The organism is Kitasatospora sp. NPDC059462, assembly GCF_042749955.1.
In the GTDB taxonomy this organism is placed as follows: domain Bacteria; phylum Actinomycetota; class Actinomycetes; order Streptomycetales; family Streptomycetaceae; genus Kitasatospora.
Genome location: NZ_JBHYUU010000019.1, coordinates 1 through 57,207 on the forward strand (window position 1 = coordinate 1; position 57,207 = coordinate 57,207).

Below are 57,207 nucleotides of genomic sequence, written 5' to 3' on the forward strand. Positions count from 1 at the left end.
TTTTTTTTTTTTATACACACCTCCCGCGGCGTGGGGGGGGCGGGGCGGGGGCGGGGGGCGGGCGGGGGCCGGCCCCCCCCCCCCGGCCCGGGAGGCCAGGACGAGCGGGGCGGACCGGGAGCGGCGCCGCCACGGTGGGTGGGACAGCCGGGGCGGGTGGAGCAGGGCAGGCCGCGCCGCCCGAGTGGGCGGCGCGGCCCCGGGGAGGCGGGGTCCGCCGCTCCGGTACCGGTCGGCTCGGCGCCGGTCGCCCCGGTCCGGGCCGGGGTCGAACTCGCCGCCGGGGAGGCCCGGTTGACGGGCCCGTGGCGGTGTCAGCCGGGGCGGTGCGGCCCCGGCGGGGCGGCGAATTCCGGCCGGGGCTGCGCCGTCGAACGGGCACAATGGCGTATGACGGTCGGCCCCCGCTGCGGGGGCCTTGGGCGTGTCGACTTGGAGGCCCGGGTGAGCGATCTTCCGCGCAAGGCAATGACCCGCACGGCACGACTCGCCGCTCTGCCGCTGGGGATAGCCGGCCGCGCCACCCTGGGTCTCGGGAAGCGGATCGGCGGCCGGTCGGCCGAGGTGGTGACCGCCGAGCTGCAACAGGCCACCGCCGACCAGCTGTTCAAGGTCCTGGGCGAGCTCAAGGGCGGGGCGATGAAGTTCGGGCAGGTGCTGTCCGTCTTCGAGGCCGCCCTGCCGGAAGAGGTGGCCGGCCCCTACCGGGCGGCGTTGACCAAGCTGCAGGACGCCGCGCCGCCGATGCCGGCGGCGAAGGTGCACGCGGCGCTGGCGCAGCGGCTGGGCGAGGACTGGCGGAGCCTGTTCCTGGAGTTCGACGACCGCCCGGCGGCGGCCGCGTCGATCGGCCAGGTGCACCGGGCGGTGTGGCACGACGGGCGCCCGGTCGCGGTCAAGGTGCAGTACCCGGGGGCGGGGGACGCCCTGTTGGCGGACCTGTCGCAGTTGAGCCGGGTGGCGTGGCTGCTGGGTCCGCTGATTCCGGGCCTGGACATCAAGCCACTGATCACGGAGCTGCGGGAGCGGGTCGCCGAGGAGCTGGACTACGGGCTGGAGGCGCAGGCGCAGCGCCGGCACGCGGAGGAGTTCGCGGGCGATCCGGAGATCGTGGTGCCGGGTGTGGTGGCGCAGGCGGACCAGGTGCTGGTGTCGGAGTGGATGGACGGCACGCCGCTGGCGGAGGTGATCGCCTCGGGTTCGCAGGAGGAGCGGGACGTCGCCGGCCGGCTGCTGGCGCGTTTCCTGTTCGCCGGTCCGTCACGGACGGGGTTGCTGCACGCGGATCCGCATCCGGGCAACTTCCGGCTGTTGAAGGACAACGGCCCGGTGGAGGGCTGGCGGCTGGGGGTGCTGGACTTCGGGACGGTGGACCGGTTGCCGGGAGGCCTGCCGGCGCCGATCGGGGCGTCGTTGCGGATGGCGTTGGCCGGGGACGCGGCGGGCGTGCTGGCGATGCTGCGCGAGGAGGGTTTCGTCAAGCCCTCGATCGAGCTGGATCCGGATGCGGTGCTGGACTACCTGGTGCCGATCATCGAGCCGGCGGCGGTGGAGTCGTTCCACTTCACCCGGGCGTGGATGCGGGCGCAGGCGGCACGGATCGCCGACCCGCGGTCGCCCGCGTACAACCTGGGCAAGCAGCTGAACCTGCCGCCGTCGTACCTGTTGATCCACCGGGTGACGCTGAGCACGATCGGGGTGCTCTGCCAGCTGGGGGCGAAGGCGCCGTTCCGGGCGGAGATGGTGGCGTGGCTGCCGGAGTTCGCCGAGGAGGGGTCGCCGGGGCGGGCGAAGGAGGCGGCGGCGGCAGCCGAGGCCCTGACGAAGCCCGAGGCCGCGGCGAAGAAGGCCGCCCCGAAGAACGCGGCCGCGAAGAAGCCCGCCGCGAAGAAGGCGGCGGCGGCGAAGAAGGCCGCCCCGGCCAGGCGCCGGAGCCCGTCCGCGGAGGGCTGATCCGCCGTCCGCCGTGAACGGCCGACGGCCGCAGGCCGCCTCCCGGTGTCGGGGGCGGCCTGCGGCGCGACGGGGGTCCTGATGGGTCTAGCTCACCGGCGTCCCGGTCACATCAGGGCGACGGCGAGGGCCTTGCGGGCCCGGAGCGAGGCGCGTTCGGCCTTCTGCTTGAGCCGCTGGGCCCGGGCGAGCCGGCTGACGAGCCGTTGGTGCTCGGCCTCCTGGAGGCGCTCTTGCATATGCGCCCGTGCCAGGGATTCATGGAGAAGTTGCATTTCGAGGGTCCTGTTCTGGATCTGAAGTTCGGTGGTCTGCTCGGCCCGGACGGTCGGATCGATGGCGGCGGCGGTCATGTGGTGGTCCTGCTCGTGGTGCGGTGTCGGGAAGGGGCGGATGCGGGCGGCGTCGGCCTTGGCGGCGGCGAGGCGTACGGAGCGGCGGAGGGCGTTGTCCAGCGGGGGCTGCTCTCCCCGGCGGACGGTTCCGGCTCCGGACGCGGGGTTCACGCCGCGACCTCGGTCTTGCGCGGGCGGCCGCGCGGCCGCTTGCGGGCCACGACGACACCCTGGACGAAGAGCTCGCCGCCCCAGACGCCCCAGGGCTCACGGCGCTCCAGGGCGCCGGTGAGACAGGCGTCCTTGACCGGGCAGGTGCCGCAGAGGGACTTCGCGTACTCGACGTCGGCGGGCGTCTCGGCGAAGAAGACCTCGGGGTCGAAGGCGCGGCACGGGATGGGGAGCCCGAGCTCCTCGGCCTGGTCGATCGAGGTGAACTGCATGGGGAGAACCTCCGGAGGGTCGGCCTGGTCGGCCTTCGTCTGGTCTGTCGGCGGTACGGACGGGGTGGGCGGCGTGATGACCGTGGACACTGTGGGCGTCTTCCTCGTCTTCTCAGTGGGTCCGGCTCAGCTGACTGGTGGGGCTGGGCCGGAGGCCCCGGGGGGCCTGGGTGGTCTTGCGTACCGGACAAAACAGAAGGGCCGCGGATCCCGGTGTTGGGGTTCCGCGGCCCTGGAGGCGCCGACCTGAGGCTGGCTCAGGTTCGTTCTCTCCAGGGTTCAGGGCCGCGGAAGGCCCGCATCCGGGCGGCCGTGGCGCCGTTGAAGGCGGCCATGGCCTGGTTGATCTGCTGCTCGTTCTGCTTCTGGGTGTTTCCGGCACCGATGACCCGCGCATAGCCGCCATGCATGGCAATGGCTACGACCGTCTTCGGTGCCTGGGTCGGTCGCTCATCACGCAGGGAGCGCGAAGCATCGACCGACGCCCAGTCGCGGGACAGACCAGTCTCGACACCGGTGCCGTCGAGGCTGCCGCCCTGGATGCCGTTGCTGCCGGGGCCAGTGTGTCCGAGGCCACTGACAGCGGGGGCGGGGGAAGCGGGAACGACGGAGACACCGGTGGTGTCGAGACCCAGACCGGTTTCGCACAGCTGGACGGCGAGCCGCAGGTTGGCGGCGCGCAGGGAGGCGGCGACGACGGTCTGGCCAGTCATTTTGGTGATCATGGTTTCCACTGCATTCGCCTCCTCTCGGCGTCTCGCGGAGCCTGGTTCCCCGGGCTCCGAACTGTTCGGATGTCTGTCTCGGTGAAGCTGGTGGAGCTCGGTGAGCTCGTGGGTGCAGGGGAGTGCGGCGACAGGCGTCACCCCGGACGATCGCGTCCCCTTGACCGCTCCGGCAGGCTATTGCGCTCCCGGCACGGCGCGCAAACTATTTTTCCGGCGAGTTTCCCGACGGTCTCCGCGGCGCCTCCCGGCACCGGCTGTGATCGCCCCGGACCGGCTCAGGCCGGTTCGTCCGGCTGGTCGTCCGTGACGTCCGCCGGATCCCTGACGGGCTCCTCCCCCGCACACAACGAGAGCACGGCGGCCCCGTATTTGTCCAGCTTCATCGCGCCGACCCCGGAGATGCCGGCGAGCTCCTGCCGGTTGGCGGGGACGTCCTCGGCGATGGCCATGAGGGTGGCGTCGGTGAACACGACGTAGGCGGGGGCGCCCTGTTCGCGGGCCTGGGCGGCGCGCCACTCGCGCAGCCGCTCGTAGAGCGCCTCGTCCATGGTGGAGGGGCAGCCCTCGCAGCGGCGGAGCTTGCGCTCGACGGCCTCGGTGAGGGCCCGCCCGCAGACCCGGCAGGTGACCGGGCCGCGGACCCGGCGCCCGGCGGAGCGCTCGCCGCCCCCGCCGGCCGCCCCGCCGCGCCCGGCGGACCGGCTGCCGGGGGCGCTGGAGCCGGGTCGCAGCCCGTCCAGGAAGCGGCTGGGCTTGCGGGAGGCGCGGCCGCCCGGGGAGCGGGAGAGCGCCCAGGAGAGGGTGAGGTGCTTGCGGGCGCGGGTGACGCCGACGTAGAGGAGGCGGCGCTCCTCCTCGACCTGCTCGTCGGTCTTGGCGTAGATGATCGGCAGGGTGCCCTCGGTGAGGCCGACGAGGAAGACGGCGTCCCATTCGAGGCCCTTGGCGGCGTGCAGGGAGGCGAGGGTGACGCCTTCGACGGCGGGGGCGTGCTGGGCGGCGGCGCGGGCGTCGAGTTCGGCGACGTAGGCGGCGAGGTCGGTGCCCTGCCCGTCGGCGGCGCGGCCGCGTTCGAACTCCTCGGCGAGCCGAACGAGGGCGGCGAGGGACTCCCAGCGGTCGCGGACGGCGCCGGATCCGGCCGGGGGTTCGGCGGTGAAGCCGCGGGTGGCGAGGACGGCCCGGACCTGGCCGGCGAGGTCGGGGGCGCCGTCGGTGACCGGGTCGGAGGCGGCGCGGGCGGCGCCGCGCAGCAGGACGCCGGCGTCGCGGACCTCGGGGCGCTCGAAGAACCGCTCGGCGCCCTTGAGCTGGTAGGGGACGCCGAGGTCGGCGAGGGCCTGCTCGTAGACCTCGGACTGGCCGTTGGTGCGGAAGAGCACGGCGATCTCGCTGGCGCGCACGCCGGCGGCGAGGAGCTCCTTGATCCGGCGGGCGGTGGTCTCGGCCTCGGTGGGTTCGTCCTCGTACTCGGTGTAGACCGGCTCGGGGCCGGCCTCGCGCTGGGAGACGAGTTCGAGGCGGTGGCGGGCGGCCTCGCCGCGGGCCTGGGCGAGGAGTCCGTTGGCGAGGTGGACGACCTGGGGGGTGGAGCGGTAGTCGCGGACGAGCTTGACGACGGTGGCCTCGGGGTGGCGGTTGCGGAAGCCGAGCAGGTAGTCGGGGGTGGCGCCGGTGAAGGAGTAGATGGTCTGGCTGGCGTCGCCGACGACGCAGAGGCTGGCGCCGCCGCCGGGGCCGGTCCACTGGTCGAGGAGGCGCTGCTGGAGCGGGGAGACGTCCTGGTACTCGTCGACGGTGAAGTGCCGGTACTGGGCGCGGACCTGGTCGGCGATGTCGGGGCGGTCCTCCAGGATGGCGGCGGTGAGCAGCAGCACGTCCTCGAAGTCGATGTTCCCGCGGCGGCTCTTGGTCTCCTCGTAGACGCGGTAGACCTGGGCGGTCTCGGCGGGGTCGCGGGGGGCGTCGCGGCCGGACTTGGCGACGGCGGCGGGGTAGTCGTCGGGGCCGGTCTGGGTGACCTTGGCCCATTCGATCTCGGCGGTGAGGTCGCGCAGTTCGGTGCGCTGGACGCGCAGCCCGCAGCGGCCGGCGGCCTCGGCGACGAGCTGGACCTTGCGCTCCAGCAGCTGGGGCACGGGTCCGCCGACGGCGCGGGGCCAGAAGTACTGGAGCTGGCGCAGCGCGGCGGCGTGGAAGGTGCGGGCCTGGACGCCGTCGGCGCCGAGCTGGCGCAGGCGGCCGCGCATCTCGCCGGCGGCGCGGGCGGTGAAGGTGACGGCGAGGACCTGCTGGGGCTGGTAGACGCCGCTGCGCACGCCGTAGGCGATGCGGTGGGTGATGGCGCGGGTCTTGCCGGTGCCGGCGCCGGCGAGGACGCAGACGGCACCGTGCAGGGCGGTGGCGACGGCGCGCTGTTCGGGGTCGAGTCCGGCCAGGACGGCGTCGGGGCCGCCGGCGGCGGGGTCGCCGAAGCGGTGGGCGTCCTGGTGTCCGTCGAACGGGCTGCCGCTCAAGAGGTCTTCCTGCATGCGTTCCATCCTCTCAGCCCGCGCGGACATCGCGGGCGGGGTTGTCCACAGGTGCGGTGTGATCGCCGGATGATCGCGCCGAGGACGGCGGATGGTTGCACGTGGGGGCGCGGTCTCTGCCACCCGCGCCGGTTCGGGTGGGTGCACGCCGGTGCGGTCCGGCCGGCCGCGCGCGGAATGACCGCCGGGCGGTGGACGTTCTCCCCCCGGAGCCGCGCGACCCGCGCGGCGCCCCCGCCAAGGCCCCCGGCCCCTCCCCGATCAGAAGGAGTCCCCTCGATGTCCGGCAGCGTGACGATGTACAGCACGACCTGGTGCGGCTACTGCAACCGGCTCAAGAGCCAGCTGCAGCGCGAGGGCATCGGCTACACCGAGATCAACATCGAGGAGGACCCGGCGTCGGCGGCCTTCGTCGAGTCGGTGAACAACGGCAACCAGACCGTTCCGACCGTGCTGGTGCAGCCGGCCGGCGGCGGCGAGCGGGTCGTGATGACCAACCCGAGCCTGCTGCAGGTCAAGAAGGCCCTCGCGGCCTGATCCCCGCGCTCCGCCCGCGGCCGTGCCCTGCCCCGCCCCGCGCGCGGCACCGCACGGCGGCCCGGGCGGTCCCGGCCCGGCGCGCCCGCCCACCGCGGCTACGGCGCGTCGGCCCGGGCCGCCTCGACGGGCGCGGCGGGCCCGGGCAGGACGGTCCGGGCCGCGAGGTCGCCGACGCCGTAGACCAGCCGGCTGCGGTCGGCGGAGTAGCGGGTCTCGATGACCCGCACGGGTCCGCGCCGGTCGTAGGTGACCCGGGTCTGGACCATCAGCGGCACCCCGGGTCCGCCCTGGAACCACTGCGCCTCCTCGGGCCCGGGCATCCGGGCGACGAGGTGGTCGACGGCCCCGATCTCGGTGCGGCCGAGGGCGGCGAGCACCGCCTCGTCGCCGCCGTCGATCTGGTCGGGCTCCATCAGCGGGGTGCCGGCGGCGAGGCCGGCCCGGTAGTGGCTCTCCTCGATGGAGTACGGCTCGCGGTCGAGCATGCGCAGCTGGCGGCGGACCACGATGGCCTCGCCGGGGCGCAGTCCGAGCCGCTCGGCGATGTCGACGCGGGCCCGGACGATCATCATCTCGAAGTCGACGGTGAGTTCGCGCCCGCTCTCGGCGGCCTCGCCGCGGTAGACGGCGCTGGGGACGGCCAGGCAGTCGCGGGGGCCGGGGTCCTGCGGGTCGAGGCGGGGGGCGGGCCCGTAGGCGCGGTGGTCGAGCACGGGGTGCTCGCGCAGATAGGTGCCCTTGCCCTGGAGGCGGACCAGCCGGCCCTCGTTGACGAGGACGTCGACGGCGAGCCGGACGGTGTTGCGGGCGACGCCGTACTGGCGTTCCAGTTCGCTCTCGACCGGCAGGGCGGCCGCGGCGGTGAACTCGCCCTCGGCGATCCGGCGGCGCAGGTCGGCGGCGAGGCGCTGGTATTTGGGGGATTGGGTGGTACCCCGGGGGATTGTCACCCGAGTGAATGTAGCGAGCCGGGTGAGGGGCTTTCAGGCGTTTGCGGCAAAGTCCGCCGGGATCGGTGACACTGCCGGACGGGGCCCCGGGGGCCGTACTGGACAGGGCCGCTCCGGTTACGAACATCCTGGGGAGACCGATTCGAAAAGGAAATGGGGGGCGCGTGGATCAACTCCACACGCCCCCCATCCACAGAACACGCCGAACGCGTCGAACGCGTCGAACGCGCCGAACGCGTCGAACACGCCGAACACACCGAACGCGCCGGACGCTCCCGCCGCCCGCCGGGAATTACCAGCGGGCCGCCGACGGCAGCGGCTCCCCGTACCAGACCTCGACCAGGTGCCGGGCGATCGAGATCCCGGACGGCGGCAGGATCTCCCCCGCCGCCATCCCCGCCCGCAGCTCCTCCCGGGAGAACCAGCGCGCCTCCGCCAGCTCCTCCCCGTCCACGGTGATCGCGGTGCCCTCCGGGTACGCCCGGCCCAGGAAGCCCAGCATCAGGCTGGACGGGAACGGCCACGGCTGGCTGGCCACGTAGGAGACCTCGGCGACCCGCACCCCGGCCTCCTCCTGCACCTCGCGCACCACCGCCTGCTCGATCGACTCCCCCGGCTCGACGAAGCCGGCCAGCGTCGACCAGCGGCCCTCCGGCCACAGCGCCTGGCGGCCGAGCAGGCAGCGGTCCTGCTCGTCGGTGATCAGCATGATCACCGCCGGGTCGGTGCGCGGGTAGTGCTCGGCGGCGCAGGAGGTGCAGCGCCGCACGTGCCCGGCCCCGGCCTTCTCGGTCGGGTGGCCGCAGCGCGAGCAGAAGCTGTGCAGCCGGTGCCAGTGCTCCAGCGCGACGGCGTGCACCAGCAGCCCGGCGTCCCGGTCGGACAGCAGCGCGCCGACCTCGCGCAGCCCGGCCGGGCGGGCGTCGCCGTCCAGCCGGCCCGGCAGGCTCTCGCCGGCCAGCGCGAAGTAGGAGACGCCCTCCTCGTCGGTGCCGAGGAAGTACCGGTCGCCGCTCTGCGGTGCCTCGAAGGAGGGCATCAGGACCAGCTCGGTCCCCTGCCCGGTGTCCACCACGAACGCCTCGCCGCCGGCGATCGGCAGCACCTTGGTGGACGGGTGGCTCCACGCGGCCGCCAGCCAGGGCTCGTCGAACCGGTGCTGGGCCGCCCGGTCCACCCCGGCCCGGGCCAGCGCCAGGTGCGACGGGCGTTCGGTCTCAGGCACGGTGCTCAACTGTTCCATCCCCACGTGATCGGTCTTCCGGACGGTTCGGGTCCGCGCGGACCACCGGGACGGGACGCGCCCGTCCCCCGGTCCGCCCGCGCTCGCCCGCGGTTCACGCGCTCTCGCCGCCCGGCCGCCAGTTCTCGGCCAGGTCGGCCCACAGGTAGGCGGCGGTCTCGACGCCCTTGGCCAGCAGGTCCAGCTCGACCTTCTCGTCCACCGAGTGCCAGCCGTCCGAGGGCACCGAGATGCCGAGGAACAGCACCGGCGCGCCGAGCACGTCCTGGAGGTCGGCGGCCGGACCGGAACCGCCCTCACGGGTGAACAGGATCTTCTGCTCGAAGGCCCGGCCCATCGCCCGGACGGTGGACTGCAGCGCCGGGTGGTCGAGCGGGGTCAGACAGGGCCGGGTCGCTCCCGGGAAGACCAGCTCGTGACGGATGCCCTCGGGGACCCGGTCGGCTACCCAGGAGCGGACGGCCTCGCGGACCTTCTCGACCTCCTGCCCGGCGACCAGCCGGAAGGAGAGCTTCAGGTGGGCCGAGGCGGGCACGATGGTCTTGCCGCCGGGGCCGGTGTAACCGCCCCAGATGCCGTTGACCTCGGCGGTCGGGCGGGCCCAGATCCGCTCCAGGGTGGAGTAGCCGGCCTCGCCGCGGGTGCCGTACGACTTGGCGGTCCGCAGCCAGGCCGCCTCGTCGAAGGGCAGCTCGGCGAAGAGCGCCCGCTCGCGGTCGGTCAGCTCGACCACGCCGTCGTAGAAGCCGGGGACGGCGACCCGGTGGTCGGCGTCGTGCAGGGCGGCGGCCAGCTCGGCGGCGACGGTGGCCGGGTTGGGCACGGCGCCGCCGAAGGAGCCGGAGTGGATGTCGGTGTCCGGCCCGTACAGGTCGATCTGGGCGTCGGCCAGGCCCCGCATGCCGGTGCAGACGGTCGGCGTGGTCTCGGACCACATGCCGGTGTCCGAGATGATCACGACGTCGGCGGCCAGCCGGCCGGCCTCGCGGCGCACCAGGTCGGCGAAGTGCGGGGAGCCGGACTCCTCCTCGCCCTCGATCAGCAGCTTGAGGTTGACGGCCGGCGCGGTGCGGCCGGTGGCGGCCAGGTGGGCGCGCACGCCGAGGGTGTGGAAGAACACCTGGCCCTTGTCGTCGGCGGCGCCCCGGGCGTAGAGCCGGTTGCCGACCACGGTCGGCTCGAACGGGTCGGTCGCCCAGCCGTCCTCCTTGGCGGCGGGCTGCACGTCGTGGTGGCCGTAGACGAGGACGGTCGGCGCGTCCGGGTCCCCCGAGGGCCACTCGGCGAAGACGGCCGGCAGGCCGTCGGTCTCCCACACCTCCGTCACCGGGAAGCCGGTGTCGCGCAGCTTGGCGGCCAGCCACTCGGCGGAGCGGCGGACGTCTCCGGCCCGGCCGGGGTCGGCGGACACCGAGGGGATGCGGAGCCAGTCCGCGAGGTCCGCGAGGAAGGCGGGCCGGTGCTGGTCGATGAAGGAGCGGACGACGCTGTCCGGGGTTCTCGTCATACGGACGACTTTAGTTCGCCCGGGTGCCTGCGAGCGGCCCCGGTCCCGAAGCACGGGCATCCCGGGGGCTGTTACGTCCGTCACCCCGGACGCGTCGGGCGTCCGGGGTGACGGGTGGGACGGGTGTGCCGGCCGGCGGCCGCCGGTTGACGGGCACCGGTTGACGGCCGCCGGCCGACGGGGCCGGGACGGCGGGCGGCGGACCCGGCTCAGCCGGTGCGGCGCAGCAGCGAGATCCGCGAGCGGGTGAGCAGCGCGGCCAGCGCCACCGCGAGCAGCGGCAGCAGGATCACGGTGCCCGCGATGTTGAGCCAGGGGAACACCACGATGCCCTTGGCCGCCTGTTCCTGCAGGGTCATCCCGGGGTAGGTGCTCGCGGCGCCCTCGACCTTGCGCAGGGCGATCGCGGGCACCACGCCGGCGACGGCCCCGAGCAGGGCGCCCATGGCGGCGATGACGCCGCACTGGAAGCCGGACAGGGTGCGCCGGATCCGGGGCGCGGCGCCGACCGCCGCGAGGGTGGTGAGGTCGCGCTGGGAGTCGGCGGCGGCGAGGCCGGTGGCGATGCCGGCGGCGCCGAGCGCGACCAGGCCGGCGAACACGGTGAGGCCGAGGGTGATGAGGTCGCCCGGGGACCGGTAGCCGCGTTCGATGTCGAACTGGATGCCGTCGGAGAGCTTGGCGAGCGCGGCGCGGGCCTTCTGCTCCGCGGCGTCGGAGGCGGGGCCGTCGGGCCGCCACACCGAGCCGATGTCGCGGGTGGTGAGGCCGAGGCGCCGCGCGGTGTCGGGGTTGAGCACCACCTGGTCGTTCGGCCCCAGCGGGGAGGTGGCGAGGTGGGCGTCGACGGTGACCGGGTGGACGGCCGGCTCGGCGTCCGGGTTGTTCGGGTCCCTCGGCTCGGTGAGCTCCAGGAGGGCCTTGCCGTCCTTGATGTAGCGCTCGTCGAAGACGACGGCCTTGCCGGCCGCGAGGGCCTGGGCGGCGGCCTGGTCGGTGACGTCGTAGAGGTTGCGCAGCAGGGCGCCGTCACCGGCCTGGGTCATGCCGAAGGGGCTGCCGTGGGAGATCCGCTGCTCCTGGCAGCGCGGGTCCTCGCGGGTGAGCCGTTCGACCTCGCCCGGGCCGAGCTTCATCGCGTTGCGGCCCGCGGCGGGGCAGCGGCGCTCCTCGGGCATCACGAGCGCGGCCCAGCCGCAGATGCCGTCGCGGCTGACCATGCAGTCGCCCTGGTAGTTGACGCGCTGGACGTCGGCGCGGGTGCCGAGCCCGGGGACGCTGTTCTGCACGGCGCCGCGCATCTGCGGGAGCAGCGAGCCGTCGGAGCCGGCGCCCCAGCCGGCGGAGAGCACGATGGAGTGGTCGGGGCCGGAGGCGACGTACTCGCGGCGCAGTTCCTCGTCGGAGCTGGTGGTGTAGACGCCGACGGCGACCGAGCCGGCGACGGCGGCCATGACGGCGGCGACGGCGGGGGCGGTGCGGCCGCGGTGGCGCACCGAGTCGCGCAGGGCGAGGCGGGGGCCGAGCGGCAGCCAGCGGCCGATCCGTCCGAAGAGGCCGACCAGGTAGGGGGCGAGGGCGACCATGCCGAGTTCGGCGACGGCCGAGCCCCCGAGGACGGCGACGGAGCGGCCGCCGAAGCCGCCGGTGGCGCCGAGCAGGGCGAGGGCGGAGCCGCCGCCGAGCATCAGCAGGCCGAGCAGGGCGAGCCTGCGGCTGGGCGGCTTGAGGGTGTCGCGGCCGGTGAGGGCGGCGACGACGTCCTGCCGGGAGGCCTGGACGGCGGGCACGACGGCGGCCAGCAGACCGGTGACGAGGCCGATCAGGGCGATGCCGAGCAGGTCGAGCGGCTGGAGGTCGAAGTGGCCGAAGCGCTGGCCGGAGAACTCCTCGGCCCGGGTGCGCAGCAGGGCGACCAGGCCGATGCCGACGGCGAGGCCGACGACGGCGCCGGTGAGGCCGAGGACGACACCGCCGCCGAGGACGACGGCGCGCACCTGGGCGCGGTCACCGCCGCCGGCGGCGAGCAGGCCGAGCTGGCGGCGGGAGCGGCGGGCGCCGACCGCGAAGGCCGGGCCGGCGAGCAGGACGATCTCCAGCAGGGCCATGCCCATGACGGTGCCGAGGACGACGACCGAGGTCCGGTCGAGGAAGGGGGTGCGGCTGCTGTCGCCCCGGCTGTCCTGGTCGACGTAGAACGGCACCTCGGAGCGGGGCGGCGGGTCGAGGATCACGGTGCGCGAGGCGACGAGGAACCCGTACTTGTTGAGCTCCATGACCTTGGGCCAGTCGAGCGTGGTCCCGGCCGGGAGCTTGACGAGCCAGTTGTTGGCCTCGTCGCTGACGGAGGTGCGCCCGCGCGTGCCGGGCTCGCCGGGCAGCTTGGCGAGCGGGTCGATCACGGCGCCGGGGCGGGCGAACAGGCCCGCGTTGCGCAGGTCGCCGGGGTGCTCGGCGACGCCGGTGATGGTGTACGGGGTGGCTTCGAGGCCGCGCGGAGAGGTGCGGTCGCCGATCTTCAGCCCGGAGGTGTCGAGGAACGTCTGGGTGACGGCGATCTCGTGGTCGGCGCTGGGGGCCCGGCCCTTGACCATGTCGTAGCGGCCGTGCCAGACCGGGTCGGTGAGGTCGAGTTCGGTGATCCGGACGTTGGTGAGGCCCTCGGCGGTGCTGGTGGTGATGTAGGGGCCCTCGTGCAGCGGCACGAGGGTGGCGCCGGGCAGCAGTTGCCGGGCGAGGTCGGCGGGCGCGGTGTCGAGGCTGCGCTGCTGCTCGGGGGTGAGGACGGGCTTGCCGTTCTCCTTCTTCGCGTCGTCGACGGTGGTGATCTTGCGGTCCACGTCGGGGTCGGGGGTCTGCAGGACGACGGCGCCGCGGTCGAGGATCTCCAGGGAGGCGCCGGCCTGGCCCATGGTGCGCTCGATCCTCTCGATCGGATCGAGTTCGGCGCTGCGGAAGAACACGTCGGCGCCGGTGACGCCGAGGACGGGAAGCGCCACCATGGCGACGACGAGGGCGCTGCGGCCCTTGGCGCGCAGGGCGTCGCGGCGGGCGATGCGCAGGGCGACCCGCCAGGAACCGAGCTTCACTGCCCCACCGGGCCCTTCGCGTTGGCGGCGGCGGCGACGAGCAGGCTGCCGGCGTCCTGGCTGGCACTCTCGTCGACCATCCGGCCGTCGCGCAGGAAGACGACGCGGTCGGCCCAGGCGGCGTGCCGGGGCTCGTGGGTGACCATCATGGCGGCGGCGCCGGCGTCGCAGCGGGCGCGCAGCACGGCGAGGACGGCTTCGCCGGTGGTGGAGTCGAGGGCGCCGGTGGGCTCGTCGGCGAGGACGAGGCGGCGGTCGCCGATGAGGGCGCGGGCGATGGCGACGCGCTGCTGCTGGCCGCCGGACATGTCGTCGGGGAAGCGGTCGGCGAGTTCGGGGATGCCGAGTTCCTCCAGCGCGGTGAGCGCCTCGCGGCGGGCGGCGCGGGTGGACAGGCCGTCGAGTTCGCGCGGCAGGGAGATGTTCTCGGCGGCGGTGAGGGCCGGGATGAGGTTGTAGTCCTGGAAGACGTAGCCGACGGAGCGGCGGCGGACCTCGGCGAGGCGCTTGCGGCTGAGGCCGCCGAGGGCGACGCCCTCCACCAGGACCTGGCCGTTGCTGGGCGTGTCGAGGCCGCCGGCGAGGGTGAGCAGGGTGGACTTGCCGGAGCCGGAGGGGCCCATGACGGCGACGAACTCGCCGGGGTGGACCTTGAGGTCGACGCCGCGCAGCGCCTGGACCTCGGCGGCGCCCTGGCCGTGGACGCGGGTGACGTTGTCCAGGTGGAGAACGGCGCCGGTGCCGTTCCCGCTCGGACCGCTGTGGGACACGATTCCCCCTGCTGTGGTGGGGCCCGTCGCACGGTGGTGGGTGGCGGGCCGGTGGTTCGTTCGTTCGGTTCGGGCGGGGCCGGGCCCCGGGTGGTTCAGGCCCTGCTGCGACGGCGCCCGAACCGGGTGGGTGCGGGCGGGGCGTCGTCGGCGGGGGTCCCGGTGCCGCGGGCTTCGGCGGCGCGGGCCTGTTCGACCTCGGCGCGCTGGGCGAGCCGGGTCTCGCAGTGGTCGAGCCAGCGGATCTCGGCCTCGGTCTGGAAGATCAGCTGTTCGAGGACGAGCAGCCAGGCCAGGTCGGAGCCGACCTGGTCGCCGGCGCCGCCGGGCCGGGCCTCGCCGGCGAGGGCGCGGCCCTTGAGCCGGGTGTAGTCCTGGAGCGCCTTGATGCTGTGCCGGCGCTGGCCCTGGACGACGGCGGGCACGTCGACGCCGGGGACGGTGACGGCCATCGCGAGTTTGATGGCGAGTTCGTCGCGCGGCGGGTTGGTGCGCGGTACCGGGGTGTCGAACCAGGCGCGCAGTTCGGCGCGGCCGGCGTCGGTGGCGGCGTAGAACTGGTGGCCCTCCTCGTCCTCCCCGGCGGGGACGACCAGGCCGTCGCGTTCCAGGCGGGCGAGGGTGGTGTAGACCTGGCCGACGTTGAGCGGCCAGGTGGCGCCGGTGCGCGCCTCGAACTCGGTTCTCAGCTGGTAGCCGTAGCGCGGCCCCTGGTCGAGCAGGGCGAGCAGGCCGTGGCGGATGGACATACCGAGTATGTATACCGGGTATGCTCGACGGGTCAAGCCGGGGGGTCCGTCCGGGCAGCCGCCGGGGGCGGGCCGGGCAGCGGGCCGGGGCCGGCCGCGGACGGGCCGCCTGCGGGGGGCGGACGGGCCTCCGGTCCCGGGCCGCGGGGCGGGCCCGGACGTCCGGCCGGGGGTCCGGCCGTCACCGGCGGCGGGTAACGTCGGGGGGCGTGAGCCAGTTGCGCATCGCCACCTTCAATCTGTTGCACGGTCAGCCGCTCGCGCCCGACGGCGCCCCGCGGCCCTACCCGGCCGACCCCGGCGGGCCGCTCGCGCAGGCGGTGGCCGCGCTGGACGCCGACGTCCTTGCGCTCCAGGAGGTGGACCGCGGACAGGCCCGCTCCGGCGGCACCGACCAGGCCGCCGTCGCCGCCACCGCGATGGGCGCCGGGGACTGGCGGTTCGCCGCCGCCCTGCACGGCCGCCCCGCACCGGTGGCGGGCTGGCTGCCGGAGGCCTCGGCACCCCCCGGGATCCGGGTGTACGGGCCTGCCGAGGTCGGCGACGGCGCGCCGCCCGCCTACGGCACGGCGCTGCTGACCCGGCTGCCGGTGCGGCACTGGCGGGCCCGCCGGTTCGCGCCGGCCCCGTTCGGCCTGCCGCTGCGGGTGGCCGGGCGGCGCGGGCTGACCCCGGTGCCGGACGAGCCGCGGGCCGCGCTGGCCGCCGTCCTGGAGGGTGCGCACGGCCCGTTCACCGTGGTGGCCGCGCACCTGTCGTTCGTGCCGGGCTGGAACATGGCGCAGCTGGCGGCGATCCGCCGGTGGATCGCCGACCTGCCGCAGCCGTACCTGGTGCTGGGGGACTTCAATCTGGTGGGCGCGGTGCCGCGCACCGTGCTGGGCGGGGCGAGCGCGCTGGAGCGGTCGGCGCCGCGGGTGCGGGTGCGGGAGCTGCGGGCGGCCCGCCGGGCCCGGCCGGTGCTCCCGGAACCGCGCCGGCGGCGGGTGCGCGAGCCGCGGGCGCGGCTCCAGGGCTGGTCGGACCTGGCCCGGACGCCGACCTATCCGTCGCACCGGCCGGCCGTGCAGTTCGACCACGTGCTGGCGGTCGGGGTGCCGCGCTCCGCGGTGGGGGCGGCGTCCGCTCCGCGCGCGGAGGTGTCGGACCACCGGCCGCTGGTGGTCCGGGTGTCCCTCTGACCGCGGGCCCTCACTGCCGGGACAGGTGCCCGTTCTGCTGGGGGACGAGGGGGACGGGCGGGACGGGCGGGGCGGCCGGGCGGGCCGGGTCGGCGGGCAGCTGCACGGCGGTCACGGCGGGCTCCGGACGGTCGGCGGCGGACGGGGGCTCGTACTGGAGGAGCAGCATGGCGGCGTCGTCGCCGAGCTGGCGCCCGACGTGGCGCACCACGTCCTCGTGCAGGAGGCGCAGCACGTCGACGGGTCCGCCCCGGGCGCAGCGCGGGAGGCGTTCGGCGAGCGGGTAGAAGGTGCCGGCCCGGTCCCGGGCCTCGATGACGCCGTCGGTGAACAGCAGGACGCGGTCGCCGGGGTGCAGCGGGACGCGGTGGACCGGGGGGCGGACGTCGGCGGGGTCGAGGACGCCGAGCGGGGGCACCGTCTCGGCGAGTTCCAGCGGGCGGGCGGCCTCGGTGCCGCGCAGCAGCAGCGGGGCGGGGTGGCCGCAGTTGACGATCTCGGCGGTGCCGTCGGGGCCGACGCCGATGAGCACGAGGGTGACGAACTCCTCCTCGACGCCGGGGTGGTCGTTCTCGTGCAGGGCGCGGTCGAGGCTGTCGGCGAGCCAGCCGGCGACCCGGTCGAGGGCCGCCTCCTGGTGGGCGGCCTCGCGGAAGGCGCCGAGCACGGCGGCGGCGGTCTCGACCGCGCCGAGGCCCTTGCCGCGCACGTCGCCGACGACGGCGCGCACGCCGTGGCGGGTGTTGACGACCTCGTAGAGGTCGCCGCCGATGCGGGCGTGGGCGGCGGCGGCCGCGTAGTGGACGGCGGCGCGCACGGTGCCGACGCGGTCGGGGACGGGGCGCAGCAGGACGCGCCGGGCGATGGAGGCGACGAGCTGGGCGTCGGCGAGCAGGCGTTCCTGGCGCAGCCTCAGGGTGGCACTGACCCAGCCGATCGCGGCGACGAGGACGATGGCGAAGACGGTGGCGCTGTGCACGGACTCGCCGAGCACGTCGTTGCGGAAGGCCATCAGGAAGGCGGCGGCCTCGGTGCAGGCGCCGATGGCGAGGGGGTACCAGGTGCGGCGGCTGACCACGGCGGCCAGCGCCGGAACGGCGGTGAGCGCCGGTTCGACGGTCACTGCGGCGTCGGTGAAGTAGTCGAGGACGACGACCAGCGCCATGCCGATGAACGGCAGCGACAGTGCCGTCCTCGGCCAGGTGCCGGTCGCCCCGGGCGCGGCCCCCGGGGCCGGCCCGGCGAACCGTTCTCTGATCCATCCGGTCGCGCTCAACTTCGGTTCTCCAGCAGAAGACGCCGATGCCCAGGGGCACCTGCGGTGATGACTGAGGGTTAGGGAATACGGGCCTCGCTGGCGGCCGGAGCACGGGGGTTGACCGGTTACCGACCCCACAATAGGCGCGAAACGTGCACTACGCACAGGTTTCGCCCGATGCCGTGATGACTTGAATGCTCTCCGTGACTCATTCTTCACTGTTCCCGATCAGGAGCCGTTCCAACTCTTTTCGGCCGGGAAGTCCTGCGGGTTGTTCGATCCGGCCGCTGCGGACGTACAGGAACGAGGCCGTGACCTGCTCCAGGGGGACACCCGCCTGTTCGGCCCAGGCGAGCCGGTAGACGGCGAGCTGGAGCGGGTCGGCGGTCTCCTCGCGGTGCGTCTTCCAGTCCACCACTTCGTAGCGTGACGCGCCGCCGATTTCTGACCCGCCGTCACCGTCACGGTAGACCGCGTCGATCCGGCCGCGCACCACCCGGCCCGCCAGCACCAGGTGGAACGGCGCCTCGACCCGCAGCGGCTCCCGGTGCGCGTACGGGGTGCGCAGGAACGCCTCCTTGAGGCGTTCGAGGTCCTGTTCGTCCTCGATGCCGTCGTCGTCGGCGCCGGGCAGCGCGCCGGGGCCGATCAGCATCAGCGGTTCGATCCGGGACTGCACCCAGGCGTGGAAGCGGGTGCCGCGCCGGGCGGCGGGCTGCGGCGGGCGGGGCATCGGGCGGGCGAGGTCGTGCGCGAAGCCGTCCGGGTCGGCGGCCAGGCGCAGCAGCTGGGTGGCGGAGAGCGAGGCCGGCAGCGGCACCTCCCGCACCCGGCTGCGCGAGCGCTCCAACTCGCCGAGCAGCGCGTTCAGGTCACGGTCCCAGGACTCCACCAGCCGGCGGTCCTCGGGGGCCATCGGCTCGGGCTCCGGGGCGGGCGCGCCGGCCAGGCGGCGGTGCACCACCGCGGCGACCCGGCGGCGGGCGTGCTGGGCGGCCGGGTCGAGCGGCAGCGGCCAGGGGCGTTCGACGGGTGCGGCGAGCGCCGGGTTCTCCTCACCGTCGGCGGGCGGGTCGGCCCAGACGACGACCTCGCCGTTGCCGGGCCGCCCGGTGTGCTCGCGCAGCTGCTCCAGGAAGTCCGACGGGCCGCGCGGGGACTTCTGGCTGGGCCCCCACCAGTGGCCGGAGGCGAGCAGCAGGGCGCGCGGGCGGGTGAAGGCGACGTAGCCCAGGCGCAGTTCCTCGACGGCGGAGTGCTCGGCGAGGGCGGCCCGGAACTCCTTCATCGCCTTGGCGTTCCAGCCGCCGCGCACATCGGGCAGGGTGGCGGCGTCGCCGCGCAGGGCGTGCGGCAGGACGCGCTTGGTGCTGGTCCAGCGCTCGCGCGGGGAGGAGGACGGGAAGGCACCCCTGACCAGGCCGGGGACGGCGACGACGTCCCACTCCAGACCCTTGGACTTGTGCGCGGTGAGGACCTTGACGGTGTCCTCGCCGCCGGGCAGGCCGGCGTCCAGGCCCCGGTCGTGCTCCTGGGCGGCGCGCAGGAAGCCGAGGAAGGCGGCGAGGCCGGGGTCGCCGTCGAGGTCGGCGAAGGAGGCGGCGACGTCGAGGAAGGCGTGCAGGGTCTCCCGGCGTCGGGCGGCCAGCGCCTTCGGGGAGGCCGCGAGTTCGACCTCCAGGCCGGTGACGGCGAGGACCCGGTGCAGCACGTCCATCAGCGGGTCGGCGAGCGAGCGGCGCAGCTCGCGCAGTTCACGGGCCAGCCGGGCGAAGCGGATCCGGGCCTCGGCGGAGAACGGCAGCTCGTCGGCGTCCTGCGCGTCCTGCGCGTCCAGGAAGGTCTCCAGGGCGTCGGCGAGCGAGACGACCTCGGTGGGGTCGGTCTCCGCGACGGCGGCGGCGAGCGCCTCGACGCCCTCGGGACGCTCGGTGCGCACGAGTTCGGCGGCGCGCCGGCCGAGCAGGGCGAGGTCGCGCGGGCCGATCCGCCAGCGCGGGCCGATCAGCAGCCGGACCAGGGCGGCGTTGGCGGTCGGGTCCTGGAGCACCTCGCAGACCGCGACCAGGTCGGCGACCTCGGGCAGGTGGAGCAGCCCGCCGAGGCCGACCACCTCGACCGGCACGTCCCGGGCGACCAGCGCGGCGTGCACGTCGGGGAAGGCCGCGCCGCCCCGGCACAGCACGGCGATCCGGCCGGGGGCGGTGCCGGTGCGCACCAGGTGGTCGATCTCGTCGGCCAGCCAGCCGATCTCCTCGGCGTGGGTGGGCAGCAGGGCGGCCCGCACCCGGCCGTCGGTCTCGGCGCCGGGGGCGGGGCGCAGCGCCTCGACGCCCTCGTGCATGGCGCGCAGCGGCGCCGCGAGCTCGTTGGCGAAGGCGAGCAGCCGCCCGCCGCTGCGCCGGTTCTCGCTGAGCGCGTAGCGGTCGGCGGGGGCGCCGTCGGCGGCGGGGAAGTGCCGGGGGAAGTCGTCGAGGTTGGCGACGGAGGCGCCGCGCCAGCCGTAGATGGCCTGGCAGGGGTCGCCGACGGCGGTGACGGGGTGGCCGGGGGCGGTGCCGTCCGGCCCGGCGCCGAACAGCCCGGCGAGCATCAGTCGCTGGGCGACGGAGGTGTCCTGGTACTCGTCGAGCAGCACGACCCGGTACTGCTCGCGCAGCAGCGCGCCGACCTCGGGGCGCTGCTGGGCGAGCCGGGCGGCGGCGGCGATCTGGTCGCCGAAGTCCATCAGGCCGGCGGTGGCCTTGCGGCGCCGGTAGTCCTCGACCAGCCGCAGCAGTTCCAGACGGGCGCGGGCGGTGGCGGGCACGGTCCGCAGGTCCTCGTTGCTCAGCCGCACGCCGGCCAGGGTGTCGAGCAGGTCCTCGTCGAAGGCGCGCAGCGCGGCGGGTTCGACGAGGTGCTCGGCGAGTTCGCCGTCGAGGGCGGTGAGGTCGGCGACCAGGTTGGCGAAGGTGCCGGTGAGGGCGGGGAACGGGCCGCGCGCGGTGCGCAGCACCTTGGCGGCGAGCTGGAAGCGGGTGGCGTCGGCGAGCAGCCGGGTGTCGGGTTCGACGCCGATGCGCAGGCCGTGCTCCTTGAGGAGGCGGCCGGCGAAGGCGTGGTAGGTGGAGATGTCGGGTTCGCCGAGCGCCTCGCCGTCCTCGGGGTCGGCCACGCCGGCGAGCCGCAGGGCGGAGCGGACGCGTTCGGCGAGTTCGCCGGCGGCCTTGTTGGTGAAGGTGAGGCCGAGGACCTGTTCGGGGCGCACCGCGCCGGAGCCGACCAGCCAGACGACCCGGGCGGCCATCACGGTGGTCTTGCCGGAGCCGGCGCCGGCGACGATGACGGCCGGCCGCAGCGGGGCGCCGATGGCCGCCATCTGCTCCCGGTTGAAGGGGATGCCCAGCAGCTCCTTGAGCTGGTCGGGATGGCTGAGCACGGCGGTCACCACGCAACGGTAGCCGGGGCCGCCGACAGCCGGGGGGCCGCTGTGGCGACGGCCACGTGCCGCGTGCACCACATCCGGCGTCCACCGGCCGTTCGCCGGGCGCGGCCCGGCGGGCCGGGCGCCGTCACTCCACGAGCTGGGCGCCGTCGCGCTGGGCGGAGCAGCTGCGGCGGAAGGCGCAGCGGTCGCAGCCGCCGCCGGTCTGCGGGACGAACCGCTCGGCGAGGATCCGCCCGGCGGCATCGGCGAGCAGGTTCTCGATCCACGGCTCGCCCTCGGGCGGCTCCTGCCGCTGCACCTTGGGCGCGTCGGCCGCGCCCTTGTCGGGCTTGCGCAGCTGGACGAGTTCGGCGCCGCCGGACTCGGGGGCGGCGGCGTCGAAGCCGGGCAGCCCGTTGAGGGCGCCGGAGCGCACGGCGAGCTGGTAGACGGCGAGCTGCTTGTGCTCGGGCAGGGACTTGTCGGTGGGCGTCTGCTTGCCGGTCTTGAAGTCGACGACGTAGGCGCGCCCGGCCTCGTCCTTCTCGACCCGGTCCATCGAGCCGCGGATGCGCACCTGGACGCCGCCGGCGTCGAGGGTGACGTCGAAGCCGTGCTCGGTGGCGACGACGTCGCGCCCGCGGGCCATCACGTGCCAGGTGAGGAAGCGTTCCAGGGCGGCGCGGGCCTCGGTCTTCTCCTGCTGGGACTTCCACGGCGCGTCGAAGGCCAGCGCGTCCCAGACGGTGTCCAGGCGTTCCATGAGGACGGCGAGGTCGGCGGGGGTGCGGCCGGAGCCGACCTCGTCGGCGAGGGCGTGCACGACGTTGCCGAAGCCCTGGGCGGCGGAGGAGGTGCCGCGGGCCTTGACCTCCTTGTCGAGGAACCACTGGAGCGAGCAGTTCTCCAGCTGTTCCAGGCCGCTGCCGGACAGCCGCACCGGCAGGTCGGCGGAGCGCAGCGGGTCGGGGGCCGCGGTGGGGTCCTCCAGGCCCCACCAGCTCTCGGGACGGGCGGCGGGCACCAGCGGGCGGCCCTCCTCGTCGGCGGCGAGGGCGAGGGTGGCGAGCCGTTCGGCGGCGGCGCGGCGCAGTTCGGGCGAGCGGGCCGGGTCGAGGGTGACCGCGCGCAGCTCGGCGACCAGCGCGGGCACGGCGAGCGGGCGGCGCGGGCGGTGGGTGACGTCCTCGACGGTGACCGGCGGGGTGCGCCGCAGGACGCGGCCGGTCCGCGGGTCGACGTCCTCGCGGTAGAGCTCGCGCAGGAAGCGGGACGGCTGGTCGCCGTCGTCGGCGGGCGCCTTGACGGCGGTGACGACGAGCCGGTCCTTGGCGCGGGTGGCGGCGACGTAGAAGAGGCGGCGCTCCTCGGCGAGCAGCGCGGTGGGGGTGAGCGGTTCGGCGAGGCCGTCGCGGCCGATCCGGTCGGCCTCCAGCAGGGAACCGCGGCGGCGCAGGTCGGGCCAGAGGCCGTCCTGCACGCCGGCGACGACGACCAGGCGCCATTCCAGGCCCTTGGCGCGGTGGGCGGTCATCAGCCGGACGGCCTCGGGACGCACGGTGCGCACGGTGAGGGTGTCGGCGGCGATGTCCTGGGCCTCCAGCTCGGCGAGCAGGTCGAGGGCGCCGCGGTGACCGGTGACCTGTTCCTCGGCGCGGGCGGCGGTCTCGAACAGGGCGCAGACCGCGTCGAGGTCGCGGTCGGCGTTGCGGCCGGCGGCGCCGCCGCGCAGGGCGGCCCGCTCCAGGCGCTCGCGCCAGCGGCGGGAGCCGTCCCACAGCTGCCAGAGGGCGTCCTCGGCGGTGCAGCCGCCGGCCAGGGCCTCGCGGACCTTGCGCAGCAGGGTGCCGAGGTCGTGGGCGCGCCGGGCGTGGGGGGCGTCCAGGACGGCGAGGCGCTCGGGTTCGGCGAGGGCCTCGCGCAGGAGGTCGCCGGCCGGACGGGGCACGGCGGCGGGCGCGCCGTCGGCGGCCCCGGCGCGCAGGGCGGCGCGCTCCTCCTCGCGCAGGGTGCGGCCGAGGCGGCGCAGGTCGGCGCCGTCGAGGCCGCCGAGCGGGCCGGTGAGCAGGGCGTGGGCGAGGTCGGTGGTCAGCGGGTCGGGCGCGGCCGCGTCCGTGCCGTCCGCACCGTCTGCACCGTCCGTGCCGTCCTGCCGGTCGCGGACCGCCTGCTCGGCGCAGACCCGCAGGGCCAGCAGCAGCTGGGCGACGGCCGGCTCCTCGCGCAGCGGCAGGTCGTCGCCGTCGATCTCCAGCGGGACGCCGGCCGCGCCGAGCGCCCGCCGCACCCCGGGGATGGACCGGGCGCCGGCCCGGACCAGGACGGCCATCTCGCCCCACGGCACGCCGTCCTCCAGGTGGGCGCGGCGCAGCAGGTCGGCGACCGAGTCCAGCTCGGCGCCGGGCGTCGGGTAGGTGTAGACCTCGACCCGGCCGCCCTCGCGGGCGGGCAGCGGGGCGCGGTGCTCGGCGAGCTTGTCGGCGGGCAGCCGGCCCATCGGCATCCGGCGGGTGAGTTCGCGGGCGGCGGCCAGCAGCACGGCGCCGGAGCGGCGGGAGACCCGCAGCACCTTGACGTCGGCGGGGCGGCCGTCGGCGTGCCGGAAGGTCTGCGGGAACTCCAGGATGCCGTTGATGTCGGCGCCGCGGAACGCGTAGATGGACTGGTCGGGGTCGCCGACGGCGACCAGTTCGCGCCCGCCGCCGGCCAGCCGGCGCAGCAGCCGCACCTGGGCGGGGTCGGTGTCCTGGTACTCGTCGACGAAGACGGCGTCGTAGCGTCCGCGCAGGTCGCGCTCGACCTCGGGGCGGTCGGCGAGCAGGACGGCGCGGTGGACCAGCTCGGCGTAGTCGAGGACGCCGCGCAGGTCCAGGATGTCGAGGTAGTCGGCGAGGAAGTGGGCGGCGGCGGCCCAGTCGGGCCGCTGGACGCCCTCGGCGAAGCGGGCCAGCTCGGCCTCGCCGAGGCCGAGCTCGCGGCTGCGGGCGAGCACGGCGCGCACCTCGTCGGCGAAGCCGCGGGTGGTGAGGCAGGCGCGCAGGTCGAGCGGCCAGGCGATCCGGGAGCGGCCGCGCCGGGCGTCCTCGGCGCCGCCGGCGAGCAGTTCGCGGACCATGACGTCCTGCTCGGGGCCGGAGAGCAGGCGCAGCGGCTCGGCGTAGTCGGCCGGGTCCTGGTGGGCGCGGAGCAGGGCGTAGCAGAAGGAGTGGAAGGTGGTGGCCTGCGGGGCGGCGGCCCGGGCGCCGCCGGTGGTGGTGGACAGCCGCCCGGCCATCCGGTCGCGCAGTTCCATCGCGGCCTTGCGGCTGAAGGTGAGGACGAGGATCCGCTCGGGGTCGGCGCCGTTCTCGATCCGCCGGGCGACGGCCTCGACGAGGGTGGTGGTCTTGCCGGTCCCCGGCCCGGCGAGCACCAGCAGCGGGCCGCCCGCGTGCTCGACCACGGCGCGCTGGTGGGCGTCGAGTTCGGGCGGGGCGGGCGGTACGAGGGGGCTGCGCACCAGACGGTAGGGGGAGCTCACGGACGTCCTGGGGGTCGTGCTCGGGCAACTGCGGGCGGGCCCGCCGGGGGCCCGCCGTATTCGAGCCTACGATCCTGCCCCGTCATTCCCGTCCGCGCACGGGATTCCGCGAGATCCCCGGCCCGCCCGGCCGGGGGCGGGCCGGCCGTCCCAGCGGGCGCGCCGCAGGTCGACCCGGGGCGGGTCGGCGAGGTCGCGCAGCGGGGTGCCCTCCTCGCCGTAGTGGGCGAGGGCGCGGTGCTCGTGGCCGGGCAGCATCCGGCCGTCGGCGCGGATCACCCGCCACCAGGGCACGGCGCCGCCGTACAGGGCCATCACCCGGCCGACCTGCCGGGGGCCGCCCTGGCCGAGGTACTCCGCGACGTCGCCGTAGGTCATCACCCGGCCGGGTGGAATCCGCTCGGCCAGGTCGAGCACGAGTTCGGCGAAGGGCGTCAGCTCGCCGGGGCCGTCGTCGTCGGGGGCGTCCGTCACCTGCGGCATTCTTCCGCATCCGGCCGGCCGGCCGCCCCGGGGCGGCGGATCCGCCGCGCCCGATCCGGCCCCTGTCCAGCACGGGGCGCCGAGGCATGCCACCATCTTCGGGGCGGTGAGTGGTGATACGAGGACAAGACCAGATGACCGGGACGGCTGACGTGGGTGTGGACGAGGGCTCCGACGAGTCCTCCGACGGCATGCCCGCAGGTGGCGGCGACGCCACCGCCGAAGCACCACCGGAAGTCTCCCTGATCAAGGACCCGACGATCAAGAGCCCGCAGCCGGCCGGCCCCGCGACCGGGGCCCCCGCCGTCGTACCCGCCCAGCCGTCCGCCCCCGAGGCGGCCCCCGAGCCCGCCGCGACCGCGGCCGGCCCTCCCGGCGGGGCCGACGCCCCCGGGCCGCGCCCCGGGAGCGACCCGCTGGACGACACCCCGCACCTGGACGTCGACGAGCCGCTGCTCGCCGCCCGCGCGCACCGGCCCTCCGACCTCATCCGCTTCCTGGCCGGCGTCTTCGGCATCGTCGCGGTCTTCGTGCTCGCCGGGGTGGCGACCTCGACCACCACCGGCATCGAGATCGACATCGCCGAGAACGCGCCCCGCTTCTCCCCGGTGCTCTCCACCATCACCGGCCTGGTCTCCAACGTCGCGGTGCTGGCCGTCCCGCTCGCCTTCGCCGTCGAGCGGCTGATCAAACGCGACGGCCTGCGGGTCGCCGACGGCGTGCTCGCCTCGGTGCTGGCCTACGGCGTCTCGCTGGGCATCGACTGGTGGGTCGCCGAGGGCGCCTCCGACCACATCCGCGACGCCCTGACCCGCTTCCCGCTGGACTCCGTCGGCACCCTCACCGACCCGGTGCACGGCTACCTCGCCCCGGTGATCGCCTACATGACGGCGGTCGGCATGTCGAGCAGACCCCGGTGGCGGGTCGCCCTGTGGGTGGTGGTCGTCTTCAGCGGCATCACCGAACTGCTCGGCGGCTACACCACCCCGCTGTCCCTGCTGCTCACCGTGCTGATCGGCTGGTCGGTCGCCTACGGCACCCTCTACGCGATCGGCTCGCCGAACATCCGGCCCACCGGCCAGCATCTGATGATCGGCCTGCGCAAGGTCGGCTTCACCCCGGCCAGCGCCCACCGCGCCCCCGACGCCCCCGGCGGCACCCGCCGCTACCTGGTCGCCCAGCAGGGCGGGCCGCCGCTGGACGTCCACATCGTCGACCGCGAGCAGCAGGCCTCCGGCTTCTTCTACCGGGCCTGGCGCCGGCTGCGGCTGCGCTCGGTGGCCGTGCGGCGCAGCCCGCAGTCGCTGCGCCAGGCGCTGGAGCAGGAGGCGCTGATCGCCTACGCGGCCGCCGCCTCCGGCGCCCGCGCCCCGCAGCTGGTCGCCACCTCCGAGCTGGGCCCGGACGCCGCGATCCTGGTCTACGAGAACGTCGAGGGCCGCACCCTGGACGACCTCGCCGACGAGGAGATCACCGACCGGGTGATGGCCTCGCTGTGGGAGTCGGTCGCCGCCCTGCACGAGCGCCGGATCGCCCACCGCCGGCTCACCGGCGAGTCGCTGCTGGTCGTCGACGAGAAGACGGCCTGCCTGGTCAACCTCTCCGGCGGCGACATCGCCGCCACCGACCTCACCCTGCGCATCGACGTCGCCCAGCTGCTCACCACCTTCGCGCTGCGGATCGGCCCCGAGCGGACGGTCGCCACCGCCAACGCGGTGCTCGGCGCCGAGCGGGTCGCCCAGTCGCTGCCGCTGCTGCAGCCGGTCGGCATGAGCCGCTCGACCCGCGTCGACCTGAAGAAGGTCACCAAGGAGCGCAAGGCCGCCGCCCAGGCCAGGGCGCTGGAGCAGGTCGCCGCCGGGGAACGCACCCAGCAGCAGGCCGAGGAGGACATCGCCGTCGCCGGCGAGGACCTGCTCAGCCGGATCCGCGCGCAGATCCTGCAGATCGCGCCCGAGGCGCCGATGGAGCCGGCCAAGCTGGAGCGGCTCAAGCCGAAGAGCCTGATCATGGTGGTCGCGCTCACCTTCGCCGCCTACCTGACGCTGACCACCGTCAAGCCGGCGCAGCTCAAGCTCTCCCAGATGAACTGGGCCTGGGCGGCGGTGGCGCTGGCCGCGGCCGCCTTCTCCTACGTCGCCGCGTCGATGAGCCTGACCGGCTTCGTCCCGGAGAAGCTGCCGTTCCGCCGCACCGTGGCCGCCCAGGTCGCCGGGTCGTTCGTGAAGCTGGTCGCCCCGGCCGCGATCGGCGGCATCGCACTGAACACCCGCTACCTGCAGAAGGCGGGCATCCGCTCCGGCCAGGCGGTCGCCTCGGTCGGCGCCTCCCAGCTGGCGGGCCTGGCCGGGCACCTGCTGCTGCTGTTCAGCTTCGGCCTCATCACCGGCAGCCAGACCAACGGCGACCTCTCCGCCTCCCGGGCGGTGATCATCGGCGTGCTGAGCGCCGCCGTGCTGGCCCTGGTGGTCGCGGCGGTCGCCCCGCTGCGGCGGTTCGTGCTGAACCGGCTGCGCTCGCTGTTCTTCGGCGTGGTGCCCCGGATGCTCGACCTGATGCAGACGCCCAGCAAGCTGATCACCGGCTTCGGCGGCATCCTGCTGCTGACGCTCTCCTTCACCGCCTGCCTGGACGCCTCGGTGCAGGCCTTCGGCGGCTCGATCTCCTTCTCGGCGGTCGCCGTGGTCTTCCTGACCGCCAACGCGGCCGGCTCCGCGATCCCCACCCCCGGCGGCATCGGCCCGGTCGAGGTCGCGCTGATCGGCGCGCTCACCGTCGCCGACGTGCCGCCGGCCGTCGCCACCCCGGCGGTCTTCCTCTACCGGGCGCTCACCTTCTGGCTGCCGGTGCTGCCCGGCTGGATCTCCTACAACGTGCTCCAGCGCAAGGGCGCGCTCTAGCGGCGTCCGCGGACACGCGAGAGGGCCCGCCGGAGCGGGCCCTCTCGCGTGGTCGGACGGTGCGGATCAGTACACCGGCTTGTGCGGCTCGATCTGGTTGACCCAGCCGAGCACGCCGCCGCCCAGGTGGACGGCGTTGGCGAAGCCGGCCGACTTCACCACGGCCAGCACCTCGGCCGAGCGGACGCCCGACTTGCAGTGCAGCACGATCTTGCGGTCCTGCGGCAGCTGCTCCAGCGCGTTGCCCATCAGGAACTCGTTCTTCGGGATCAGCACGGCGCCGGGGATGTTGACGATCTCGTACTCGCCGGGCTCGCGGACGTCGATGAGGAAGATGTCCTCCTCCTCGTCCTGCCACTGCTTGAGCTGCTTGGAGGTGATCGTCGAACCGGCGGCCGCGGCCTGCGCCTCCTCCGACACGACGCCGCAGAAGGCCTCGTAGTCGATCAGCTCGGTGACGGTCGGGTTCTCGCCGCAGACCGCGCAGTTCGGGTCCTTGCGGACCTTCACCTGGCGGTAGTTCATCTCCAGGGCGTCGTAGATCATCAGCCGGCCGACCAGCGGGTCGCCGACCCCGGCCAGCAGCTTGATCGCCTCGGTGACCTGGATCGAGCCGATCGAGGCGCACAGCACGCCCAGCACGCCGCCCTCGGCGCAGGACGGGACCATGCCCGGCGGCGGCGCCTCCGGGTAGAGGCAGCGGTAGCAGGGGCCGTGCTCGGCCCAGAAGACGCTCGCCTGGCCGTCGAAGCGGTAGATCGAACCCCACACGTACGGCTTGCCGAGCAGCACCGCGGCGTCGTTCACCAGGTAGCGGGTGGCGAAGTTGTCGGTGCCGTCCACGATCAGGTCGTAGCCGGAGAAGATCTCCAGGACGTTGGAGTTGTCGAGTCGCTCCTCGTGCAGGATCACGTCGACGTAGGGGTTGATCTCCTTGACGGAGTCCCGCGCCGACTCGCCCTTCGAGCGGCCGATGTCCGACTGGCCGTGGATGATCTGGCGCTGCAGGTTCGACTCGTCGACCACGTCGAACTCGACGATGCCGAGCGTGCCCACACCGGCCGCCGCGAGGTACATCAGCGCGGGCGAGCCCAGTCCGCCGGCGCCGACGCAGAGCACCTTGGCGTTCTTCAGCCGCTTCTGCCCGGCCATGCCCACGTCGGGGATGATCAGGTGGCGGGAGTACCTGCGGACCTCGTCAACGGTGAGCTCGTCGGCCGGCTCGACCAGGGGTGGCAGCGACACGGGGACTCCGATGGTCGTCGGTTCAGGTGGCCAGGGCCAACCTCTAGGGGCTTGTTGCTCCGCCACCGCAGTGGCTCTGCTACGCCAACAGTGTCACGCCGCCCCGGTATTCCGAGACAGCTCGTCCGATGGGCGAGACGGCCCGAGCCGGATGGTGGGACCACGCAACAGGCCCCGGACGGGCCCCCTCCGGGGCGTCCGGGGCCTGTCGGAGGCCTCCTCGGGAGCTGCCGCCGGGGTGTCAGACCCGGCAGGCCGTCTCCAGCCAGACGTCCCCCAGCGACTCCTCCAGCGGCACCTGCGTCCGCCAGCCGAGACGGTCCCGGGCGGTGCGCACGTCCGCCTGCCGCCACGGCACCGGCTCGCCCGGGGCGGCCCGGCCCTCCCCCGGCCGGGGCTCCGCCGGACGGTGCCCCGGCAGGTGGTGCGCGGGCACGTGCCCCGGCACGTGCTCGACCGGCCCGCCGGCCTGCGCGGGCAGCACGACCTGCCGGTTCTCCTCCACCACGGCCCCCTCGAAGCCGGACGCCCGGACCAGCAGCTGGGCCGCCTCACGGGCCCGGACGGCGTGCCCGCTGCCGATGTTGATCACCCCCGTCGCGGCCGACACCGCGGCCGCCTGGATCGCCCGCGCGACGTCCCGGACGTCCACGAAATCCCGGTATCCGGACAGGTCCGGCATCCGCACCTGGGACTCCTCGCGCTCCAGCGCCCGCCGCAGGCCCTCCGCCAGCCGCCCGAACAGCGAGGCGGTCGGCGCCCCCGGCCCCACCACGTCGAACACCCGCAGCACCGCCGCGTCCAGCCCCGAGGCCAGCACCAGCTCCGTACCGGCCAGCTTCGACACCCCGTACGGGCCCACCGGGCGGGGCTCGGCACTCTCCGACACCGGGACCCCGCCCGGCACCGGCCCGTACTCGGCCGCCGAGCCCACGTGCACCAGCCGGGCCGGCTCCCGGCTGCGCCGGATCCCCTCGCAGACCGTCGCCACGGCGAGCGTGTTGGCCCGGATCAGGGTGCGCGAGCTGCCGTAGGTGGCGCCCGCGCAGTTGATCACCACCTGCGGCGCGACCGCGTCCAGGAAGCGGGCCAGCGCGCCCGGACTGCCGGTGGTGAGGTCGAAACGGATGTCGGCGGAGTCACGCCGGCCGAGCACCGTCACCTGCAACTCCGGATCCACGAGCAGGCGATCGGTGACCCGACGGCCGATGAAGCCGTCGGCGCCCAGCAGCAGCACCCTCATCGGGGGCGTCCTTCCACGAAGCCGGGCCGGGGATCGGCCTGGCGGTCCGAGTGAACAACGGGAACAGCGGGAACCGCGGGAACCGCGGGAACAGCAGGAACCGCGGGAACCACGGGAAGACGAACGGGATCACGGCCGGGGGCCCGGACGACCGGTGCGCCTCGGGCCGGCCCAGCACCGGCCAGGCGAACGCCAGCAGCGCCAGCACCACCGCGCCGCCCGCGAGCGGACCGGTGAACGGCCCCGCGAACGGTGCGGGCGGCGCCGCCGAGGCCGCCGCCCCGGCCAGCGCGCCCAGCGCGGCCGCCCCCGGCCGGCCGCAGCGGGCCAGCAGCGCGGACAGCACCAGCAGCAGGCCGAGCACCCCCTGCGCCGCCCACTGCGCGGGCCCGGCACGCTCGGCCGCCAGGTGCAGCAGCCCGCCGCCGTGGCCCGGCCCCGGGAGCGGCGCGAGGGCGGACAGCACCGTGAGCGCCGCGAAGCTCAGCGCGGCCAGGACCGCCAGGTGCAGCGCCAGCGCCACCGGCAGCACCGGCCGCATCCGGGAGCGGAACCCGGCCAGCGTCTCCGCCGTCGCCAGGTGTCCCCGCCCGGCCCGGCGGAACCACCGGGCCGCCCACTCGGCCGACCCGGCCGACAGCGCCGCCGCCAACACCAGCGCCGCCGTCACCCGCCGCTCCCCCGGCCCGCCGGCCGCCACCGCCGGCGGCGCCAGCAGCAGCGCCGCCACCCCCGCCCGGTGCGCCGCCGCACCCCACCCGCGCCGCCGCCCGGCCCCCACCGGAACCAGGGTCAGCGGGACGGCCGCCGCCGCCAGGACCGGTCGGCTCCCGCCGAGGGCGACCGCCACCGCACACGGCAGCACCGCCGCCACCGCCGTCCGGAGCGCCGCGGCGCACCGCCTCGGCCAGCTCTCGACCGGCCCGGCCGGCTCCTCGGCGGGCGGACGGCGCGGCACCCGGGCGTACAGCTCCTCGGCCAGCGAGAACAGATCGGCGTGGCGGCAGCGGGCGGCGGCGGCCGCGCCCAGCCCGGCCTCCTCCAGCCCGGCGGCGATCTCCAGGGGATCCACCGCCCTTTCGCAGAGCACCCGGTGCTCGGCCATCACGACCCGCACCGGGTCCCCCGGCACCTCCCCCGCCATCAGACCGCCTCCGCGAGCACCCCGGCCCGCCCGGCCGGGGGGCCGCCGGCCGGCACCCCGTCGGCGGCCGAGCCGACGGCGTCCACCCCGGCGACGCCGGACGACCGCCCGGCACCGGAACCACCCGCCGGCCCCTCCGGCGCACCCGCGTCGGCCCACCCCTCGCGGGGGGCCCCGTCCACCGGCGCGCGGTCACCACCCGGCGCACCTGCCGTCGGGGCGACGACACCCGACAGCGGGCAGAACCGCGACGCACCATCCCGACCCACGACATCCGCCCCCGCAAAACCCGCCCGCGACCCAGCACCGGAACCACCCGGCGCACCCGCCCGCGCGGCCGTCGCCACGGCGGCCTCGGACCGGCCAACCGCCGACCCCCCACCGGACGGCGGCCGGTCCGCGACGTACCGGGCGCCGCCGACCTCTGCCACGTCGTCGTCGGCGGCGGCCCGGCCGCGCCGCTCGCACCGGTCGCCGGGCACGGGCCGCACCTGTGCGAGCAGGACCTCCGTCACGGCGGGGCCGGCCACCGCCGGCCGGTCCGGGCCCTGCTGCTCGGCCACGTCCGGGCGCTCACCGAGGAGACCTGCCGGCGGGCCACCGGCCTCCGGGGCGGCGGCATCCGCCGCACCGGCCGTCGACATCCGGGGCCGCGCCGCGCCGCCCCGGCCGGCGACATCGGCCGGGGCGGCGCCCGCCCGCACGGCTATCGCCTCGGCGCCCGCCGCCACGGCGGCCTCCGCCGCACCGGACAGCGCCCGGGGCTGCGGCCCCCCGACCGGCCCCCGCGGCCCCGGGGCGTCCGGCCCACCCGCGTCCACCACGGCCGACGGCCGCGGGGCACCGCGATCAGCGAGCCAGTACCCGGCAGGGCGAGCGCCGGGAACACCAGCCGGGAAAGCCCGCAACCCCGGCGCCACGGCATCCAGCACCCCGCCTTCCGGCCCACCCGCCTCCACCACACCCGACGGCCGCAGCGCACCACGATCAGCGAGCCAGTACTCGGCAGGGCGGGCGAAGGGGCGGGCGCCGGGGGCGGTGGCCGGGAAGGCGGGCCAGTGGGAGACGAGGTCCAGGTAGATCTCCCGGAAGGCCCCGATCACCGGATCGACGCCGAAGCGTTCCTGCGCCCGCAGGCGGCCGGCCAGCCCGAGCCGGGCCCTGCGCTCCTCGTCGCGCAGCAGGGCGAGGCAGGCACTGGCCAGGGCCCGCGGGTCGCGGGGCGGGACGAGCAGCCCGGTCGGGCCGACCACCTCACGGGTCACCCCGACGTCGGTGGCGACCACCGCCCGGCCGCTCAGCATCGCGTCGGTGAGCAGCCGGGGGCGGTGCCGGGAGGGCGCGGTGAAGACGGCGACGCTGCCGGCCGCCCAGGCCTCGGCGGCCGGGCGGGACCGGTCCGCGTACCCGACCGACGGCGCCACCCCGAGCCGCGCGGCGACCTCGCCGCAGTGCGCCCGGTAGCCGGGCACGGTCTCCTCGCCGTGGACGACCAGCCGCGCGGCGGGCAGCTCGGCGCGGACCCGGGCGAAGGCCTGGAGGAGGGGCCCGGGATCGCGGTCCGGTTCCAGGGGGCCGGCCCAGACCAGGGTGGGCGCGGCCGGTTCGGGGCCGGCGGCGGGGCGGTCGACCGCCGGGGTGCCCTCGTGGACCACCCGGATGCGTGCCGGGTCGGCCCCGCAGCGCAGCTGCCACCCCTGGTCGTGGGCGCTGCCCGGGGTGAGTGCCGCGGCCTGCCGGTAGGTCTCCTCGGTGAGCGCCCGGACGTGGCCGAGCAGCAGGGCCCGGACCGGCCACCGGTGACCGGCCCCGCCGTGACGGAGGTACTGCTCGCGCAGGTGCGGCCCGTGTTCGGTGACCACGAACGGGACGCCGTGCAGGTGCTTGGCGACCAGCGCGGGCAGTGCGGCCGGGCCGCCGCCGACGACGTGGCAGAGGTCGGCGGCGCCGAGGCCGCCGGGGTCGGTGCCGTACCAGGGCGCGGAGAGCGGGCGCAGGCACTGTTCGAGGAGGTCGGCGGCGGCCAGCACGTCGCGCACCAGCGGCCGGCCGGCGGGGGTGGCGGCGCCGGCCGAGCGCCAGACCCGTTCGAGGATGCGCCGGGCGTGGGCGGAGGCCAGGAAGGCGGGCAGCGCGCGGTCCGCGCGGGCGAGGTCGGCGAGCCGGTACAGGCCGGGGCCGAAGGCGGCGCGTTCACCGGGGATCAGCAGGGCGCGGACGAACTGCTCGTGGGCGGCGGCGTACCGGCGGCGGCGCGGCCCGCCCGGGACCCGGCCGGCCGGAGCGGGTTCCCCGGTGAGGACGTACCGCTCGAAGTCGTGCTCGCGCAGGCCGTCCACCAGCCGGTCGCACCAGTCACCGGTGCCACCGGCGGCGTGCGGACGCACACCCTCGGTGAGCAGTGCCACGCGCACGGGGGACCTCCAGAGCAGAGCGGTTCGACGGACGGCCGGGCGGACCTGGCGGGCCGAGCGGGCGGTGCGCGCTCGGCGGCGGCGGCCCGGGGCGGGGGGAGGCGTTCCGCCGGAGGCACCGCGGCCGGGCCCGCGGCCGCCACCGGCCGCCGGCGTCCCTCGCGGCCGCCCTCCGGCTTCGCCGGCGGGCGCGGTTCCCCCCACACCTGTTCGGTCCGACAGCAGAAAGGTAGGTCCGGCCCGGGGCAATCCATCGGTCACATGCCTGGCTGCCACCTGAACGAGTGAACCGGAGTGACCTCGTCCCGATGGCCGCGTTAACGGCCGCCGCTCACGGGGTGTCCGTCGAACCCCCGCGCCGGCGGCGCCGGGGTCAGGCCCGCCCGAGCAGTTCGCGCACCGCGCGGGCCACGGCGTCGGGGTGCTCCATCATGGCGACGTGCCCGGATTCCGGGAGCACCAGCAGCCGGGAGTCGGCGAAGGCGGCGCAGGCCCGGCGGGCGGAGCGGTAGGCGACGAGCTTGTCGCGCAGCCCGTAGACCAGCAGGACGGGGGCCTTCACCCGGGCGGCCTGCCGCCAGAGCGCCTGGTCGCCGCGTTCGGTGTAGGCGGAGACGATGCCGCGCGCCGAGCCGGCCAGTGCCGGCATCGCGTGGGGCAGCCCGACGCGCCGCCGGTACTGGGCGAGCGCCTCGGCACGGGCGGCCGCGGAGAGGCGGCCGGGGTCGCCGTAGACGAGCCGCAGCAGGTCGTCGGTGACCTGCTCGGGGCCGCGCCGGCCGGCGGGCAGCCGGCGCAGCAGCGCGGGCAGGCCGGGGACGGCGAGCAGTCCGGTGGACCAGGCGGTGCGCTGCGGGGGCAGTTCGGGCAGGGCGGGCGAGACCAGGGTGAGGCTGCGGACGAGGTCGGGGCGCAGCGCGGCGAGGCGGACGGCGACGGCCCCGCCGAGCGAGTTGCCGAAGAGGTGGACGGGGCCGCGGCCGGTGGCCTCCAGGTAGCCGATGACGGCGCGCACGTGCCCGGAGAGGCCGAGGTTGCCGTCGGCGGGCGGGGCGGAGTCGCCGAAGCCGGGGAGGTCGAGGGCCTCGCCGTCGAGCTGCCCGGCGAGCCGGGCCATCAGCTCCGTCCAGTTGGCGGCCGAGCCGCCGAGCCCGTGCACGAACAGCGCCGCTTCCCGTCCGCCGCCCGGGGCGGGGTCCCCGGCGGGCCGGTGCACGGCCAGGGCCGTGCCGGCGACCTCGACGGTGCGCAGCGGTGCCAGGGCGGCCGGTTCCGGGAGTATCTGCTGCTCAGCGCTGTCCATGGGGGACGATGGTAGTGAGCCGCTGCCGCCGCGGCCCAGGGGCGGCACGGCGCCGCGGGGTTCCCCTTTGACCGGTGCGCAGCACTGCCGACGGCCGTGGTGGGCGCCGTATTGTGGGCACCTGACAAGGGGGGCCGCCGGTTTTATCGCGCCCGGCAAGCGCGAACGCGGTTACCCGAAAGTAGAATCGGTCGTCTTGCCGACCCCGTACGAACCCGTGAAATGAGGAGCGCCGTGACGGCCATCCAGGAGGCGCAGGAGCGCCCGCGCGGTGCCCGCCTGCCGCGAAGCGCCCGCCGTGAACAACTGCTCGGTGCCGCCCAGGAGGTGTTCGTCGCGCAGGGTTACCACGCGGCCGCCATGGACGACATCGCCGACCGTGCCGGGGTGAGCAAGCCGGTCCTCTACCAGCACTTCCCCGGGAAGCTGGAGCTCTACCTGGCGCTGCTGGACAAGCACTGCGACGCCCTGGTCGACTCCACCCGGGAGGCGCTGGAGACGACGACCGACAACAAGCTGCGGGTGGCCGCGACGATGGAGGCGTACTTCAACTACGTCTCCAGCGAGTCGGGCGCCTTCCGGCTGGTCTTCGAGTCGGACCTGACCAACGAGCCGGCCGTGCGGGAGCGGGTCGAGCGGGCCGCCGAGGCCAGTGCGACGCTGGTCAGCAAGGTGATCCAGGAGGACACCGACCTGCCGGAGGCGGAGTCCAAGCTGCTGGCCGCGGGTGTCTGCGGCCTGGCGCAGATCACCGCCCGGTACTGGCTGTCGCAGGGTCTGGAGATCCCCCGCGACGAGGCGGTCCGGCTGGTCGCCAGCCTGGCGTGGCGCGGGCTCAAGGGCTTCCCGATGCACCCGAGCACCGACGCCCCGTAGGCCCCCGCCGCCGGCCGGTGACCCGTGGATCTTCGCCGGGGTGCCGATCCGGTGCTCTAAGGTGAAGCCGTACGGCGCGGTCGCCGGGCCCGCTTGTCCCAGGCGGTGCGGTGACCGCGCGTGGATGGCTGCAACCCGGAGGGACGGAAGCCGTGGAGGTCAAGATCGGCGTGCAGAACGCGCCCCGCGAGATCGTGATCGAGAGCTCGCAGACTGCCGATGAGGTCCAGAACGCGGTCGCGAAGGCGCTGGAGGGCACCGAGAAGCTCTTCTCCCTGAGCGACGAGCACGGCCGTCGCATCATCGTCCCGGCCGACCGCCTGGCGTACGTGGAGATCGGCGAGCCCGCCGCGCGCAAGGTCGGCTTCGGCACGCTCTGAGCCACGGGCCTCGCCCGGTGCCCCGTCCCCTCGGCCGAGGGGACGGGGCACCGTCGTTCCCGGGGGCGGGTGGGGCGGGGTGTACGGCCGGGGCGGCGGGGGTACGGCGACAGTGCGACCGGCCGCGCCGGGCGCCCGTACCCCGGGGAGGCATCCTTGCTGGTCGAGACGTTCGCCTTCGCGCTCGTCGGCGTGGTCGTCGGCGCCGCCGCGCTGCTGTCCTGGCCCGCCCACTTCCGGGACGCGCGGGCGCTGGTGCCGGCCACGGCCCTGGTCTCGGCGCTGCTCGCCGGGGTGATCGCGCACTTCGCCCTGGACGGCCGGTACCCGGCGGCGAGCATCGCCGTCTCGGCGGTCGCCTCGGCCCTGCTCACCTCGGTGCTGGCCCGGCCCGACCTGGCCGCCGGACGGGCGCCGGCGCACCGCCACCGCCCGTCCCGGGCGGGCGCCCACCGGACGGGCACGCACCGGCGCCACCGGCACGCCTGAGCGGCCCGCCGGGGGCGGCCGCCGGGGACCGGGAGCCGGGTCAGGAGGCCAGGCCGAGCGCCGCCATCCGCCGGGTGTGCGCCTCGGTGATCCGGTTGAACATCTTGCCGACCTCGACCAGGTCGAAGCCCTGCACCCGGACGCCGCCGACCAGCAGGTTGGACAGCGCGTCGCGCTCGGCGACCACCCGCTGCGCCTGGCTGAGCGCCTCGCCCATCAGCCGCCGGCCCCACAGGGCGAGCCGGCCGCCGGCCCGCGGGTCGGCCTCGATGGCCCGGCGGACCTTGTCGACGGCGAACTGCGCGTGCCCGGTGTCGGACATGACGCCGAGGACCAGGTCACGGGTGTCGTCGTCGAGCCGGACGGCCACCTCGCGGTAGAAGTCGGTCGCGATGGCGTCGCCGACGTAGGCCTTGACCAGGCCCTCCAGCCAGTCCGAGGGCGCGGTCATCCGGTGGAAGAGCTCCAGCGGCTCGACGAACGGCCGCATCGCCTCCTGCGGGTCGGCGCCGATCTCGGCGAGCCGGTCGTGCAGCCGCTGGTAGTGCTGGAACTCGGCGCTGGCCATCCGGGCCAGCGCCGCCTTGTCGGCCAGGTCGGGAGCGAGCTTGGCGTCCTCGGCGAGCCGCTCGAAGGCGCTCAGCTCGCCGTACGCGAGGGCGCCGAGCAGGTCCAGTACGGCGGCCCGGTAGCCCGGATCGGCCGAGCAGGCGGCCCAGTCGCCGATCGAGCCGGCCGCCACGTCGTCCTGCGTCTCACCACGGTTCTCCATGACCCGCCACCTTAGTGCCGGTCCGTCCCGGGACACCTCTTCCACCCCTCCGACCTGCGATGTCGTCCGCGTCACGTGTTCGAGTCGTCGGGTGACTGTATGGTGGTACGGAGGCCCGTCGTGCTCGCACGGTGTCACCGCCGTCTCGGTGTGCCGGGCAAGCCCGCTCCGCAGCGACTCCGTCCCCGAAGGACGTGCCGCGCGGAAGCCGGGTACTCAACGTACGCGGATGCCCGGTCGGAGAGCCGATCGGCTCCGACCAGGGCTTGGACTTCAAGCCTTGGCACCGCATCAGTGGCCGAGCGAGGGCCGCCGAGACCGCGCCAGCCGGCGCAGGTCCCGCGCAGGTCCCTCACGGGAATCCTCCCCGACGCCGCCGGCGACGCGCCCCCTTGACCGGGCCGCGCGCACCGGCCGGCCGCAGGGACCGGCGCGGTTGTGCGTCCGCGCAGCTGTATTCGGGGCCGTCCAGGCCCGTACGCAGCCGCGCGGCTGCCCGCCCGCCGCTCGCTCTCGGCCCCTCCACACGGAAGAGGCAGCACCCTGTCCACCACCGCTGAACCCACGAAGACGACCTTCCGGGACCTGGGGATCCTCCCGGAGACCGCCGAGGCCCTGGAGTCCGTCGGCATCGTCCATCCCTTCCCGATCCAGGAGATGACCCTGCCGGTCGCGCTGACCGGCCACGACGTCATCGGCCAGGCCAAGACCGGCACCGGCAAGACCCTCGGCTTCGGCCTCCCGCTGATCGAGCGGGTCGTCGTGCGGGCCGACGTCGACGCCGGGCGCGCGCAGGAGGAGGACCTCTCCGACTGCCCGCAGGCGCTCATCGTCGTGCCGACCCGCGAGCTGTGCACCCAGGTCACCAACGACCTGCAGACCGCCGGCAAGGTCCGCGACGTGCGCGTGCTCGCCGTCTACGGCGGCCGGGCCTACGAGCCGCAGGTCGAGGCACTGAAGAAGGGCGTCGACATCGTCGTCGGCACCCCCGGCCGTCTGCTCGACCTGGCCGGCCAGAAGAAGCTGAACCTCTCCAAGGTCCGCTCGCTGGTCCTGGACGAGGCCGACGAGATGCTCGACCTCGGCTTCCTGCCGGACGTCGAGAAGATCATCACCATGCTGCCGGCCAAGCGGCAGACCCTGCTGTTCTCGGCGACCATGCCGGGCCAGGTCATCAGCCTCGCCCGCCGGTACATGAGCCAGCCGACGCACATCCGCGCCGCCGCGCCGGACGACACCGGCACCACCGTCGCCAACATCGAGCAGCACATCTTCCGCGCCCACTCGCTGGACAAGGTGGAGATGGTCTCGCGCATCCTCCAGGCCGAGGGCCGCGGGCTGGCGATGATCTTCTGCCGCACCAAGCGGACCGCCGCCGACGTCGCCGACCAGCTGACCCAGCGCGGCTTCGCGGCCGGCGCGGTGCACGGCGACCTCGGCCAGGGCGCCCGTGAGCAGGCGCTGCGGGCGTTCCGCAACGGCAAGGTCGACGTGCTGGTCTGCACCGACGTCGCGGCCCGCGGCATCGACGTCGAGGGCGTCACGCACGTGATCAACTACCAGTGCCCCGAGGACGAGAAGACCTACCTGCACCGGATCGGCCGCACCGGCCGGGCCGGCGCCTCGGGCACCGCCGTCACCCTGGTCGACTGGGACGACATCCCGCGCTGGCAGCTGATCAACAAGGCGCTGGACCTGCCGTTCAACGAGCCGGAGGAGACCTACTCCACCTCGCCGCACCTGTACGAGCTGCTGAAGATCGCGCCGGGGACCAAGGGGATCCTGCCGCGCTCGGAGCGGACCCGTGCCGGGCTCGGCGCGGAGGAGGTCGAGGACCTCGGCGAGACCGGCGGGCGCGGTTCGCGCTCCGGTGGCCGCGGGCGCGGCGGGGGGGGCGGCTCCGCCCGCCCCGCGGCCGCCGAGCCGGCCGCGGCCGAGGAGAAGCCGGCCCGCAAGCCCCGTGAGCGCCGGCGCACCCGCCGGGGTGCCTCCCTCGACGGGGTCGTGGACGCCGTCGAGGGGGCGCCCGTCGCGCCCGTCGCGCCGCAGGCTCCGGCCGGCACCGCCGTCGAGGGCGCCGAGGGCGAGTCGGCGCCGCGCCGCCGCCGTCGCCGCTCGCGCGGTTCGGCGTCGGGCGAGGGCGCGGCCGCCGAGGCCGTCGCCACCGCCGTCGCGGAGGCCGCCGTCGTCGAGCCGGCCGCCGCCGAGGCCCCGGCCGAGGAGAAGCCGAAGCGCACCCGCACCCGTTCGCGGGCGAAGGCCGAGACCCCGGCCGAGACCGTGACCGCCGCCCCGGCGGAGGCCGCCCCGGCCGCCGCCGAGGCCCCGGCCGCCGAGAAGCCGAAGCGCACCCGCACCCGCACCCGCCGCCCGGCGGCCGCCGCCGAGGCGACCCCGGAGAGCTGATCCGCGTTCCCGCGAAGGGGCGGCCCGGACTCCCGGGCCGCCCCTTCGGCGTTCCCGCGCGACGCCTAAGCTCGGGGCCACCTGCCCGTTCGCGCCGGTCGCCGGAGGTCCGTCCATGAGCACGCCGCCGTTCCTCACCCTCCCGCCCTGTGCCCGTGCGCTGCGGGTGGTGACGGCGCGCGGGGAGTTCGCGGCGCTGCGGGCGGACCCGGCCGGGACGGTGCGCGGCTCGGCGCTGCTGGTGCCCGGCTTCACCGGCAGCAAGGAGGACTTCATCGCGCTGCTGGAGCCGCTCGCCGCGGCCGGCTACCGGGTGACCGCCGTCGACCAGCGCGGGCAGTACGAGACCGGCGGACCGCAGGACCCGGCCGCCTACACGGTGGCCGCGCTGGGCGCGGACGTGCGGGCGCTCACCGCCGCGCTGCGGGCCGAGGACGCCACCGGCCCGCTGCACCTGCTGGGCCACTCCTTCGGCGGCCACGTGGTCCGCGAAGCGGTGCTGGCCGAGGCCGCGGACGGCGCGGAGCTGCCGTGGGCGTCGCTGACGCTGATGTCCACCGGCCCCGGGGCGATCGACCCGGCCGAGGCGGAGCGGACCCGGCTGCTGATCGGCGTCCTGCCCACCATGGGCATGGAGGAGATCTGGCAGGTGATGCAGGAGATGGAGGAGGGCGGCGGGGACCGCGCCCGCCGCCCCTCCCCCGAGGTGGCCGGGTTCCTGCACCGCCGCTGGCTGGCGAACGTGCCGCAGGCGCTGATCACCACCGGCGGCCACCTGGTCGCCGCGCCGGACCGGGCGGACGAGCTGGCCGCCGTGGTCGCCGCCGGCCTCCCCGCCCTGGTGGTCTCCGGGGTGCGGGACTACGCGTGGCCGGTGCCGGAGCAGACCGCGATGGCGCACCGGCTGGGCGCCCGCCGGGTGGTGGTGGACGGCGCCGGGCACTCCCCCAACGCCGAGCGGCCGGCCGCCACCGCCGCGGCCCTGCTGGACCTCTGGGGCTGATCCGCGGGCCCTTCCGGGCCGGCATCGGGCCCCCGCCTCGACGTCTCCCGCCGACTCCTGGTACAAGGGGGGCGACAAAATTCGTTAGTTGCGGTAATATTTGATTCGGTCCTGGAAACATCGTCGACAGTGCCGTCGGCGTTCCGTCGACGCGATCCATCCGAAACCAGGACTTCACGGACGGGCAACGACCCGGTAGCAGCGCCACCGCAGCGTGGTTCACGAGGGGCCACGCGCCACTGGCGAGCAGGGGGGAGCCCTCTTTGCCACGACAACGGACGGTCGACGACTCGACCCGACCGACCCCGACGAGGCTGATCCCGACTCAGCCACGACCGCCCCGCCCGACGGGGCCAGGAAAGGACAGGCCCATGCGCTTCGAGATCCTCCGACTGGACGACGCCCACGGCACCGCCGCCGACCCCCTCATCGCCGACGCGGAGACCGTCCGCGAGCTCGTCCAGGCCGCCGCCCGCACCGGCGAACGCCTGCTCATCCGTCCGTGCCCGACCGTCTGACCGGGCGCGGCCCCCGGGAGCCCGAGCACTCCCCCGCCGCCGACGAGCCCGGCCCGTCCGACCCGGACGTTCCGATACCCGACTGACGCCCCGTCATCGCACCAGCGACAACGGGGCGTCAGCGTGTCCGGGCCCGCACGCCGCCCCGCCCCGGCGTGCGCCGCCCACGTTTGCCGCCGCCCCCCGCTGGACATTTCCCAACAGGAGCCGCCCGCACCGCGCCCACCCCGCGCCGCGCGGGCACCCGCCACCGACAGGTGCCGCCGAACCGCCCTCCGTACGGGTGATCGTCCTTGACGCGGCGGTCCGGAGGGAGGAGCGTTGACGGCTATGAGGGGCGAGCCCAGCTGCCCGAGGTGCGCCGGTCGGGTCCGCGCCCCCGGTCTGTTCTCAGACACGTGGCAGTGCGACCGGCACGGCGCCGTGCACCCGATGCAGCCGGTGCTGCCCCCGAGCGTGGAGGCCCTCGGCGTCGCCGTCGCCCGCTCCCAGGTCCCCGTCTGGATGCCCTGGCCGCTGCCGGTCGGCTGGCTGTACACCGGGATCGCGCACGTCGGCGACGACGTCTCGGGCGCCCGCGCCACCGCCGTCGCCTGCTCCGGGCCGGCGCCGCTGGGCGGTTTCGGCGAACTGGTGCTGGTCGCCGAGGAACTGGGCGTGGGGCTCGGTGCCCGGTACGCGGGCCTGTCCGGGCCCGACCCGGGCGATTCCGTCGGCCTCTACAAGCCCGCCGACGCCAAGCTGATGGCGGCCGGCCGGCCGACGCCGATGTTCCACGTGCCGGACGCGCCGGCGGACCGCGCGGTGTTCGTCGGCGAGGCGCGCGGCCTCTGGCTCTGGGCGGTGGCCTGGCCGGAGCAGTCGGCGCTGGTGATGTACGACGAACTGGTGCTGACCGACCTGCGGGAGGCCGGCGCGGAGCTGGACCTGCTGCCCTGCGGGGCCCTCTCCCCCCGTCTGCTGGGCTGACCCTGCCCCGGGCCCGTCGCACTATCCTGGGCGTCACCCCGCCGGCAGGCCGTGCCGGCGCCAGCGCCGCCCGGCGCCGACCCCCGAGGGAGCACCACCCGTGCGCATCGACCTCCACGCCCACAGCAACGCCTCCGACGGCACGGACAGCCCGGCCGAACTGGTCGCGGCGGCCGTCGGGGCCGGGCTGGACGTGGTGGCGCTGACCGACCACGACACGGTGGCGGGCCACACCGAGGCGGCCGACGCGGTGCACGCGCTGCCGCCCGGCACCCGGCTGACGCTGGTCCCCGGCGCGGAGCTGTCCTGCGTGGTCGACGGCATCTCGATGCACCTGCTCGCCTACCTCTTCGACCCGGCCGAGCCCGCCTTCGCGGCGGAGCGCGAACTGGTGCGCACCGACCGCTTCCGGCGCGGGCGGGCGATCGTCGAGCGCTGCCGCGAACTGGGCGCGGACATCAGCTGGGAGCAGGTGCGGCGGATCGCCGGGGAGGGCTCGGTGGGCCGTCCGCACATCGCCAGCGCGCTGGTGGAGGCGGGCGTGGTGGCCTCGGTGTCGGACGCGTTCACCGCGCAGTGGCTGGCCAACGGCGGGCGGGCGGACGTCCGCAAGCACGAGACCGACCCGGTGACGGCGGTCCGGCTGGTCCGGGACGCCGGCGGGGTGCCGGTCTTCGCCCACCCGGGGGCGGTCAAGCGCGGGCGGACCGTCTCCGACCGGGTCATCGCCGACCTCGCGGCGGCCGGGCTGGCCGCGCTGGAGGTCGACCACGTCGACCACGACGAACCCACCCGGGAGCACCTGCGCGGCCTGGCCGCCGAGTTGGGGCTGCTGACCACCGGGTCCAGCGACTACCACGGCGCCCGCAAGACCGTCCGGCTCGGCGAGAACACCACCGACCCGGCCGTCTACGAGGCACTCGTGGACCAGGCGACCGGTGCCAAGCCGATCGGCGGCTGAACACCACCGGAGGCCGTGTGCCGTGACGGCGGGGACCGTGTCGCCGTGTGTGCCGTGACGCCGAGTCCGTGACGTCAGGACCCCTGACGCCGGGTCAGTCCAGCCGGACGCCCCGGCGCTGCGGGTCGCGCAGGTCGGTGCCGTGCTGGAGCCAGCGCTCCTGGAGGGCCGCCGCGCCGTGCACCCGCTTCCAGCCCGCCTCGTTGGGCGTCATCGGCAGCAGCGGCAGGAAGCGGACCGGGTCGGCCGGCTCGTCCAGCTCCACGTCCTCCACCAGTCCGCCGGGTTCGGCGGCCAGGACGGAGGTGAACGGCGCGCCGTCCCAGAGCGGGGCGCCGAGGTCCAGCGAACCGCCGGGGGCCACCACCAGGCCCTCCACCTGGGGCGCCGCGGCGAAGGTGGCCAGCGACCGGAGCACGCTGTCACGCCCGCCGCGGATCGTCAGGACCAGTTCGGCGCGCGGGCCGCGGACCTGGTCGACCACCGCCGCGGCCGGGTCGGCCATCGGCGCGGCGGACATCCCGAGGGTGGCGTAGCGGACCAGGCCCTCCGCGTCGGGGCCGAAGCGCAGCACCTCGATGCGGTCGGCGCCGAGGAAGGTGACGGCGGCGCGACCGCTCGGCTCGCCGAAGACGGTGAGCAGCCGGGCCTCGACGGCGGCCAGCGCCGCCGCGCGGGAGGGGCCGTGCGGGCTGCCGCCGGAGGGGTCGCCGAAGAGCGGGAAGTCGTGGGCCATGCCGGTGAGCGTAACCCGCGCACCGCGGGCAGTTGGCACGGCCTTTACGTGAACGCGGGCGCGGCAAAGGCGGCTCGGGTGTTAGTGTGAGCGACTGGCTACCGGGGATCCCCGTCCCACGGGGCAGCGGCGCGAAGGAGGTGGTTGCGGTGGATACCAGCCGACCATGCAGTACCGGCAGCTCTACCCGGCCCGATCGCCTTCCCCGTACCCCTCGGCGCGCGGGCTGAAACAGCGGGCCTGAGAGGCCACGGCAAGCGCCGGCCTCCTCCCCAGCACCGCGGACCCCAGCCCTTCCCGTGCGGACGCACGGCGGAGCTCCGGTCCGGCCGGGAGAGCACCCCACCGACGTCCGGCCGTTCCGTTCCCCCGTGCCCCGGCAAGGCACCCAGGGACGGCCGTGGGCGCCGGAGTCCATCGGTGTTCCTCCGCCGTCGCACCGCGGCCGTCCGTCATCACGCCGTCGTGCGGCGGTTCCTGCCCAAGGGAGCCAGCCATGTCGATGATCAACAGCCTGCGCGCAGCCGTCCGCACCAACCGCCGCCGCTCCGCGGCCCTGTTCGATTCCATCCACCCGGGCGAGACCCCGTCGGCGGTGGTGGACTGCGCCGTCTACCAGCACGGCAAGCGGCACGGCGAGACGTGCAGCCCGCGCGAGGCGGCCCGGCTGGTCAAGGCGTCGAAGCAACTGCCGGACGGTGAAGGATCGTTCAGCTGGATCGGGCTGCACGAGCCGACCGAGGCGGAGTTCGAGGGCATCGCCCAGCGCTTCGGGCTGCACCCGCTGGCGGTCGAGGACGCGGTGCACGCGCACCAGCGCCCGAAGGTCGAGCGCTACGACGACGTGCTGTTCGCGGTCTTCAGGACGATCCGGTACGTCGACCACGACCAGCTGACCCCGACCAGCGAGGTGGTCGAGACCGGCGAGCTGATGGTGTTCGCCGGGCGGGACTTCGTCATCACCGTGCGGCACGGCGGGCACAGTTCGCTGAAGGAGCTGCGGCACCGGCTGGAGGCCGACGCGGACGGCTCGGGGCTGCTCGCCAAGGGCCCGTCGGCGGTGCTGCACGCGATCGCCGACCACGTGGTGGACAACTACCTGCTGGTCGCGGACCAGTTGCAGAACGACGTGGACGAGATCGAGTTCGAGGTCTTCTCCAACCGGGGCGGGCGGGGCGCGGACGTCGGGCGGGTCTACCAGCTCAAGCGCGAGGTGCTGGAGTTCAAGCGGGCGGTGGCGCCGCTGCTGCGGCCGATGCAGCAGCTGTCGGAGCCGCTGCAGCGGCTGGTCGACCCGGAGATCCAGAAGTACTTCCGGGACGTCGCCGACCACCTGGCCCGGGTCACCGAGCAGGTGCACGGCTTCGACGAGCTGCTGAACTCGCTGCTCCAGGCCAACCTGGCCCAGGTGTCGGTGGCGCAGAACGAGGACATGCGCAAGATCACCGCCTGGGCGGCGATCTTCGCCGTGCCGACCATGATCACCGGCGTGTACGGGATGAACTTCGAGTACATGCCGGAGCTGCACCACAAGTACGGCTACCCGATGGTGCTCGGCAGCGTGGTGCTGATCTGCGTCGGCATGTACCGGGGCTTCCGCCGCAACGGCTGGCTCTAGGACGGGTCGGGTCCTGCCCCCGGTCCGGCTACCGCCGGTCGGCGCGGGCGACCAGGACCAGGCCGGCCAGGATCAGCACCACCGCCGGGTAGGCGGCGAGCGGCGGCCACTGGCCGAGCCAGAGCGCGGCGATCAGCGCGGCGCCCGGGGTCTCCAGCAGGATCGCGGTCGAGGTCACCGAAGGACCGAGGCTGCGCACCACCCGGTTGCTGAGCGAGTGGCCGAGCAGCTGGGCGGTGACCATCAGCAGCACGATCTGCCACCAGGCCCCGGCGGGCCAGCCGGACAGCGGCGTCCCGGCGGCCAGGCAGACCACCAGCAGCACGACCGCCGTGGTGGCGTAGCAGACCAGCGTGTACGCGGTGGTGCTGACGGTGCGCCGGACCTCGGCGCCGAGCAGCATGTACCCGGCGGCGGCGAGCCCGGCGGCGAGCGCGAGGGCGTCACCGGCCAGGGCGCGGGACGAGAGCGAGAGGTCGACGCCGGTGAGCACCAGGACACCGGCGAAGGCCACCGCGGTGCCGAGCCACACCATCCGGGGCGCCCGCACCCCGAGCAGCCGCATCAGCACGATGGTCCACAGCGGGGTGGTGGTGACCAGGGCGGTCGCGGAGGCCACCGAGGTCATCCGCAGGCTGGGCATCCAGAGCGCGAAGTGGACGGCGAGCAGGGCACCGGCCGCCATGGCCAGCAGCAGCGCGCGGCGGGAGACGGCGCGCAGTTCGGCGCGGTGGCGCAGCAGCGCCCAGGGGCCGAGCACGCCGACCGACATGAGGTTGCGCCAGAAGGCGATGGCCAGGGCGGGCGCGGCGGTGGCGCTGATCAGCGGGGCGGAGAGCGAGATGCCCGCGACGGAGACGGCGAGCAGCAGCAGGTCCGTCCTGGGCAGCGGGTGCACGGGGCCGGCCGGTGCGACGGACGCCGGGGCGGAGGCCGGGGCGGAGGCCGGGGCGGGGCCTGGGGCGGGGGCGGTCGCGGCGGGCGCGGCGGTCTCGGGCCGGGCGGCGGGCACGGCGCTCCTCGGGTCGGCGGTGCGGGGCGGCTCCTACCGTAAGGCCCGTGCGCCGTCCACGGAACTGTCGACCGAACCGCGGACCCTCGCCCGGCCGGCGCAGGCCGTACGCTGTGCGCCATGGACCGTACGCCTGCCGCAGCCGCGACCGCCGACGACTTCCTCGACCGGGCCCTGCTGGAGGAGGCCGCGAAGAAGTCCGGTCTGCTCTGGGTCCGGGCGGACGGCCAGGAGCACGCGCGGGCGCTCTGGCACGCCTGGCACGACGGCGCGGTGGTGGTGGTCGGCGACGGCGCCGAGCAGCCGCTGCACGGGCTGGCCGGCGGCGCGGGCGCGACGGTGACCGTGCGCAGCAAGGACAAGGGCGGCCGGCTCACCGGCTGGCCGGCCCGCGTGGTCGAGCTGGCGCCGGGCGGCGAGGCCTGGCTGGGCGCCGTCGAGGAGCTGAAGGGCAAGCGGCTGAACGCGCCCGACACCGACACCATCGCCGACCGCTGGGCCCGGGAGTGCCGGGTGCTGCGGCTGGAGCCGGCCGGTTCGGCGGGCGCCGAACTCGCCGAGCGGCCCGGCGCGATGCCGCAGGACTCGCACGTCGCGGCCCCGATGCCCACCCCGGCCACCACCCGCCGCCCGGTCCCGGCCGGTCTGCCGAAGCTGCTGCTGAAGCGCCGCAAGGGCTGACGCCCCCTCCCCTCACCCCCGCGACCCCCGGCCCCCCGACCCCGCCGACCGATTCGCCCGGTTTCACCGAGCCCGGGCGGGAATGCCCGAGTAGCCTTGGCCGCGGGGCGTGCCCGCGCGCCCGACCAGGCGTCGAGCGAGGCGAGGGAGTCCAGAAGTCCATGGCAGGGCCAGGCAACCGGGTCTTCATCTCGCACCTGTCCGGCATCGCCGTCTTCGACCCGAACGGCGACCAGGTCGGCCGGGTCCGGGACGTCGTGGTCACCCTGCGCCTCGGCGGCCGCCCGCCCCGGGTGCTCGGCCTGGTGGCGGAGGTGGTCGGCCGGCGCCGGATCTTCCTGCCGATGACCAGGGTGACCAGCCTGGAGTCCGGCCAGGTGATCACCACCGGCGTGATCAACATGCGCCGCTTCGAACAGCGCCCCGCCGAGACGCTCGTCCTCGCCGAACTGCTGGACCGCACCGTCACCTGGACCAAGACCGGCCAGGACGTCACCGTCCTGGACGTCGCGATGACCCAGACCCGGCTGCGCGAGTGGCAGATCGGCAAGGTCTTCGTGCAGGTCGGCCGGGTCGGCCGGCTGCGCAAGGCGCGCGGCGAGACGCTCACCCTGGACTGGCAGGACGTCACCGGCTTCACCCTCCCCGAGGAGAACCAGGGCGCCGCCAACCTGCTCGCCACCTTCGACCAGCTGCGCGCCGCCGACCTCGCCAGCGTGATGCACCACCTGTCCGCCAAGCGCCGCGCCGAGGTCGCCGCCGCGCTCGACGACGAACGGCTCGCCGACGTCCTGGAGGAGCTGCCCGAGGACGACCAGGTCGAGATCATCGGCAAGCTGAAGGACGAACGGGCCGCCGACATCCTGGAGGCGATGGACCCGGACGATGCCGCCGACCTGCTCTCCGAGCTGCCCGGCGACGAGGCGGAGCGGCTGCTCCAGCTGATGGAGCCGGACGAGGCCGAGCCGGTGCGCCGGCTGCTGACCTACGAGGAGAACACCGCCGGCGGCCTGATGACCACCGAGCCGATCGTCCTGGAGCCGGACGCCACGGTGGCCGAGGCGCTGGCCCGGGTGCGGGTCTCCGACCACAAGCCGGCCCTCGCCGCGCAGGTCTTCGTCTGCCGCCCGCCCAACGAGACCCCGACCGGCAAGTACCTGGGCACCGTGCACTTCCAGCGGCTGCTGCGCGAGCCCCCGTACACCCTGGTCGGCTCACTGGTCGACGACGACCTCGACCCGCTGCCGCCGGACACCCCGCTGTCGCTGATCACCAGCTACCTGGCGACCTACAACATGGTCGCCGCGCCGGTCGTCGACGACGCGGACCACCTGGTCGGCGCGGTCACCGTGGACGACGTGCTCGACCACCTGCTGCCGGAGGACTGGCGGGAGGCCGCGCTGCACGGCGGACCCGCCGAGGAGAGCGACGAGAGGGAGGCGGCCGGTGGACGCTGACCGCAAGGGCCGGCGGGACGAGTCCCCGCGCCAGCGGCTCCAGGGCGAGCTGCGGCAACTGCGCCAGCTGCGCGAACTGCGCGCCCGCGAGGGCGCCCGGGACCGCCGCACCGAGGCCCCCGCGACCGGCCCGGCCCCCCGCAGCCGGCTCGACCAGCCGCGCACCGCCCGGCCCGGGCTGATCACCCTGCCGTCCTACGACCCGGAGGCCTTCGGCAAGCTCTCCGAGCGGATCGCCCGCTTCCTCGGCACCGGCCGGTTCATCGTCTGGATGACGGTGGTGATCATCCTCTGGGTCGCCTGGAACACCCTGCTGCCCGACGCCGCCCGGTTCGACGACTACCCCTTCATCTTCCTGACCCTGATGCTCTCCCTCCAGGCCTCCTACGCGGCGCCGCTGATCCTGCTGGCGCAGAACCGGCAGGACAACCGGGACCGCGTCAACATGGAGCAGGACCGGGCCCGCAGCGACCGCAACATCGCCGACACCGAGTACCTGACGCGCGAGGTCGCAGCCCTGCGCCAGGGCCTCGGCGAGGTCGCCACCCGCGACTTCGTCCGCTCCGAACTCCAGGCGCTACTCAAGGAGATCGACGAGCGCCGGGAGGCGCCCGAGATGCTGTGACCCGCAGCACGCTACCGACCGGTTCTGCACCCCGCGCGGCGCCGTACCATCAAGGCATGGCCAACGAGACAGAGGTCGCGACCGGCGCCACGGAGGAGTCCGTGCGCCAGGCGCTGGCGACCGTCAACGACCCGGAGATCAACCGCCCGATCACCGAGATCGGCATGGTGAAATCGGTCGAGATCGGCGAGGGCGGCGCCGTGCGGGTCGCGGTCTACCTGACCGTCTCGGGCTGCCCGATGCGCGACACCATCGTCACCCGGGTCCGCGAGGCCGTCGGCCGCGTCCCCGGCGTGACCGGCGTCGAGGTCGAGCTCGACGTGATGAGCGACGAGCAGCGCAAGGAGCTCTCCCAGCTGCTGCGCGGCGGCGCCCCCGAGCGGGAGATCCCGTTCGCCAAGCCCGGCACGCTGACCCGCGTCTACGCGGTCGCCTCCGGCAAGGGCGGCGTCGGCAAGTCCTCGGTGACCGTCAACCTGGCGGCGGCGATGGCCGCGGACGGCCTGAAGGTCGCCGTGGTGGACGCCGACATCTACGGCCACAGCGTGCCGCGCATGCTCGGCGTCGAGGGCCAGCCCACCCAGGTCCAGGACATGATCATGCCGCCGCAGGCGAACGGCGTGAAGGTCATCTCGATCGGCATGTTCACCCCGGGCAACACCCCGGTGGTCTGGCGCGGCCCGATGCTGCACCGCGCGCTGCAGCAGTTCCTGGCCGACGTGTACTGGGGCGACCTGGACGTCCTGCTGCTGGACCTGCCGCCCGGCACCGGCGACATCGCGATCTCGGTGGCCCAGCTGGTCCCCAACGCCGAGATCCTCATCGTCACCACCCCGCAGATGGCCGCCGCCGAGGTCGCCGAGCGGGCCGGCACCATCGCGGTGCAGACCCACCAGAAGATCGTCGGCGTGATCGAGAACATGTCCGGCATGCCGTGCCCGCACTGCGACGAGATGATCGACGTCTTCGGCACCGGCGGCGGCCAGACCGTCGCGGACGCGCTCACCCGCACCGTCGGCGCCACCGTCCCGGTGCTCGGCTCGATCCCGATCGACGTCCGCCTGCGCGAGGGCGGCGACGACGGCCGCCCGGTCGTCCTGGCCGACCCCGACTCCCCCGCCGGCGCCACCCTGCGCGCCATCGCCGGCAAGCTCGGCGGCCGCCAGCGCGGCCTCTCGGGCCTCTCCCTCGGCCTCACCCCGAAGAACAAGTTCTGACGCGGCACCAGCCGAAGCCCGCAGGGGCCCGCCGGATCTCCTCCGGCGGGCCCCTGCGGGCGTTGCGGGGGCCCTACGGGCGGGTGTAGGCGGTCAGGTCGGGGACGGCGGTGAAGCCGGCGCCGTAGGCGCTGACGCCGCGGCCGTAGGCGCCGAGCAGGACGCCGGGGGCCTCGCCGGCGAGCACCCAGCCGTACTCGGACTCGCGGTAGCGGAACGGCTGCGGCAGGCCGTTCACCGGGAGGCTGAGGGTGGACCAGCCGGGGCCCTCCAGGTCGTCGGCGAGGTCCCAGGCGAGCGTGGACTGCTGGTCCAGCCAGTCCTGGCGCCGCGCGCGGTCCAGCTGGGCCGGCCAGGTGGCGGCGAGCAGGCCGGAGCCCGCCAGCCAGGCGGCGGAGGAGGCGGACGTCGCCTCCAGGGTGCCGGTGTTGTCGGCGCTGCGGCGGCTCTCCCGGCGGGCGACGGTGACGACGACGGCGAACTTCCGCACGTCGCGCGGCTCGAACTGGCGGGCCGGCTCCTCGCCGTGGCCGAGGCTGCCGTAGTCGACGGTGCCGTGGGCGCCGGCCCGCGGGCCGCCGAAGCCGCTCGGCAGCAGGAAGCGGCGGCCGCTCCAGCCCTCGTCCAGGCCGTACCAGCGGAAGTCCGCGGACAGGTACGGCACCAGCGGGTCCGCCGGGCCGGCCTGTCCGCCGACCACGGGTCCGCCGGCCGTGGCCGTCCCGACCGCCTGACTCGTCGCGTCCATCCCCGGGGCCTCCTCAAACGACGTTTGCCTGCCGTGGCGCGCTCCCATCGTGGCGCACCGCGGCGTCCCCGCCGAGCGTCTTCGGCCCGGGCGGGACCGGAAAGTGACAGACGGCACAGCGGGAACAATCAGCACAATAGCGGCGCGTGCGCCGGAGCCCCGCTCAACCGTCGGGTCGGCGCCCTGATTCCTCGCCCCGGAGGCGGGCGGCGGGCTACGTCGCGTCGGGGTCGAACGGGGGGCGCTCGCCGGGGGCGAGCGGGGCGCCGGCCGCGGCGGGGGCCGGGGCGGCGGCGGGCTTGTCGAAGGAGACGCTGCCCGTGCGGCCGGTGCCGTTCACCGGGGCGGCCGGCTTGTCGTCCAGCACCGAGCGGATGTCGAGGGTGTCCCGCATGTCCTTGAGGCCCAGCGGGTCCTCGTCGCCGCCCATCAGCTGCTTGCGCACGAAGGTCTTCGGGTTGAGGTCCTCGAACTCGAAGTCCTTGAACTCCGGACCCAGCTCGCTGCGGATGTCCTCCTTCGCGGTGTCCGCGAAGGACCGGATCTTCCGGATGAAGCCCATGGTGTCCTGGATCAGCTTCGGCAGCTTGTCCGGACCGAAGATCACGATGGCCATGATGACCAGGGTCAGGATCTCCAGTGTGCCCACGTCGCTGAACACCAAAGCTCCCTAAGCTCGCGATCGGATCGGACAAACGCTCCTCACAGCGTAATGGCCGCCGACGGGTCCATGACCCCCGATGTGATGAAGCCGTGGTGAAGACCCGCCGATGATCAGGGCCGCGAGTGCCTCCGGGGGCCTATCTGTTCTCCTGGTGCAGACCGGCGACGCCGGAGCTCGGCGAACGCTCGGGGAGCTCGTACGGCGACGTGCCCCGGGTGACCGCCACCGGGCGCAGCGGCAGGTCCACCGCCGGTACCTGGGCGTTCATCGGGACCATCCCGCCCCGGCCGCCGCCCGCCGGGCTGACCGTGGTGCCGTGCTGGTCGTCCCCCGGGCCGGCGATGTTGCCGACGCCGCCGAGCGTCACCGCGGCGACCGAGAAGGCGCCGGCCGCGGCGAACACGAAGCGCCGCCCACGCGCCGGGGCCTGCCGGACCACCGGGGCGGCCGCGGCCGCCGCCAGCGGCTGGACGGGGGCGTCGGGGCGCGGCGAGCGCCGTCCGATCAGCGGGCGCAGCACCGAGCCGCGGCCGAACGCGCGGGGGTCGACGCCGGGCACCGGAGCGTCGGCGCCGAGCGCGCCCGCGCCGAAGGAGGCCCCGGCGCCGCGGCCGAACGAGCCGCCGTCCAGCCGGCTGCCGCCGAGCGTGCCGGCGGCCGTGACGCCGCCGCCGGGCAGGTCGTCGTCGTCCCGGTGGGAGCGGTCGCCGCGCGGCGGCTGTTCGTCCTCCGGGAGCGCGCCGACGGCCATCAGCCGGGCCATCAGCGCGGAGGACGGGCCGGGCGTGCCGGTGCGGGTCAGCAGGTGCTTGACGGCGCGGCCCTCGTCGGCCTCGGCGAGACACTGCGGACAGGTCGCCAGATGGGCCTGCACGCGGTCGCGCGAGTCGTGGCCGAGTTCGCCGTCGAGGAAGGCGGACAGCCGCTCCCCGAGGTGGTGCTCCTCGGCGGCGGGCTCGACGGCCCGCACGGCGACGGCCCGCAGCGCCGGCTCACCCGCGGGCGCCGGGTGCGGCGCGGCGTCGGCGGCCGGGCCGTCCTGGCCCCGTCGGCCCAGGGTGGGCCAGCCGCCCCGGCGGGCGGCGGTACGGCCGGGCGTCTCCGGGTGGCCCGGCCCCGATCGGCCGGTTCCGCTCACGATCGCCTCCGTCCGCGCCCGCCCGGCGCGACCGCGGCCCCGCCGGCGGCGGCGCCGACCGGCACCGGCTGCTCCTCGGCTCCGCCGCCGCGGCGCTCACGGCCGGGGGCCGAGCCGGGGGCGCGGTGCTTGAGCGCGGCGCGCAGGTGCGAGCGGCCGCGGTGGATGCGGCTGCGGACGGTGCCGAGCTTGACGCCGAGCGTGGCCGCGATCTCCTCGTAGGAGAGGCCCTCGATGTCGCAGAGGACGACGGCGGCACGGAACTCGGGCGCCAGGGTGTCCAGCGCCTGCTGGACGTCGGCGTCGAAGTGGGTGTCGCTGAAGTGCTGGGCCGGGCTGGGCTCGCGGGAGGCGAGGCGCTCGGCCGCGTCCTCGCCGAGCGCGTCGAAGCGGATGCGCTGGCGGCGGCGGACCATGTCCAGGAAGAGGTTGGTGGTGATCCGGTGCAGCCAGCCCTCGAACGTGCCGGGGGTGTAGGTGGACAGCGAGCGGAACACCCGGACGAAGACCTCCTGGGTGAGGTCCTCGGCATCGTGCTGGTTGCCCGTCAGGCGGTAGGCGAGACGGTAGACGCGGGCGCTGTGGGCCTCGACGATCTCCTCCCAGCTGGGCGGAGTCCAGGTCTGCGCGTCGGGGCCCTCGGCGAAGGTCGCGAGGGCGGGGGCCTCGGCGGTGCCGGCGGCGCGCGCCTCGGGCGCGGGGGCCGGCTGGTCCAGGGTGGAGTGCGCAGGCTGGTTCATCACGGGCTTCGGCGTACGGGTCGACGCGGTGCCGCGGGGGTGCCGCCGCACAGGGACGTCGCCCTCGGCCACACCTCCTCGGTCGGCTCTTCTGCCCAGCAGGGCCACCACCATATCCACCTCGCCCGTCAAGCCCGGATAAGAAGTGTCCGGGACCACCCGGCCCGGATGCCGGTCCCGGAGGGTCTCCGGGACGTCCCGTTCACCCGGTCCCTGCTCCACCAACGGCCCGCCGCCGTACGCGGTTCCCGTCCGGACAGTAATCTGTGGCAGGAAATATCGACATCCGCTCGGCGCCGGGCCGTCACCCGGGGCTCCGAAAGAGGCAGCCATCAGCGAGTTCGGGCCCGCGCGCGCGGCCCTCGCCGACACCTACGTCGGCGAGGACGCGGTGCTGACCTACGCCCGGGCGCAGTCCGCGCGGACCGGGATCAGGGCGATCGGCCCCAGTGGCGGCGCGTGCCTGCGGCTGCTGGCCGCCGCGCTGGACGCCAAGGCGGTGGCCGAGATCGGCACCGGGACGGGCGTCTCCGGGGTGTACCTGCTGCGCGGGATGCGGCCGGACGGGGTGCTCACCACCGTCGACTCCGAGCCGGTGCGCCAGCAGTTGGCGAAGGAGGCCTACCAGGCGGCCGGGTTCGCGGCCAACCGGTCGCGGTTCATACCGGGCCGGGCGCTGGAGGTGCTGCCGCGGCTCGCGGACGGCCAGTACGACCTGGTGTTCTGCGACGGTGACCCGGCGGAGTCCCGGGAGTACCTGGCGGAGTCGCTGCGGCTGCTGCGGCCGGGCGGGATGGTCTGCTTCGAGGGCGTGTTCCAGGAGGGCCGGCTGGCCGAGCCGGAACTGCAGGACCCGCAGACGCAGTCGGTGCGGGACCTGGTCCAGGCCGTCCGGGAGAGCGAGGCACTGCTGCCCGCGCTGCTGCCGGTCTCGGACGGGCTGCTCTGCGCCGTGAAGCGCTGACGGCCCGCCTCCCGGTTCCCCGCCGGTCCGCGGGGCCCGGCGGGCAACGTTCCCGGGCGGCCCGGAAAAGTACGGGGCCCGGGCCGACACGACGGTCGTACCCGGGCCCGGCAGCACATCTCCAGGAGATGGCGAGCACCTGCTGCGGTCAGCCGCAGGCCTTCTTCAGGGCCTCGCCGAGGGCGTCGGCCTCGTCAGGCGTGAGCTCCACCACAAGGCGTCCGCCGCCTTCGAGCGGAACGCGCATGATGATGCCCCGCCCCTCTTTGGTGACTTCGAGCGGGCCGTCACCCGTCCGCGGCTTCATGGCCGCCATGCTCGTTCCCCTTCCTGCAACCGCTCAGCTACGCACCGGCAGTCCGTCCACCGCCGGTATCGAACGCATTGATCGGAAGCCATTATCCCGCATGCCACGGCCTGATGACCAACATCACTCTCGGTGCAACCTCGTCCGGACCACCGCAATCCCGGTCAATTTCTGGCATAAGCCCCGGCGCGGCGGCGGTCCGTACGCCGCGGAAAGGTGCGATACCTCACACTCCCCAGGTGGCCGGGCGCTCCGGCATCCTGGCAGCGACGATCAGAGCCGATCACGACCGAGGGAGCCCTCGCCCATGTCCGATTCCGTGCTGTACGAGCTGGACGGCGGCCTGGCCGTCATCACCGTCAACCGCCCCGAGGCGATGAACGCGCTGGACGTGGCGACGAAGGTGGCGCTGCGGGACACCGTGACCGCCGCCGCCGGGGACCCTGCGGTGCGGGCGGTGCTGCTGACCGGGGCGGGCGACCGGGCGTTCTGCGTCGGCCAGGACCTCAAGGAGCACCTGGGCCTGCTGAAGCGGGCCGAGGAGACCGGCGAGGGCGCGCTGAGGACCGTCGCCGAGCACTACAACCCGCTGCTGCGGGCGCTGGCCGGGATGCGCAAGCCGACGGTGGCGGCGGTCGGCGGGGTGGCGGCCGGTGCGGGCGCCTCGCTGGCCTTCGCCTGCGACTTCCGGATCCTCTCGGACACCGCCGGTTTCAACACGGCGTTCGCCGGGATCGCGCTGACCGCCGACTCCGGTGCCTCCTGGACGCTGCCGCGGCTGGTCGGGCACGCCCGGGCGACCGAGCTGCTGATGCTGCCGCGCACCGTGAAGGCGGCCGAGGCGATGGAGCTGGGGCTGGCCACCAAGGTCGTGCCGGCCGCCGAACTGGCCGCCACCGCCCGGGTGTTCGCCAAGGAGCTGGCCGAGGGCCCGACGGTGGCCTACGGCGCGATCAAGGAGTCGCTGGCGTACGGCGCCTCGCACTCGCTGAGCGAGCTGCTCGACAAGGAGGACGAGCTGCAGACGCTGGCCGGCGAGAGCGAGGACCACCGGATCGCGGTCCGCGCCTTCATCGCCAAGGAGAAGCCGGCGTACCTGGGCCGGTGACCGGACCCCCGGACCCGCCCCCCGGACCCGCCGGCCCCCGCCGCGCTCACCGGACCCGCCGGACCCGCCGCGGCACCCGCCGCAGGCTCAGCGCGCGGCCCGGACGTGGCAGTCGGCGAGGTGGTCGTCGACCAGTCCGCAGGCCTGCATCAGCGCGTACGCGGTGGTGGGGCCGACGAACCGGAAGCCGGCCTTCTTCAGGGTCCTGGCCAGCGCCGTCGACTCGGGCGTGACGGCCGGCACCTCGCCGAGCGTGCGGGGCGCCGGCCGATCCGGGTCCCCGGCGAACTGCCAGATCAGCGCGTCCAGTCCGCCGTCGAGGTCGCGGGCGACCTTCGCGTTGGCGATCGCCGCCTCGATCTTGGCCCGGTTGCGGATGATGCCGGTGTCGGCGAGCAGCCGCTCGACGTCGGCCTCGCCGAACTCGGCCACCGCGGCGATCTCGAAGCCGGCGAAGCCCGCCCGGAAGCCCTCGCGGCGGCGCAGGATGGTGATCCAGGACAGGCCGGACTGGAAGGCCTCCAGGCAGACCCGCTCGAACAGCGCGTCGTCACCGCGCACCGGGCGGCCCCACTCGGTGTCGTGGTAGACGCGGTAGTCGTCCGCCGAGTCGCCCCAGCCGCAGCGGCGCAGCCCGTCCGCGCCGAGGACGGCGCCACCGGGTTCGGCGCTCACCGCGCCCCCTCGGGCTTCGCGTCCTCGGGGCCCTGCTCCGGCGAGGAGTGCGCCGCGGGGGCCTTGGCGAGGGCGCCGGCGGGCTCGACGACCCGGGCGAAGTCCTCCAGGCCGGGCAGCGGTTCGGCGCCGGGCTCCGGGCCGTCGCCGGCCTCGACGGCGCCGCGCACCGCGGCCAGCGCCTCCAGCTCGGCGATCCGGGCGT

The 57,207-nt window shown here is 75.3% G+C and carries 48 protein-coding genes (1 of these 48 only partly in view); 19 read left to right on the forward strand and 29 right to left on the reverse strand.

The features are described 5' to 3' along the window. Window positions 1–444 precede the first annotated feature (444 nt). Window positions 445–1,953 carry an ABC1 kinase family protein gene (locus ACFXAM_RS08050; RefSeq protein WP_380288602.1) on the forward strand — a complete coding sequence of 503 codons (1,509 nt, stop codon included), beginning with the start codon at window positions 445–447 and terminating at the stop codon, window positions 1,951–1,953. A 107-nt stretch (window positions 1,954–2,060) separates the two neighbouring features. Here ACFXAM_RS08050 and ACFXAM_RS08055 read toward each other — a convergent pair whose 3' ends face one another. From ACFXAM_RS08055 to ACFXAM_RS08070, 4 genes are all read right to left on the reverse strand, one after another. Beyond that, window positions 2,061–2,459 (reverse strand): hypothetical protein, encoded by a 399-nt coding sequence (locus ACFXAM_RS08055; protein ID WP_380288604.1) that lies wholly within the window; start codon window positions 2,457–2,459, stop codon window positions 2,061–2,063. After that, the gene (locus ACFXAM_RS08060; protein ID WP_376149379.1) at window positions 2,456–2,821 is read right to left on the reverse strand and encodes a WhiB family transcriptional regulator; all 366 of its coding nucleotides are present in this window, start codon (window positions 2,819–2,821) and stop codon (window positions 2,456–2,458) included. Before ACFXAM_RS08060 ends, ACFXAM_RS08055 begins: the two co-directional genes overlap by 4 nt. Window positions 2,822–2,988: 167 nt before the next feature. Beyond that, window positions 2,989–3,465 carry a hypothetical protein gene (locus tag ACFXAM_RS08065; RefSeq protein ID WP_380288608.1) on the reverse strand — a complete coding sequence of 159 codons (477 nt, stop codon included), beginning with the start codon at window positions 3,463–3,465 and terminating at the stop codon, window positions 2,989–2,991. Between the two features lie 269 nt (window positions 3,466–3,734). Next, window positions 3,735–5,999: an ATP-dependent DNA helicase UvrD2 gene (locus ACFXAM_RS08070; protein ID WP_380288610.1), complete on the reverse strand. Its 2,265-nt coding sequence runs from the start codon at window positions 5,997–5,999 to the stop codon at window positions 3,735–3,737. A 270-nt stretch (window positions 6,000–6,269) separates the two neighbouring features. Between ACFXAM_RS08070 and ACFXAM_RS08075 the strand changes: the two genes are divergently transcribed. Continuing rightward, complete coding sequence (locus ACFXAM_RS08075; RefSeq protein ID WP_350563441.1) at window positions 6,270–6,527, forward strand: mycoredoxin; 258 nt, start codon at window positions 6,270–6,272, stop codon at window positions 6,525–6,527. A gap of 98 nt (window positions 6,528–6,625) precedes the next feature. Here the strand turns inward: ACFXAM_RS08075 and ACFXAM_RS08080 are convergent, their stop codons facing one another. The 6 genes from ACFXAM_RS08080 to ACFXAM_RS08105 form a co-directional block, all read right to left on the reverse strand. Continuing rightward, window positions 6,626–7,480, reverse strand: a complete 855-nt coding sequence (locus ACFXAM_RS08080; RefSeq protein ID WP_380288613.1) for a GntR family transcriptional regulator — start codon at window positions 7,478–7,480, stop codon at window positions 6,626–6,628. Between the two features lie 292 nt (window positions 7,481–7,772). Beyond that, entirely contained in the window at window positions 7,773–8,723 is a 951-nt protein-coding gene (gene nudC / locus ACFXAM_RS08085) for an NAD(+) diphosphatase (protein WP_380288614.1), read from the reverse strand. 94 nt (window positions 8,724–8,817) lie between these two features. Then, window positions 8,818–10,230, reverse strand: coding sequence for a dipeptidase (locus tag ACFXAM_RS08090; RefSeq protein ID WP_380288616.1), 1,413 nt, complete (start codon window positions 10,228–10,230; stop codon window positions 8,818–8,820). A 209-nt stretch (window positions 10,231–10,439) separates the two neighbouring features. Next, a complete protein-coding gene (locus tag ACFXAM_RS08095; protein ID WP_380288618.1) occupies window positions 10,440–13,319 on the reverse strand; it encodes an FtsX-like permease family protein in 2,880 nt (959 codons plus the stop codon). Then, the gene (locus tag ACFXAM_RS08100) at window positions 13,316–14,092 is read right to left on the reverse strand and encodes an ABC transporter ATP-binding protein (protein WP_380288711.1); all 777 of its coding nucleotides are present in this window, start codon (window positions 14,090–14,092) and stop codon (window positions 13,316–13,318) included. Before ACFXAM_RS08100 ends, ACFXAM_RS08095 begins: the two co-directional genes overlap by 4 nt. Before the next feature lie 92 nt (window positions 14,093–14,184). After that, on the reverse strand, window positions 14,185–14,838 hold the full coding sequence (locus ACFXAM_RS08105) for a PadR family transcriptional regulator (RefSeq protein WP_380288620.1): 654 nt from the start codon (window positions 14,836–14,838) through the stop codon (window positions 14,185–14,187). A 209-nt stretch (window positions 14,839–15,047) separates the two neighbouring features. On the opposite strand from ACFXAM_RS08105, the gene ACFXAM_RS08110 reads away from it, so the two are divergent. Then, window positions 15,048–16,019, forward strand: a complete 972-nt coding sequence (locus tag ACFXAM_RS08110) for an endonuclease/exonuclease/phosphatase family protein (protein ID WP_380288622.1) — start codon at window positions 15,048–15,050, stop codon at window positions 16,017–16,019. Between the two features lie 10 nt (window positions 16,020–16,029). Here ACFXAM_RS08110 and ACFXAM_RS08115 read toward each other — a convergent pair whose 3' ends face one another. The 4 genes from ACFXAM_RS08115 to ACFXAM_RS08130 form a co-directional block, all read right to left on the reverse strand. Next, window positions 16,030–17,295 (reverse strand): PP2C family protein-serine/threonine phosphatase, encoded by a 1,266-nt coding sequence (locus ACFXAM_RS08115; protein ID WP_380288624.1) that lies wholly within the window; start codon window positions 17,293–17,295, stop codon window positions 16,030–16,032. Between the two features lie 190 nt (window positions 17,296–17,485). After that, on the reverse strand, window positions 17,486–20,707 hold the full coding sequence (locus tag ACFXAM_RS08120) for a UvrD-helicase domain-containing protein (protein WP_380288626.1): 3,222 nt from the start codon (window positions 20,705–20,707) through the stop codon (window positions 17,486–17,488). Window positions 20,708–20,831: 124 nt separating this feature from the next. Then, a complete protein-coding gene (locus ACFXAM_RS08125) occupies window positions 20,832–24,206 on the reverse strand; it encodes an ATP-dependent helicase (protein WP_380288628.1) in 3,375 nt (1,124 codons plus the stop codon). 66 nt (window positions 24,207–24,272) lie between these two features. Beyond that, entirely contained in the window at window positions 24,273–24,680 is a 408-nt protein-coding gene (locus tag ACFXAM_RS08130) for an MGMT family protein (protein WP_380288630.1), read from the reverse strand. Window positions 24,681–24,823: 143 nt separating this feature from the next. Here ACFXAM_RS08130 and ACFXAM_RS08135 point away from each other — a divergent pair, with 143 nt between their 5' ends. Further along, window positions 24,824–27,589, forward strand: coding sequence for a flippase-like domain-containing protein (locus tag ACFXAM_RS08135; RefSeq protein WP_380288632.1), 2,766 nt, complete (start codon window positions 24,824–24,826; stop codon window positions 27,587–27,589). A 66-nt stretch (window positions 27,590–27,655) separates the two neighbouring features. Here ACFXAM_RS08135 and moeZ read toward each other — a convergent pair whose 3' ends face one another. The 5 genes from moeZ to ACFXAM_RS08160 all read right to left on the reverse strand — a co-directional run bounded on the left by moeZ (window position 27,656) and on the right by ACFXAM_RS08160 (window position 34,938). Then, window positions 27,656–28,834, reverse strand: a complete 1,179-nt coding sequence (gene moeZ, locus ACFXAM_RS08140; protein WP_380288634.1) for an adenylyltransferase/sulfurtransferase MoeZ — start codon at window positions 28,832–28,834, stop codon at window positions 27,656–27,658. A 241-nt stretch (window positions 28,835–29,075) separates the two neighbouring features. Further along, entirely contained in the window at window positions 29,076–30,077 is a 1,002-nt protein-coding gene (locus ACFXAM_RS08145) for an NAD-dependent epimerase/dehydratase family protein (RefSeq protein ID WP_380288635.1), read from the reverse strand. Continuing rightward, complete coding sequence (locus ACFXAM_RS08150) at window positions 29,974–31,221, reverse strand: hypothetical protein (protein WP_380288637.1); 1,248 nt, start codon at window positions 31,219–31,221, stop codon at window positions 29,974–29,976. Before ACFXAM_RS08150 ends, ACFXAM_RS08145 begins: the two co-directional genes overlap by 104 nt. After that, on the reverse strand, window positions 31,221–33,635 hold the full coding sequence (locus ACFXAM_RS08155; protein ID WP_380288639.1) for a DUF3492 domain-containing protein: 2,415 nt from the start codon (window positions 33,633–33,635) through the stop codon (window positions 31,221–31,223). Before ACFXAM_RS08155 ends, ACFXAM_RS08150 begins: the two co-directional genes overlap by 1 nt. A gap of 373 nt (window positions 33,636–34,008) precedes the next feature. Continuing rightward, window positions 34,009–34,938, reverse strand: a complete 930-nt coding sequence (locus ACFXAM_RS08160) for an alpha/beta fold hydrolase (protein ID WP_380288641.1) — start codon at window positions 34,936–34,938, stop codon at window positions 34,009–34,011. A 234-nt stretch (window positions 34,939–35,172) separates the two neighbouring features. On the opposite strand from ACFXAM_RS08160, the gene ACFXAM_RS08165 reads away from it, so the two are divergent. From ACFXAM_RS08165 to ACFXAM_RS08175, 3 genes are all read left to right on the forward strand, one after another. Beyond that, complete coding sequence (locus ACFXAM_RS08165) at window positions 35,173–35,814, forward strand: TetR/AcrR family transcriptional regulator (RefSeq protein ID WP_380288643.1); 642 nt, start codon at window positions 35,173–35,175, stop codon at window positions 35,812–35,814. Window positions 35,815–35,966: 152 nt separating this feature from the next. Next, window positions 35,967–36,194, forward strand: a complete 228-nt coding sequence (locus tag ACFXAM_RS08170) for a DUF3107 domain-containing protein (protein WP_380288645.1) — start codon at window positions 35,967–35,969, stop codon at window positions 36,192–36,194. 156 nt (window positions 36,195–36,350) lie between these two features. Further along, a complete protein-coding gene (locus ACFXAM_RS08175) occupies window positions 36,351–36,683 on the forward strand; it encodes a hypothetical protein (RefSeq protein ID WP_380288647.1) in 333 nt (110 codons plus the stop codon). A gap of 40 nt (window positions 36,684–36,723) precedes the next feature. On the opposite strand, the gene ACFXAM_RS08180 is transcribed toward ACFXAM_RS08175, so the two are convergent. Then, window positions 36,724–37,455 carry a ferritin-like fold-containing protein gene (locus ACFXAM_RS08180; protein WP_380288649.1) on the reverse strand — a complete coding sequence of 244 codons (732 nt, stop codon included), beginning with the start codon at window positions 37,453–37,455 and terminating at the stop codon, window positions 36,724–36,726. 657 nt (window positions 37,456–38,112) lie between these two features. On the opposite strand from ACFXAM_RS08180, the gene ACFXAM_RS08185 reads away from it, so the two are divergent. From ACFXAM_RS08185 to ACFXAM_RS08205, 5 genes are all read left to right on the forward strand, one after another. Next, window positions 38,113–39,861 (forward strand): DEAD/DEAH box helicase, encoded by a 1,749-nt coding sequence (locus ACFXAM_RS08185; RefSeq protein ID WP_380288651.1) that lies wholly within the window; start codon window positions 38,113–38,115, stop codon window positions 39,859–39,861. A 115-nt stretch (window positions 39,862–39,976) separates the two neighbouring features. After that, window positions 39,977–40,864: an alpha/beta fold hydrolase gene (locus tag ACFXAM_RS08190; RefSeq protein ID WP_380288653.1), complete on the forward strand. Its 888-nt coding sequence runs from the start codon at window positions 39,977–39,979 to the stop codon at window positions 40,862–40,864. A 371-nt stretch (window positions 40,865–41,235) separates the two neighbouring features. Continuing rightward, window positions 41,236–41,382, forward strand: a complete 147-nt coding sequence (locus tag ACFXAM_RS08195) for a hypothetical protein (protein WP_380288655.1) — start codon at window positions 41,236–41,238, stop codon at window positions 41,380–41,382. 330 nt (window positions 41,383–41,712) lie between these two features. Next, window positions 41,713–42,351 (forward strand): DUF6758 family protein, encoded by a 639-nt coding sequence (locus ACFXAM_RS08200; RefSeq protein WP_380288657.1) that lies wholly within the window; start codon window positions 41,713–41,715, stop codon window positions 42,349–42,351. A 100-nt stretch (window positions 42,352–42,451) separates the two neighbouring features. Next, window positions 42,452–43,312, forward strand: coding sequence for a PHP domain-containing protein (locus ACFXAM_RS08205; RefSeq protein WP_380288659.1), 861 nt, complete (start codon window positions 42,452–42,454; stop codon window positions 43,310–43,312). A gap of 94 nt (window positions 43,313–43,406) precedes the next feature. Here ACFXAM_RS08205 and ACFXAM_RS08210 read toward each other — a convergent pair whose 3' ends face one another. Beyond that, the gene (locus ACFXAM_RS08210) at window positions 43,407–44,048 is read right to left on the reverse strand and encodes a suppressor of fused domain protein (RefSeq protein ID WP_380288661.1); all 642 of its coding nucleotides are present in this window, start codon (window positions 44,046–44,048) and stop codon (window positions 43,407–43,409) included. A gap of 496 nt (window positions 44,049–44,544) precedes the next feature. Between ACFXAM_RS08210 and corA the strand changes: the two genes are divergently transcribed. Continuing rightward, window positions 44,545–45,666: a magnesium/cobalt transporter CorA gene (gene corA / locus ACFXAM_RS08215; protein WP_380288663.1), complete on the forward strand. Its 1,122-nt coding sequence runs from the start codon at window positions 44,545–44,547 to the stop codon at window positions 45,664–45,666. 28 nt (window positions 45,667–45,694) lie between these two features. Here corA and ACFXAM_RS08220 read toward each other — a convergent pair whose 3' ends face one another. Next, entirely contained in the window at window positions 45,695–46,678 is a 984-nt protein-coding gene (locus ACFXAM_RS08220; protein WP_380288665.1) for a DMT family transporter, read from the reverse strand. A gap of 120 nt (window positions 46,679–46,798) precedes the next feature. Here ACFXAM_RS08220 and ACFXAM_RS08225 point away from each other — a divergent pair, with 120 nt between their 5' ends. From ACFXAM_RS08225 to ACFXAM_RS08240, 4 genes are all read left to right on the forward strand, one after another. Beyond that, window positions 46,799–47,359, forward strand: a complete 561-nt coding sequence (locus tag ACFXAM_RS08225) for a hypothetical protein (protein ID WP_380288667.1) — start codon at window positions 46,799–46,801, stop codon at window positions 47,357–47,359. A gap of 161 nt (window positions 47,360–47,520) precedes the next feature. Further along, window positions 47,521–48,816, forward strand: coding sequence for a magnesium transporter MgtE N-terminal domain-containing protein (locus ACFXAM_RS08230; RefSeq protein WP_380288669.1), 1,296 nt, complete (start codon window positions 47,521–47,523; stop codon window positions 48,814–48,816). A gap of 76 nt (window positions 48,817–48,892) precedes the next feature. Beyond that, a complete protein-coding gene (locus ACFXAM_RS08235) occupies window positions 48,893–49,441 on the forward strand; it encodes a DUF1003 domain-containing protein (RefSeq protein ID WP_380288713.1) in 549 nt (182 codons plus the stop codon). Window positions 49,442–49,497: 56 nt separating this feature from the next. Then, window positions 49,498–50,658, forward strand: coding sequence for an Mrp/NBP35 family ATP-binding protein (locus ACFXAM_RS08240; protein ID WP_380288671.1), 1,161 nt, complete (start codon window positions 49,498–49,500; stop codon window positions 50,656–50,658). Window positions 50,659–50,731: 73 nt separating this feature from the next. On the opposite strand, the gene ACFXAM_RS08245 is transcribed toward ACFXAM_RS08240, so the two are convergent. The 4 genes from ACFXAM_RS08245 to sigE form a co-directional block, all read right to left on the reverse strand. Further along, window positions 50,732–51,406: a hypothetical protein gene (locus ACFXAM_RS08245; protein WP_380288673.1), complete on the reverse strand. Its 675-nt coding sequence runs from the start codon at window positions 51,404–51,406 to the stop codon at window positions 50,732–50,734. 214 nt (window positions 51,407–51,620) lie between these two features. Beyond that, window positions 51,621–52,067 carry a sec-independent translocase gene (locus ACFXAM_RS08250; protein ID WP_380288675.1) on the reverse strand — a complete coding sequence of 149 codons (447 nt, stop codon included), beginning with the start codon at window positions 52,065–52,067 and terminating at the stop codon, window positions 51,621–51,623. A gap of 139 nt (window positions 52,068–52,206) precedes the next feature. Beyond that, a complete protein-coding gene (locus ACFXAM_RS08255; protein ID WP_380288677.1) occupies window positions 52,207–53,208 on the reverse strand; it encodes a zf-HC2 domain-containing protein in 1,002 nt (333 codons plus the stop codon). Then, window positions 53,205–53,948, reverse strand: coding sequence for an RNA polymerase sigma factor SigE (gene sigE, locus ACFXAM_RS08260; RefSeq protein WP_380288715.1), 744 nt, complete (start codon window positions 53,946–53,948; stop codon window positions 53,205–53,207). Before sigE ends, ACFXAM_RS08255 begins: the two co-directional genes overlap by 4 nt. A gap of 331 nt (window positions 53,949–54,279) precedes the next feature. On the opposite strand from sigE, the gene ACFXAM_RS08265 reads away from it, so the two are divergent. After that, the gene (locus tag ACFXAM_RS08265; RefSeq protein WP_380288717.1) at window positions 54,280–54,912 is read left to right on the forward strand and encodes an O-methyltransferase; all 633 of its coding nucleotides are present in this window, start codon (window positions 54,280–54,282) and stop codon (window positions 54,910–54,912) included. Window positions 54,913–55,060: 148 nt separating this feature from the next. On the opposite strand, the gene ACFXAM_RS08270 is transcribed toward ACFXAM_RS08265, so the two are convergent. Next, window positions 55,061–55,228, reverse strand: a complete 168-nt coding sequence (locus ACFXAM_RS08270; protein WP_014137929.1) for a DUF3117 domain-containing protein — start codon at window positions 55,226–55,228, stop codon at window positions 55,061–55,063. A gap of 298 nt (window positions 55,229–55,526) precedes the next feature. On the opposite strand from ACFXAM_RS08270, the gene ACFXAM_RS08275 reads away from it, so the two are divergent. Continuing rightward, window positions 55,527–56,327 (forward strand): enoyl-CoA hydratase-related protein, encoded by an 801-nt coding sequence (locus ACFXAM_RS08275; protein ID WP_380288679.1) that lies wholly within the window; start codon window positions 55,527–55,529, stop codon window positions 56,325–56,327. 87 nt (window positions 56,328–56,414) lie between these two features. Here the strand turns inward: ACFXAM_RS08275 and ACFXAM_RS08280 are convergent, their stop codons facing one another. Then, window positions 56,415–57,002, reverse strand: coding sequence for a DNA-3-methyladenine glycosylase I (locus ACFXAM_RS08280; protein ID WP_380288681.1), 588 nt, complete (start codon window positions 57,000–57,002; stop codon window positions 56,415–56,417). Further along, window positions 56,999–57,207, reverse strand: partial view of a DivIVA domain-containing protein gene (locus ACFXAM_RS08285; protein WP_380288683.1) — the end only. Its footprint extends 244 nt past the window's final position; the window shows 209 of its 453 coding nt (coding positions 245–453); its start codon lies off the right edge, out of view; its stop codon occupies window positions 56,999–57,001. Before ACFXAM_RS08285 ends, ACFXAM_RS08280 begins: the two co-directional genes overlap by 4 nt.

What these genes read in the sequence shown, in the direction of transcription:
- ACFXAM_RS08070 (WP_380288610.1), bottom strand. Translation starts at nt 5,999, where the DNA reads ATGGAACGCATGCAGGAAGACCTCTTGAGCGGCAGCCCGTTCGACGGA.
- ACFXAM_RS08075 (WP_350563441.1), top strand. Translation starts at nt 6,270, where the DNA reads ATGTCCGGCAGCGTGACGATGTACAGCACGACCTGGTGCGGCTACTGC.
- nudC (WP_380288614.1), bottom strand. Translation starts at nt 8,723, where the DNA reads ATGGAACAGTTGAGCACCGTGCCTGAGACCGAACGCCCGTCGCACCTG.
- ACFXAM_RS08090 (WP_380288616.1), bottom strand. Translation starts at nt 10,230, where the DNA reads ATGACGAGAACCCCGGACAGCGTCGTCCGCTCCTTCATCGACCAGCAC.
- ACFXAM_RS08105 (WP_380288620.1), bottom strand. Translation starts at nt 14,838, where the DNA reads ATGTCCATCCGCCACGGCCTGCTCGCCCTGCTCGACCAGGGGCCGCGC.
- ACFXAM_RS08135 (WP_380288632.1), top strand. Translation starts at nt 24,824, where the DNA reads ATGACCGGGACGGCTGACGTGGGTGTGGACGAGGGCTCCGACGAGTCC.
- ACFXAM_RS08145 (WP_380288635.1), bottom strand. Translation starts at nt 30,077, where the DNA reads ATGAGGGTGCTGCTGCTGGGCGCCGACGGCTTCATCGGCCGTCGGGTC.
- ACFXAM_RS08150 (WP_380288637.1), bottom strand. Translation starts at nt 31,221, where the DNA reads ATGGCGGGGGAGGTGCCGGGGGACCCGGTGCGGGTCGTGATGGCCGAG.
- ACFXAM_RS08160 (WP_380288641.1), bottom strand. Translation starts at nt 34,938, where the DNA reads ATGGACAGCGCTGAGCAGCAGATACTCCCGGAACCGGCCGCCCTGGCA.
- ACFXAM_RS08180 (WP_380288649.1), bottom strand. Translation starts at nt 37,455, where the DNA reads ATGGAGAACCGTGGTGAGACGCAGGACGACGTGGCGGCCGGCTCGATC.
- ACFXAM_RS08185 (WP_380288651.1), top strand. Translation starts at nt 38,113, where the DNA reads ATGACCCTGCCGGTCGCGCTGACCGGCCACGACGTCATCGGCCAGGCC.
- ACFXAM_RS08190 (WP_380288653.1), top strand. Translation starts at nt 39,977, where the DNA reads ATGAGCACGCCGCCGTTCCTCACCCTCCCGCCCTGTGCCCGTGCGCTG.
- ACFXAM_RS08195 (WP_380288655.1), top strand. Translation starts at nt 41,236, where the DNA reads ATGCGCTTCGAGATCCTCCGACTGGACGACGCCCACGGCACCGCCGCC.
- ACFXAM_RS08200 (WP_380288657.1), top strand. Translation starts at nt 41,713, where the DNA reads ATGAGGGGCGAGCCCAGCTGCCCGAGGTGCGCCGGTCGGGTCCGCGCC.
- ACFXAM_RS08210 (WP_380288661.1), bottom strand. Translation starts at nt 44,048, where the DNA reads ATGGCCCACGACTTCCCGCTCTTCGGCGACCCCTCCGGCGGCAGCCCG.
- corA (WP_380288663.1), top strand. Translation starts at nt 44,545, where the DNA reads ATGTCGATGATCAACAGCCTGCGCGCAGCCGTCCGCACCAACCGCCGC.
- ACFXAM_RS08225 (WP_380288667.1), top strand. Translation starts at nt 46,799, where the DNA reads ATGGACCGTACGCCTGCCGCAGCCGCGACCGCCGACGACTTCCTCGAC.
- ACFXAM_RS08230 (WP_380288669.1), top strand. Translation starts at nt 47,521, where the DNA reads ATGGCAGGGCCAGGCAACCGGGTCTTCATCTCGCACCTGTCCGGCATC.
- ACFXAM_RS08240 (WP_380288671.1), top strand. Translation starts at nt 49,498, where the DNA reads ATGGCCAACGAGACAGAGGTCGCGACCGGCGCCACGGAGGAGTCCGTG.
- ACFXAM_RS08245 (WP_380288673.1), bottom strand. Translation starts at nt 51,406, where the DNA reads ATGGACGCGACGAGTCAGGCGGTCGGGACGGCCACGGCCGGCGGACCC.
- sigE (WP_380288715.1), bottom strand. Translation starts at nt 53,948, where the DNA reads ATGAACCAGCCTGCGCACTCCACCCTGGACCAGCCGGCCCCCGCGCCC.
- ACFXAM_RS08270 (WP_014137929.1), bottom strand. Translation starts at nt 55,228, where the DNA reads ATGGCGGCCATGAAGCCGCGGACGGGTGACGGCCCGCTCGAAGTCACC.
- ACFXAM_RS08275 (WP_380288679.1), top strand. Translation starts at nt 55,527, where the DNA reads ATGTCCGATTCCGTGCTGTACGAGCTGGACGGCGGCCTGGCCGTCATC.